The organism is Pseudomonas sp. OF001, from assembly GCF_904426495.1.
Taxonomy (GTDB): Bacteria; Pseudomonadota; Gammaproteobacteria; order Pseudomonadales; family Pseudomonadaceae; genus Geopseudomonas.
In genome coordinates this window covers 1-57,671 of the sequence record NZ_CAJGBM010000007.1, presented here as the reverse complement: position 1 = coordinate 57,671, position 57,671 = coordinate 1, and the positions used below count along the sequence as shown (strand labels likewise).

The 57,671-nt window shown below is 68.4% G+C and carries 48 protein-coding genes, 3 tRNA genes and 1 pseudogene (1 of these 52 running past the window's edge); 36 read left to right on the top strand and 16 right to left on the bottom strand.

Annotated features, from left to right (window positions below; genetic code table 11):
* A protein-coding gene (locus tag RA210_RS05655; RefSeq protein WP_136488762.1) for a tRNA dihydrouridine synthase crosses the window boundary here: on the top strand, positions 1-667 show its 3' portion. The gene continues 314 nt to the left of window position 1, outside the view; 667 of the gene's 981 nt are visible here — the last part of the coding sequence; the start codon falls outside the window, past its left edge; it ends in the stop codon at positions 665-667.
* A 53-nt stretch (positions 668-720) separates the two neighbouring features.
* Here the strand turns inward: RA210_RS05655 and RA210_RS05650 are convergent, their stop codons facing one another.
* Complete coding sequence (locus tag RA210_RS05650; RefSeq protein ID WP_136488761.1) at positions 721-1,596, bottom strand: LysR family transcriptional regulator; 876 nt, start codon at positions 1,594-1,596, stop codon at positions 721-723.
* A 123-nt stretch (positions 1,597-1,719) separates the two neighbouring features.
* Between RA210_RS05650 and leuC the strand changes: the two genes are divergently transcribed.
* From leuC to RA210_RS05550, 20 genes are all read left to right on the top strand, one after another.
* Positions 1,720-3,144, top strand: a complete 1,425-nt coding sequence (gene leuC, locus RA210_RS05645) for a 3-isopropylmalate dehydratase large subunit (RefSeq protein WP_201485674.1) — start codon at positions 1,720-1,722, stop codon at positions 3,142-3,144.
* Positions 3,145-3,155: 11 nt separating this feature from the next.
* A complete protein-coding gene (leuD, locus tag RA210_RS05640) occupies positions 3,156-3,803 on the top strand; it encodes a 3-isopropylmalate dehydratase small subunit (RefSeq protein ID WP_201485673.1) in 648 nt (215 codons plus the stop codon).
* A gap of 63 nt (positions 3,804-3,866) precedes the next feature.
* The gene (gene leuB / locus RA210_RS05635) at positions 3,867-4,949 is read left to right on the top strand and encodes a 3-isopropylmalate dehydrogenase (protein WP_201485672.1); all 1,083 of its coding nucleotides are present in this window, start codon (positions 3,867-3,869) and stop codon (positions 4,947-4,949) included.
* Positions 4,950-5,009: 60 nt separating this feature from the next.
* Entirely contained in the window at positions 5,010-6,122 is a 1,113-nt protein-coding gene (gene asd / locus RA210_RS05630; RefSeq protein ID WP_201485671.1) for an aspartate-semialdehyde dehydrogenase, read from the top strand.
* A 163-nt stretch (positions 6,123-6,285) separates the two neighbouring features.
* Positions 6,286-7,281, top strand: coding sequence for an aspartate-semialdehyde dehydrogenase (locus tag RA210_RS05625; protein WP_201485670.1), 996 nt, complete (start codon positions 6,286-6,288; stop codon positions 7,279-7,281).
* Positions 7,282-7,439: 158 nt separating this feature from the next.
* Positions 7,440-10,802 (top strand): FimV/HubP family polar landmark protein, encoded by a 3,363-nt coding sequence (locus RA210_RS05620; protein WP_236574631.1) that lies wholly within the window; start codon positions 7,440-7,442, stop codon positions 10,800-10,802.
* A gap of 2 nt (positions 10,803-10,804) precedes the next feature.
* Complete coding sequence (gene truA, locus RA210_RS05615) at positions 10,805-11,659, top strand: tRNA pseudouridine(38-40) synthase TruA (RefSeq protein WP_136488754.1); 855 nt, start codon at positions 10,805-10,807, stop codon at positions 11,657-11,659.
* A 78-nt stretch (positions 11,660-11,737) separates the two neighbouring features.
* Positions 11,738-12,358 (top strand): phosphoribosylanthranilate isomerase, encoded by a 621-nt coding sequence (locus tag RA210_RS05610; protein ID WP_201485668.1) that lies wholly within the window; start codon positions 11,738-11,740, stop codon positions 12,356-12,358.
* 262 nt (positions 12,359-12,620) lie between these two features.
* Complete coding sequence (accD, locus tag RA210_RS05605) at positions 12,621-13,505, top strand: acetyl-CoA carboxylase, carboxyltransferase subunit beta (RefSeq protein WP_136488752.1); 885 nt, start codon at positions 12,621-12,623, stop codon at positions 13,503-13,505.
* Positions 13,502-14,800 (top strand): bifunctional tetrahydrofolate synthase/dihydrofolate synthase, encoded by a 1,299-nt coding sequence (folC, locus tag RA210_RS05600; protein ID WP_136488751.1) that lies wholly within the window; start codon positions 13,502-13,504, stop codon positions 14,798-14,800. The genes accD and folC overlap by 4 nt, the downstream gene beginning before the upstream one ends.
* 15 nt (positions 14,801-14,815) lie before the next feature.
* Positions 14,816-15,403 (top strand): SPOR domain-containing protein, encoded by a 588-nt coding sequence (locus RA210_RS05595; protein WP_136488750.1) that lies wholly within the window; start codon positions 14,816-14,818, stop codon positions 15,401-15,403.
* An 81-nt stretch (positions 15,404-15,484) separates the two neighbouring features.
* Positions 15,485-16,012: a CvpA family protein gene (locus RA210_RS05590; RefSeq protein WP_136488749.1), complete on the top strand. Its 528-nt coding sequence runs from the start codon at positions 15,485-15,487 to the stop codon at positions 16,010-16,012.
* 25 nt (positions 16,013-16,037) lie between these two features.
* Positions 16,038-17,543 carry an amidophosphoribosyltransferase gene (purF, locus tag RA210_RS05585; protein ID WP_136488748.1) on the top strand — a complete coding sequence of 502 codons (1,506 nt, stop codon included), beginning with the start codon at positions 16,038-16,040 and terminating at the stop codon, positions 17,541-17,543.
* A gap of 98 nt (positions 17,544-17,641) precedes the next feature.
* Positions 17,642-18,853 carry an O-succinylhomoserine sulfhydrylase gene (locus RA210_RS05580; protein WP_201485667.1) on the top strand — a complete coding sequence of 404 codons (1,212 nt, stop codon included), beginning with the start codon at positions 17,642-17,644 and terminating at the stop codon, positions 18,851-18,853.
* Positions 18,853-19,617 (top strand): SDR family oxidoreductase, encoded by a 765-nt coding sequence (locus RA210_RS05575; protein ID WP_201485666.1) that lies wholly within the window; start codon positions 18,853-18,855, stop codon positions 19,615-19,617. The genes RA210_RS05580 and RA210_RS05575 overlap by 1 nt, the downstream gene beginning before the upstream one ends.
* Before the next feature lie 95 nt (positions 19,618-19,712).
* Positions 19,713-19,788 (top strand) — tRNA-Val (locus tag RA210_RS05570).
* A gap of 46 nt (positions 19,789-19,834) precedes the next feature.
* Positions 19,835-19,911: transfer RNA gene (locus RA210_RS05565), tRNA-Asp, on the top strand.
* A 105-nt stretch (positions 19,912-20,016) separates the two neighbouring features.
* Positions 20,017-20,093: transfer RNA gene (locus tag RA210_RS05560), tRNA-Asp, on the top strand.
* Between the two features lie 632 nt (positions 20,094-20,725).
* On the top strand, positions 20,726-22,108 hold the full coding sequence (locus RA210_RS05555) for a chromosome partitioning protein ParA (protein ID WP_201485665.1): 1,383 nt from the start codon (positions 20,726-20,728) through the stop codon (positions 22,106-22,108).
* Positions 22,108-23,052 carry a 1-aminocyclopropane-1-carboxylate deaminase/D-cysteine desulfhydrase gene (locus RA210_RS05550; RefSeq protein WP_201485664.1) on the top strand — a complete coding sequence of 315 codons (945 nt, stop codon included), beginning with the start codon at positions 22,108-22,110 and terminating at the stop codon, positions 23,050-23,052. The genes RA210_RS05555 and RA210_RS05550 overlap by 1 nt, the downstream gene beginning before the upstream one ends.
* Here RA210_RS05550 and RA210_RS05545 read toward each other — a convergent pair.
* The gene (locus tag RA210_RS05545) at positions 23,043-24,002 is read right to left on the bottom strand and encodes a DUF1853 family protein (protein ID WP_201485663.1); all 960 of its coding nucleotides are present in this window, start codon (positions 24,000-24,002) and stop codon (positions 23,043-23,045) included. The genes RA210_RS05550 and RA210_RS05545 overlap by 10 nt on opposite strands.
* Before the next feature lie 104 nt (positions 24,003-24,106).
* Here RA210_RS05545 and RA210_RS05540 point away from each other — a divergent pair, with 104 nt between their 5' ends.
* The 11 genes from RA210_RS05540 to RA210_RS05490 all read left to right on the top strand — a co-directional run bounded on the left by RA210_RS05540 (position 24,107) and on the right by RA210_RS05490 (position 36,091).
* Entirely contained in the window at positions 24,107-24,994 is an 888-nt protein-coding gene (locus RA210_RS05540) for an NAD(+) kinase (RefSeq protein ID WP_201485662.1), read from the top strand.
* A gap of 2 nt (positions 24,995-24,996) precedes the next feature.
* Positions 24,997-25,968, top strand: coding sequence for a metallophosphoesterase (locus RA210_RS05535; protein ID WP_136488771.1), 972 nt, complete (start codon positions 24,997-24,999; stop codon positions 25,966-25,968).
* Positions 25,965-26,828 (top strand): rhomboid family intramembrane serine protease, encoded by an 864-nt coding sequence (locus RA210_RS05530; protein WP_201485661.1) that lies wholly within the window; start codon positions 25,965-25,967, stop codon positions 26,826-26,828. The genes RA210_RS05535 and RA210_RS05530 overlap by 4 nt, the downstream gene beginning before the upstream one ends.
* A gap of 139 nt (positions 26,829-26,967) precedes the next feature.
* Positions 26,968-27,231: a YeaC family protein gene (locus RA210_RS05525; protein ID WP_090347312.1), complete on the top strand. Its 264-nt coding sequence runs from the start codon at positions 26,968-26,970 to the stop codon at positions 27,229-27,231.
* The gene (locus RA210_RS05520; protein ID WP_201485660.1) at positions 27,231-28,061 is read left to right on the top strand and encodes a DUF2797 domain-containing protein; all 831 of its coding nucleotides are present in this window, start codon (positions 27,231-27,233) and stop codon (positions 28,059-28,061) included. The genes RA210_RS05525 and RA210_RS05520 overlap by 1 nt, the downstream gene beginning before the upstream one ends.
* Positions 28,062-28,072: 11 nt before the next feature.
* Entirely contained in the window at positions 28,073-30,730 is a 2,658-nt protein-coding gene (pepN, locus tag RA210_RS05515; RefSeq protein WP_201485659.1) for an aminopeptidase N, read from the top strand.
* Positions 30,731-31,040: 310 nt separating this feature from the next.
* Positions 31,041-32,165: a branched-chain amino acid ABC transporter substrate-binding protein gene (locus RA210_RS05510; protein WP_201485658.1), complete on the top strand. Its 1,125-nt coding sequence runs from the start codon at positions 31,041-31,043 to the stop codon at positions 32,163-32,165.
* A gap of 161 nt (positions 32,166-32,326) precedes the next feature.
* Positions 32,327-33,241: an ABC transporter permease subunit gene (locus RA210_RS05505; protein ID WP_201485657.1), complete on the top strand. Its 915-nt coding sequence runs from the start codon at positions 32,327-32,329 to the stop codon at positions 33,239-33,241.
* Positions 33,238-34,506 carry a high-affinity branched-chain amino acid ABC transporter permease LivM gene (livM, locus tag RA210_RS05500; protein WP_201485656.1) on the top strand — a complete coding sequence of 423 codons (1,269 nt, stop codon included), beginning with the start codon at positions 33,238-33,240 and terminating at the stop codon, positions 34,504-34,506. Before RA210_RS05505 ends, livM begins: the two co-directional genes overlap by 4 nt.
* Positions 34,503-35,378, top strand: coding sequence for an ABC transporter ATP-binding protein (locus RA210_RS05495; protein ID WP_201485655.1), 876 nt, complete (start codon positions 34,503-34,505; stop codon positions 35,376-35,378). The genes livM and RA210_RS05495 overlap by 4 nt, the downstream gene beginning before the upstream one ends.
* Entirely contained in the window at positions 35,375-36,091 is a 717-nt protein-coding gene (locus RA210_RS05490) for an ABC transporter ATP-binding protein (protein WP_201485654.1), read from the top strand. Before RA210_RS05495 ends, RA210_RS05490 begins: the two co-directional genes overlap by 4 nt.
* A 6-nt stretch (positions 36,092-36,097) precedes the next feature.
* Here the strand turns inward: RA210_RS05490 and RA210_RS05485 are convergent, their stop codons facing one another.
* The 3 genes from RA210_RS05485 to csiR all read right to left on the bottom strand — a co-directional run bounded on the left by RA210_RS05485 (position 36,098) and on the right by csiR (position 38,654).
* Positions 36,098-36,196, bottom strand: a complete 99-nt coding sequence (locus RA210_RS05485) for a serine dehydratase beta chain (RefSeq protein ID WP_201485653.1) — start codon at positions 36,194-36,196, stop codon at positions 36,098-36,100.
* Between the two features lie 46 nt (positions 36,197-36,242).
* Positions 36,243-37,844 (bottom strand): diguanylate cyclase domain-containing protein, encoded by a 1,602-nt coding sequence (locus RA210_RS05480; RefSeq protein WP_236574628.1) that lies wholly within the window; start codon positions 37,842-37,844, stop codon positions 36,243-36,245.
* A gap of 105 nt (positions 37,845-37,949) precedes the next feature.
* The gene (gene csiR, locus RA210_RS05475) at positions 37,950-38,654 is read right to left on the bottom strand and encodes a DNA-binding transcriptional regulator CsiR (RefSeq protein WP_201485652.1); all 705 of its coding nucleotides are present in this window, start codon (positions 38,652-38,654) and stop codon (positions 37,950-37,952) included.
* A gap of 178 nt (positions 38,655-38,832) precedes the next feature.
* Between csiR and glaH the strand changes: the two genes are divergently transcribed.
* The 4 genes from glaH (at position 38,833) to RA210_RS05455 (ending at position 43,173) form a co-directional block, all read left to right on the top strand.
* On the top strand, positions 38,833-39,807 hold the full coding sequence (gene glaH / locus RA210_RS05470; protein ID WP_201485651.1) for a glutarate dioxygenase GlaH: 975 nt from the start codon (positions 38,833-38,835) through the stop codon (positions 39,805-39,807).
* Between the two features lie 86 nt (positions 39,808-39,893).
* A complete protein-coding gene (gene lhgO / locus RA210_RS05465; protein WP_201485650.1) occupies positions 39,894-41,126 on the top strand; it encodes an L-2-hydroxyglutarate oxidase in 1,233 nt (410 codons plus the stop codon).
* Positions 41,127-41,165: 39 nt separating this feature from the next.
* Complete coding sequence (locus RA210_RS05460; RefSeq protein ID WP_201485649.1) at positions 41,166-42,524, top strand: aspartate aminotransferase family protein; 1,359 nt, start codon at positions 41,166-41,168, stop codon at positions 42,522-42,524.
* Between the two features lie 205 nt (positions 42,525-42,729).
* Complete coding sequence (locus RA210_RS05455; RefSeq protein ID WP_201485648.1) at positions 42,730-43,173, top strand: GNAT family N-acetyltransferase; 444 nt, start codon at positions 42,730-42,732, stop codon at positions 43,171-43,173.
* Positions 43,174-43,233: 60 nt separating this feature from the next.
* Here RA210_RS05455 and RA210_RS05450 read toward each other — a convergent pair whose 3' ends face one another.
* The 11 genes and pseudogenes from RA210_RS05450 to RA210_RS05400 all read right to left on the bottom strand — a co-directional run.
* The gene (locus tag RA210_RS05450; protein WP_201485647.1) at positions 43,234-43,986 is read right to left on the bottom strand and encodes a hypothetical protein; all 753 of its coding nucleotides are present in this window, start codon (positions 43,984-43,986) and stop codon (positions 43,234-43,236) included.
* A gap of 305 nt (positions 43,987-44,291) precedes the next feature.
* Complete coding sequence (locus RA210_RS05445; protein ID WP_201485646.1) at positions 44,292-45,257, bottom strand: helix-turn-helix domain-containing protein; 966 nt, start codon at positions 45,255-45,257, stop codon at positions 44,292-44,294.
* A 104-nt stretch (positions 45,258-45,361) separates the two neighbouring features.
* Positions 45,362-47,446, bottom strand: coding sequence for a caprolactamase subunit alpha (gene capA, locus RA210_RS05440; protein ID WP_201485645.1), 2,085 nt, complete (start codon positions 47,444-47,446; stop codon positions 45,362-45,364).
* A 21-nt stretch (positions 47,447-47,467) separates the two neighbouring features.
* Positions 47,468-49,213, bottom strand: a complete 1,746-nt coding sequence (gene capB, locus RA210_RS05435) for a caprolactamase subunit beta (RefSeq protein WP_201485644.1) — start codon at positions 49,211-49,213, stop codon at positions 47,468-47,470.
* 220 nt (positions 49,214-49,433) lie between these two features.
* Positions 49,434-50,624: a hypothetical protein gene (locus RA210_RS05430; protein ID WP_201485643.1), complete on the bottom strand. Its 1,191-nt coding sequence runs from the start codon at positions 50,622-50,624 to the stop codon at positions 49,434-49,436.
* A gap of 110 nt (positions 50,625-50,734) precedes the next feature.
* Complete coding sequence (locus tag RA210_RS05425) at positions 50,735-52,069, bottom strand: purine-cytosine permease family protein (protein ID WP_236574627.1); 1,335 nt, start codon at positions 52,067-52,069, stop codon at positions 50,735-50,737.
* A gap of 193 nt (positions 52,070-52,262) precedes the next feature.
* Positions 52,263-53,702: a hypothetical protein gene (locus RA210_RS05420; protein WP_136488719.1), complete on the bottom strand. Its 1,440-nt coding sequence runs from the start codon at positions 53,700-53,702 to the stop codon at positions 52,263-52,265.
* Positions 53,699-55,006, bottom strand: coding sequence for a KGGVGR-motif variant AAA ATPase (locus tag RA210_RS05415; protein ID WP_136488718.1), 1,308 nt, complete (start codon positions 55,004-55,006; stop codon positions 53,699-53,701). Before RA210_RS05415 ends, RA210_RS05420 begins: the two co-directional genes overlap by 4 nt.
* A complete protein-coding gene (locus RA210_RS05410; protein WP_136488717.1) occupies positions 55,003-55,419 on the bottom strand; it encodes an SAM-dependent methyltransferase in 417 nt (138 codons plus the stop codon). Before RA210_RS05410 ends, RA210_RS05415 begins: the two co-directional genes overlap by 4 nt.
* A 67-nt stretch (positions 55,420-55,486) precedes the next feature.
* Complete coding sequence (locus tag RA210_RS05405; RefSeq protein ID WP_201485642.1) at positions 55,487-57,151, bottom strand: BatD family protein; 1,665 nt, start codon at positions 57,149-57,151, stop codon at positions 55,487-55,489.
* Positions 57,148-57,671, bottom strand: a pseudogene (locus RA210_RS05400) (hypothetical protein); the annotation flags it as partial. The pseudogene RA210_RS05400 and the gene RA210_RS05405, both read right to left, overlap by 4 nt.

Below are 57,671 nucleotides of genomic sequence, written 5' to 3'. Positions count from 1 at the left end.
GTCGCGTGGCGGTGCGGTGCTGCTCAGGGAGCCCGAGCTGCTGCACGCCATCGTCCACGAGGTGCGCCGCACTCTGCCGGCCGCTGTGCCGGTCACCGCGAAGATGCGCCTGGGCTACGACAGCCCGGACGCTGCGCTGGACTGCGCCCGCGCCCTGGCCGAGGGCGGCGCTGCCATGCTGGTAGTACACGCACGCACCAAGCTCGACGGCTACAGGCCGCCGGCGCACTGGGAATGGGTGGCGCGGGTGCAGGAGGTGGTCGACATCCCGGTCTATGCCAACGGCGAGATCTGGACGGTCGACGACTGGCGGCGCTGCCGCGAGGTCAGCGGGGCGAACAACATCATGCTGGGCCGCGGCCTGGTTTCCCGTCCCGATCTGGCCCGGCAGATCGCCGCCGCCGAAGCCGGGTGCGAGCCGGCCCTGCTGGGCTGGGGCGAGCTGCAGCCGCTGCTGCAGCTGTTCTGGCGCAAGGCACGGCAGAAGCTGGCGCCGCGCTACGCGCCGGGGCGGCTCAAGCAGTGGCTGGCCATGCTGACGCGCAGCTATCCCGAGGCGCAGGCGCTGTTCGACAGCATTCGCCGTGACAACGATTGTGCGCGGCTGGATGCGTTGTTCGGGCTGCGCGCCGGGGAGTTGCTCAGCACCGAGGCCGTCCCCGCGTAGGGTGCGCCGCGCGCACCGCTCAAGGCGTCGGCTCCCGGTGCGCGCGGCGCACCCTACGGATTTCCCGCGCGATCCAGCAGCTGCATGAACGCCCGCGCCGCATTGGACAGGGTGCGCTCGGTGTGCACGATGTAGCCGAGCTGGCGGCTCAGCTGGATGCCTTCCAGCGGCAGGCGCTTCACCTGCTCGTCGAGCATGGTGCGCGGCAGCACGCTCCAGGCGATGCCGATCGACACCAGCATCTTGATGGTCTCCAGATAGTTGGTGCTCATGCTCACGTTGGGTTTGAGCCCGGCCTGCTCGAACAGGCCCTGGACGATATGGTGGGTGAAGGTGTTCTCGCCGGGGAATACCGCCGCATGCTGCGCCACCTCGGCCAGCGTCACCGGCCCACCGTGGGCCAGAGGGTGTTCAGGGGCGGCGACGAAGTCCAGCGGATCGTCCCACACCGGCACCGCGCGCACCGGCGCGGCGGTATGCGGGGCGAGGGTGATCACCGCCAACTCGGTGCGTCCGTGCAGCACCTCTTCATAGGCCACCTCCGAGTCGAGGAAGCGGATGTCCAGCGCCACCTGCGGGTGGGCGCGGGTAAAGGCGCGCAATAAAGGCGGCAGACGATGCAGGCCGATGTGGTGGCTGGTGGCCAGGGTCAGCCGGCCGCCGATGGCGCCGTTGAGATTGCTCAGTGCGCGGCGCGTGTCGTCCAGCACGCCGAGCACCTGGCGCGCACGCGGCAGCAGGGCGCGGCCGGCTTCGGTCAGGCTGACCTCGCGGCCGATGCGGTCGAACAGCCGCGCATTCAGCTGCTGCTCCAGCGCGGCGATGCGCTTGCTGACCGCCGGCTGGGTCAGGTGCAGGCGCTCGCCGGCGGCCGAGAAGCTGCCGGTTTCGGCGATGGCGATGAAGGTGTCGAGGCTGGCCAGGTCCATGTTCGGATTCCATCGGGTTATCCAAAGCATGAAAAATATGAATTTGCTTCATCGGTGGCAAGCCCATAGGATCGACCGCACAAGCCCTGTGGGCATACAGCAACAACCGATGAGGAACACCCCGTGGCCGGCAAGACGCTTTACGACAAGCTCTGGGACATGCACCTGGTCAAGCAGCGCGACGATGGTTCGGCGCTGATCTACATCGACCGCCAGATCCTCCACGAAGTGACCTCGCCGCAGGCCTTCGAGGGCCTGCGCCTGGCCGGCCGCAAGCCGTGGCGCGTCGACGCCAACATCGCCACCCCGGACCACAACGTGCCGACCACCAAGGCCGAGCGCCAGGGCGGCCTGGAGTCGATCCACGACGAGGTGTCGCGCCTGCAGGTGCAGACCCTCGACGAGAACTGCGACGACTTCGGCATCCTCGAATTCAAGATGAACGACGTGCGCCAGGGCATCGTCCACGTGGTCGGCCCGGAGCAGGGCGCCACCCTGCCGGGCATGACCGTGGTCTGCGGCGACTCGCACACCTCCACCCACGGCGCCTTCGGCGCGCTGGCCCACGGCATCGGCACCTCCGAGGTCGAGCACGTGCTGGCGACCCAGTGCCTGGTGGCCAAGAAGATGAAGAACATGCTGGTGAACGTGGAGGGCCAACTGCCCGCCGGCGTCACCGCCAAGGACATCGTGCTGGCGATCATCGGCAAGATCGGCACCGCCGGCGGCAACGGCCATGCCCTGGAATTCGCCGGCAGCGCGATCCGCGACCTGTCGATGGAAGGCCGCATGACCATCTGCAACATGGCCATCGAGGCCGGCGCGCGCGTCGGTCTGGTCGCCGTGGACGAGAAGACCATCGCCTATGTCGAAGGCCGCACCTTCGCGCCCAAGGGCGCCGACTGGGATGCCGCCGTGGCGCAGTGGCAGGGCCTGGTCTCCGACGCCGACGCCCACTTCGATACCGTGGTCGAGCTGAAGGCCGAAGAGATCAAGCCGCAGGTCAGCTGGGGCACCTCGCCGGAAATGGTGCTGCCGGTCGATGCGACCGTGCCGAACCCGGCCAATGAGGCCGACCCGGTCAAGCGCGACTCCATCGTCCGCGCGCTCAAGTACATGGGCCTGACCGCCGACCAGCCGATCACCACCATCAAGCTGGACCGCGTGTTCATCGGTTCCTGCACCAACTCTCGCATCGAGGACCTGCGCGCCGCCGCCGAGGTGGCCAAGGGTCGCAAGGTCGCCGCCACCGTCAAGCAGGCGCTGGTGGTGCCGGGCTCCGGCCTGGTCAAGGCGCAGGCCGAGGCCGAGGGGCTGGACAAGATCTTCATCGAGGCCGGCTTCGAGTGGCGCGAGCCGGGCTGCTCCATGTGCCTGGCGATGAACCCGGACCGCCTGGAGAGCGGCGAGCACTGCGCTTCCACCTCCAACCGCAACTTCGAGGGCCGTCAGGGCGCCGGTGGCCGTACCCACCTGGTCAGTCCGGCCATGGCTGCCGCCGCCGCGGTGACCGGTCACTTCGTCGATGTGCGCGAGCTGCTGAACTGAGGATTGCCTGAATGAAAGCCTTTACCCAACACACCGGCCTGGTCTGCCCGCTGGATCGCGCCAACGTCGACACCGACCAGATCATTCCCAAGCAGTTTCTCAAGTCGATCAAGCGCACCGGCTTCGGCCCCAACCTGTTCGACGAGTGGCGCTACCTGGACGTCGGCCAGCCGAACCAGGACTGCAGCAAGCGTCCGGTCAACCAAGACTTCGTGCTGAACTTCCCGCGCTACCAGGGCGCCAGCGTGCTGCTGGCCCGCGAGAACTTCGGCTGCGGTTCCTCCCGCGAGCACGCGCCCTGGGCGCTGGAAGAGTACGGCTTCCGCACCATCATCGCGCCGAGCTACGCCGACATCTTCTTCAACAACAGCTTCAAGAACGGCCTGCTGCCGATCATCCTGCCGGAAGTGGAAGTGGACGAGCTGTTCCAGCAGTGCGAGGCCAGCGAGGGCTACCAGCTGACCGTCGACCTGGCCGCACAGACCGTGACCCGTCCGGACGGCAAGGTGCTGTCCTTCGACATCGACCCGTTCCGCAAGCACTGCCTGCTCAACGGTCTGGACGACATCGGCCTGACCCTGCAGGATGCCGAGGCGATCAAGGCGTTCGAAGCCAAGCACCAGCAGAGCAGCCCCTGGCTGTTCGGCGCGATCAAGTAACCCCCTTTTCGGCGGGAGCGGGCAGAGCTCGCTCCCGCGGTTCGACCTTTACAAGGACATGCAATGAGCAAGCAGATTCTGGTGTTCCCGGGTGATGGTATCGGTCCGGAAATCGTCGCCGAAGCGGTCAAGGTGCTGGAGCTGGCCAACGAGAAGTACCAGCTGGGCTTCGAGCTGAGCTACGACGAGCTGGGCGGCGCCGCCTACGAGAAGTACGGCAGCCCGCTGGCTGACGAAACTCTGGAGCGCGCCCGCGCTGCCGACGCCATCCTGCTCGGCGCCGTCGGCGGCCCGCAGTGGGACAACCTCGATCGTCCGCTGCGTCCGGAAATGGGCCTGCTGAAGATCCGCTCGCAGCTGGGCCTGTTCGGCAACCTGCGTCCGGCGCTGCTCTACCCGCAGCTGGCCGGCGCCTCGACCCTCAAGCCGGAAATCGTTGCCGGCCTGGACATCCTCATCGTCCGCGAGCTGACCGGCGGCATCTACTTCGGCAGCCCGCGCGAAAGCCGCGTGCTGGAGAATGGCGAGCGCATGGCCTTCGACACCCTGCCGTACAGCGAGAGCGAGATCCGCCGCATCGCCAAGGTCGGTTTCGACATGGCCATGCTGCGCAACAAGAAGCTGTGCTCGGTGGACAAGGCCAACGTGCTGGAGTCCAGCCGCCTGTGGCGCGCCGTGGTCGAGGAAGTCGCCAAGGACTATCCGGAGGTCGAGCTGTCGCACATGTACGTCGACAACGCCGCCATGCAGCTGGTCCGTGCGCCCAAGCAGTTCGACGTGATCGTCACCGACAACATGTTCGGCGACATCCTGTCGGACGAGGCCTCCATGCTCACCGGCTCGATCGGCATGCTGCCGTCGGCCTCGCTGGACGCCAACAACAAGGGCATGTACGAGCCGTGCCACGGCTCGGCGCCGGACATCGCCGGCAAGGGCATCGCCAACCCGCTGGCCACCATCCTCTCGGTGTCGATGATGCTGCGCTACAGCTTCGCCCAGGTCGAGGCGGCCAACGCCATCGAGCAGGCGGTCAGCAACGTGCTGGACCAGGGCCTGCGCACCGGCGACATCTGGTCGGAAGGCTGCCAGAAGGTCGGTACCCGCGAGATGGGCGATGCGGTAGTCGCCGCGCTGCGGAATCTGTAAGCTGTCCGGGAGCCGCCCCGTCGCGGGCGGCCCCACTTTTTCGAGAAAGGTGTAGTTGCGATGAAGCGTGTAGGTCTTGTCGGTTGGCGCGGTATGGTGGGTTCCGTGCTCATGCAGCGGATGCTGGAAGAGCGCGATTTCGACCTGATCGAGCCGGTGTTCTTCACCACCTCCAACGTGGGTGGCCAGGGTCCGTCGATCGGCAAGGATATTGCCCCGCTGAAGGATGCCTACAGCATCGACGAACTGAAGACCCTCGACGTGATCCTCACCTGCCAGGGTGGCGACTACACCAGCGAAGTATTCCCCAAGCTGCGCGAAGTCGGCTGGCAGGGCTACTGGATCGACGCGGCCTCCAGCCTGCGCATGAACGATGACTCGGTGATCGTCCTCGATCCGGTCAACCGTAAGGTCATCGACCAGTCGCTGGACAACGGGGTGAAGAACTACATCGGCGGCAACTGCACCGTCAGCCTGATGCTGATGGCTCTCGGCGGCCTGTACGAGGCCGGTCTGGTCGAGTGGATGAGCGCCATGACCTACCAGGCGGCTTCCGGCGCCGGCGCGCAGAACATGCGCGAGCTGATCAAGCAGATGGGCGCGATCCACCACGCGGTGGCCGACGATCTGGCCAACCCGGCCAGCGCCATCCTCGACATCGACCGCAAGGTCGCCGAGACCCAGCGCGGCGCCGACTTCCCGGTCGACCACTTCGGCGTGCCGCTGGCCGGCAGCCTGATCCCTTGGATCGACAAGGAGCTGCCCAACGGCCAGAGCCGCGAGGAGTGGAAGGGCCAGGCCGAGACCAACAAGATCCTCGGCCGCAACAAGAGCCCGATCCCGGTCGACGGCCTGTGTGTGCGCATCGGCGCCATGCGCTGCCACAGCCAGGCGCTGACCATCAAGCTGAACAAGGACGTGCCGCTGGCCGACATCGAGGGCCTGATCAGTCAGCACAACCCCTGGGTCAAGCTGGTGCCGAACCAGCGCGAGATCAGCATGCGCGAGCTGAGCCCGACTGCCGTCACCGGCACCCTGAGCGTGCCGGTCGGCCGCCTGCGCAAGCTCAACATGGGCTCGCAGTACCTCGGCGCCTTCACCGTCGGCGACCAGCTGCTGTGGGGTGCGGCCGAACCGCTGCGCCGCATGCTGCGCATCCTGCTGGAGCGTTGAGGGCAGGACGCCAGCGCCCCTGTCGCGATCACAGAAGACCCGCCTCGGCGGGTCTTTTGCTTCATGTCAAAGGCCTGGCAACCAGTCGTCCCTAGAGTCCGCTGGTGCCTATCCAGCGCCTGCCCGGCTCGCTAAAGTGCCACACCTTTTTCCGAGGTCCCCCATGAATCAATCCTTCGACATCGCCGTGGTCGGCGCTACCGGTCTGGTCGGCGAGGCGCTGCTGATAGCGCTCGACGAGCGCGATTTCCCGGTCGGCACCCTGCATGCCCTGGCAGCAGCCGATGCCGCCGGCCAGGTCGCGGCGTTCCGCGAGCGCAACCTGCGCGTCCAGCCTGCCGACGGCTTCGATTTCGCCAGCGTGTCCCTGGTGTTCCTGCTCGAGCCGCTCCCCGCCGCGCAGCTGGCGCGTATCGAGGCCGCCGGCTGCGCGCTGGTCGATCTCGCCGGCGTGCTGGACCTGCAGCGGGCGCCCTGCGTGGTGGCCGAAGTCAATCCGCAGCAGGCCGAGTCCGCGCGCTGGCTGCGCAGCCCGCTGCCGGCGGTGGTGGCGCTGGCCAGCGTGCTCGGCACCCTGCGCCAGGTGGTCGAGCTGCGCCGGGTCACCCTCACCGCCTGCCTGGCGGTGTCCAGCCGCGGCCGCGACGGCATCGAGGAGCTGGCCCGGCAGACCGCCCAGCTGCTCAACGCCCGACCGGTGGAGCCGCAGCTGTTCGACCGGCAGATCGCCTTCAACCTGCTGGCCCGCGCCAGCGCCGAGCTGCCCGACGGCCACGCCCGCGACGAGCGCCGCCTGGCCGGCGAGCTGGGCGAGGTGCTCGGCGAGCCGACGCTGCCGGTGGCGGCGACCTGCGTGCAGGCGCCGGTGTTCTTCGGCGACAGCCTGGCGGTCAGCCTGCTGTGCGCCGAGCCGGTCGACCTGGCCGTGGTGCGCCACTGCCTGGACGATGCCGAGGAACTCGAGCTGGTCGAGCAGGGCGACTATCCCACCGCCGTGGGCGATGCCCTGGGCCAGGACCTGGTCTATGTCGGCCGGCTGCGTGCGGGGCAGCTGGATCCGTGCGAACTCAATTTGTGGATTGCATCAGATAACGTGCGAAAAGGTTCGGCGCTCAATGCCGTACGGCTGGCCGAGTTGTTGCTTAAACACACCCTGTAAAAGATACTGGCCCGACATTTCGGTCGGCTTTGTCCATCCTGGTCGCGCATGTCCCGAGGCCCCGCATACACCGGCCGCGGGGCTCCGGCGTGCCGCCACTCGCTCGGCGAGACAGAAGAAACAAGGGATTACACGCTATGGTTCGGGTACGCAAACTGGTGCTAGCAATTGCCGCCGCTTCGGCGCTGACCTCCGGCATGGCGCACGCGTTGGGGTTGGGCGAGATCTCGCTGAAGTCCGCCCTGAACCAGCCACTGGATGCCGAGATCGAACTGCTCGAGGTGCGTGACCTGGGCACCGGCGAAGTGATCCCGGCGCTCGCCGCCGTCGAGGAATTCAACAAGGTCGGCGTCGACCGCCCGTACTTCCTGACCGACCTCAAGTTCACCCCGGTGCTCAAGCCCAACGGCAAGAGCGTGATCCGCGTGACTTCCAGCAAGCCGGTGCGCGAGCCCTACCTGAACTTCCTGGTCGAGGTGCTGTGGCCCAACGGTCGCCTGCTGCGCGAATACACCGTACTGCTCGATCCGCCGCTGTACTCGCCGCAGACTGCGGCCGCTGCCACCCCGCGCCTGCCCCAGGCCGCCCCGATCGCGCCTGCCGTTCCGCAACTGTCCGAACGGGCGCCGCTGCCTGCGCCGCAGGCCGAGGCTCCCGTCGCCCCGGCGCCGGGCCTCGCCCGGGATTCGCTGCGCGATGGCCAGTACCGCGTCGGCCGCGACGATACCCTCTGGCAGATCGCCGAGCGTGCCCGGCCGAGCAATGCCGTGTCGGTACACCAGACCATGCTGGCGATCCAGGAGCTCAATCCGGATGCCTTCTTCGATGGCAACATCAATCGCCTGAAGAGCGGCCAGGTGCTGCGCCTGCCGACCGAAGCGCAGGTGCGCAGCCGCAGCCAGGCCGATGCCCTGGCCCAGGTGCAGGCGCAGAACAGTGCCTGGCGCGAGGGACGCGTGGTCCAGCCGGTGGCGACCGCCCGCCAGCTCGACGCCACCCGCCGCAGCCAGGCCGGCAACGCACCGGCCCAGGCGCCGGTCGAGGACAATCTGCGTCTGGTGTCCGCCGCTGCCGGCAAGTCGACCAGCGGCAGCGACAACGGCGCCGCCGCCGACAGCAAGGCGCTGGCCGACAAGCTGGCGGTCAACCAGGAAAGCCTGGCGACCACCCAGCGCGAGAACCAGGAGCTCAAGGAGCGCCTCGGCGACCTGCAGAGCCAGCTGGACAAGCTGCAGCGCCTGATCGAGCTGAAGAACGAACAACTGGCCAAGCTGCAGGGCGGCTTGGCGAGCGAGGCCGCGGCGCCGGTCGCGGCTGCCGGCGTTGCTGGCGCCGAGGCTGCGGTGGCTGCCGCAGCGCCCCAGCCGACGGCCGAAGGCAAGGTCGAAGCTGCTGCCGACGGCAAGCCGCAGGTCGCAGCCGAAGCGCAGCCTGCGATTGCGGAGCAGCCGGCGGCCGATACCAGGCCGGAGTCCGAGGCCGGCGCCGAGGCTGAAGCCGGCGCCAAGCCGGTCGAGGCCGCTGCGGCGCCGGTCGCTGCCGAACCCGCGGCGGCTGAGCCCGCTCCGGCTGCAAGCGAGCAGCCCGCACCGGCTCCGGTTGCCGAAGCGCCCGAGCCTGCTCCGGTCAAGCCGGCCGCCCTGCCGGTCGAGGCCGAGCCGGCGTACGAGCCGAGCCTGCTCGACGAGGTGCTGGCCGACCCGCTGCTGCTGGCCGCTGGAGGCGGCGCCCTGGCTCTGCTGGCCGGCCTGGGTCTGATGATCAATGCCCGGCGCAAGGCGCAGAAGCCGAGCGACGATGCGCAGGGCGAGCTGTTCACCGATCCGGGGGCATCGTCCGCAGCGGCGGTCGCTCCGGTCGACGTCCCGGACTTGGGCGAGCCGCTGGCCGACGAGCGTGCGCCGGGGGCGCCCATGCCGTCGCTGAAGGGCTCCGACCCGCTGGGCGAGGCAGAGATGTACAGCACCTACGGTCGCTTCACCCAGGCCGCCGAGTTGCTGCGCAACGCCATCAACGAGGAGCCGCAGCGCGCCGATCTGCGCCTCAAGCTGATGGAAGTCTGCGCCGAGATGGGCGACCGTGAAGGTTTCGTCCGTCAGGAGGCCGAGCTGGGCGAGATTGGCGGCGCCCAGCCGCAGATCGATCAGCTGCGTGCCCGCTATCCGCAGATCCTCGCCAGCGCTGCCGCCATCGGCATCGGCGCGGCCGCGGCGGCGGATGCTTTCGATTTCTCGGCCGGCGCTGGCGATGACAAGGTCGCTGCCCGGCAGGACGAGGAGTTCTCCCTCGACGACCTCACCCTCGACGACCTGGCGCCGAGCGCAGCGCAGCAGGCGGGCGCAGCGAGCGAGCCGGTCGGCGACTTCGACCTCAGTCTCGACGATCTGGAGGCCGAACTCGAGCGCGAGCTGGCGGCCAGCCCGCAGGCCGCCGTCGAGGCTGGCCAGGGGCTGGACGAGCTGACCCTGGAGGGCTTGGGCGACGATCTGCTGGGGCTCGAGCCGGCGAAGTCGGATGTGGTCGCCAGCGAGGGGCTGACCGAGCCGGACGCTCTGGACTTCGACCTGCAGCTGGATGCCATCGAGCTGCCGCCTGCGGCTGCAGACGTTGACTTCGGGCTGGGTGAAACCCTGCAGGCCGAGGAGGGCGCCCGCGCCCCTGGTGCCGCGCAGAGCGACGAGGATCTGTTCGCCGAACTGGATCAGCTGGGTCTGGACGATACGCTGCTGGCGGATGAGCCGGCACCGGCAGTCACCGAGCTGGGTGACGAGGCGCTGTTCGCCGAGCTGGATCAACTGGGTCTGGACGATACGCTGCTGGCTTCCGAGCCGGCGCCGGCAGTCGTCGAGTCGAGCGACGAGGCGCTGTTCGCCGAACTGGATCAACTGGGCCTGGACGATGCGCTGCTGGCGGCCGAGCCGCAGTCGCCGGTCGCCGGTGGGGACGACGAGAGCCTGCTCGCCGAGCTGGATCAGCTGGGGCTGGACGACTCGTTCCTGCTGGCCGAGGCCGACGCACCGCAGGCTGGCGTAGCTGAGCCGGCCACCGACAGCGTCGCCGTGAGCGGCGAGGACGAACTCCTGCTGGATCTGGCCGGCCTGGAGTTGGCCGATCCCGAGGAGGGGGAGCCGGGCGTGGTGCCGGCAACCGCCAGCCTGGAGGGACTGGACGAACTGGAACTCGAGCTGCAGGCGCTGGGAGCGAGCAGCGGGGTGGAGCATGATCTGGATGCCGCGTTCGACGAGTTCCTCGCCCAGTCCGGAGTCACCGAGCCGGCTGCCGGCGCCGAGCTGCCGTCGTTCGACGTGGCGGAAGTGGCTGCGGTGCCGGAGCTGACCGGCAACGAGGACTTCAACTTCCTCGCCGATACCGACGAGACCGCGACCAAGCTGGAGCTGGCCCGCGCCTACATCGACATGGGGGATGCCGATGGCGCCCGCGACATCCTCGACGAGGTGCTCAAGGAGGGCAATGCCGGCCAGCAGCAGGAAGCGCGCGAGATGATGGGGCGCATCGCCTGAGCATGACGTTCGCAGACATTGCAGTACCAGCGGCAGCCGAGACGGCTGCCGCTGGCGTTTCCAGGATTGCCCTCGGCGTCGAGTACAAGGGGGCGCGCTATCGCGGCTGGCAACGCCAGGAGGCCGGGGTTCCCTCGGTGCAGGAGGCGCTGGAGAAGGCGCTGTCCAAGGTGGCTGCCGAGCCGGTGTCGATCATCTGTGCCGGGCGTACCGACGCAGCGGTGCACGCCAGCGGACAGGTGGTGCACTTCGATACCGGCGTCGAGCGTCCGCTCAAGGCCTGGATCATGGGTACCAATGCCAACCTGCCGGGCGACATCAGCGTGACCTGGGCGCAGCCGATGCCGGCGCACTTCCACGCGCGCTTCTCCGCCGTGGCGCGTCGCTACCGCTACGTGATCTACAACGACCCGGTGCGTCCGGCGCACCTGGCCGAGGAGATCACCTGGAACCACCGTCCGCTGGAGGTGGCGCGCATGCGTGCCGCTGCCCGCGCGCTGGTCGGCACTCATGACTTCACCTCGTTCCGTGCCGTGCAGTGCCAGGCCAAGTCGCCGATCAAGACCATCCATCATCTGGAGGTGATCGAACATGGCCGCTTCATCGTGCTGGACGTGCGCGCCAACGCCTTCCTCCACCACATGGTGCGCAACATCGCCGGGGTGCTGATGGCCATCGGCGCCGGCGAGCGCGAGCCGCAGTGGGTGGCGGAAATCCTCGCCGCGCGCGATCGCCGCAGCGGCGGAGTGACCGCCCATCCCTACGGGCTGTATCTCGTGCAGGTGGAGTACCCGGACGAGTTCCAGTTGCCGCAGCGCTACCTGGGCCCGCATTTCCTTTCCGCGCTGGAGTCCTGAACCCGAGTCGCCAGGCAGGCTGACGCTGTCCGGGGCATTTGCTACTATCGCAGACTTTGTCTGCCGGAGGGTGTCCCGTTGTCAGTGGTTCGCAGCAAGATCTGCGGGATTACCCGCGTCGAGGATGCCCTGGTGGCGGCCGAGGCCGGCGCCGATGCCATCGGTCTGGTGTTCTACGCGAAGAGTCCGCGGGCGGTCGACGTGCACCGCGCTCGGGAGATAGTGGCGGCGCTGCCGCCCTTCGTCACCACCGTCGGCCTGTTCGTCAACGCCTCGCGCTGCGAGCTGAACGAGATCCTCGGCGCGGTGCCGCTGGATCTCCTGCAGTTCCACGGCGACGAGACGGCGGCCGACTGCGCCGGCTACCACCGCCCCTACATCAAGGCCCTGCGCGTGCGTCCGGGAGAGGACATCCGCGCGCGCTGCGCCGAATATCCCGAGGCCGCCGGCATCCTGCTGGATACCTTCGTCCCCGGCGTGCCGGGCGGTACCGGCGAAGCCTTCGACTGGTCGCTGGTGCCGGAGGAGCCCGGCTGTCCGCTCATCCTCGCCGGCGGCCTGACGCCGGAGAACGTCGCGACGGCGATCCGCCAGGTGCGTCCGTGGGCGGTGGACGTGAGCGGCGGGGTGGAGGCGAGCAAGGGTGTCAAGGATGCCGCCAGGGTGCGGGCCTTCGTCGCGGCGGTGCGCGGCAGTTGACGTCGGCCATGTGACGGTCGCCACCGGCGCGCCGTCCATTAGCCTGAGATCGCCGCAGGGCTGGACCTGTCGGTGCTGAATTTATCGCGTGATGGCCGCTGCGGCGGCCGCGCGCACCATGGTCGCGAGCGATGCGGGCGTCGTCGTGCGGGCAGCAGGGCTGCCGGGCGAGCCGTGTCGGATCGTGGTCCCAACGTGAATCTGCTCGAGGAGCTGTGCGCGCACCCGGTGCGCGCCAGTCCGGGCCTACGGAGAACAGAGCATGAGCAACTGGCTGGTAGACAAACTGATTCCCTCGATCATGCGTTCCGAGGTGAAGAAAAGCACGGTGCCCGAGGGCCTGTGGCACAAGTGCCCGTCCTGCGACACGGTGCTCTACCGTCCGGAGCTGGAAAAGACCCTGGATGTCTGCCCCAAGTGCGATCACCACATGCGCATCAACGCGCGTACCCGTCTGGGCTTCTTCCTCGATGCCGAAGGCCGCGAGGAGATCGGCGCCGAGCTGGAGCCGGTGGACCGCCTGAAGTTCCGTGACAGCAAGAAGTACAAGGACCGCCTGAGCGCCGCGCAGAAGGATACCGGCGAGAAGGACGCGCTGGTCGCCATGAGCGGCACCCTGCAGGGCCTGGCGGTGGTCGCCTGCGCCTTCGAGTTCTCCTTCATGGGCGGCTCCATGGGCTCGATCGTCGGCGAGCGCTTCGTGCGCGCCGCCAACGTCGCCCTGGAGAAGCGCTGCCCGCTGATCTGCTTCTCCGCCTCCGGCGGCGCGCGCATGCAGGAAGCGCTGATCTCGCTGATGCAGATGGCCAAGACCTCGGCGGTGATCGCCCGTCTGCGCGAGGAGGGCATCCCCTTCGTTTCCGTGCTGACCGATCCGGTATACGGTGGTGTGTCGGCCAGCCTGGCCATGCTCGGTGACGTCAACGTCGCCGAGCCCAAGGCGCTGATCGGTTTCGCCGGCCCGCGGGTGATCGAGCAGACCGTGCGCGAGAAGCTGCCGGAAGGCTTCCAGCGCAGCGAGTTCCTCCTCGATCACGGCGCCATCGACATGATCGTCCATCGCGCCGAGCTGCGTCCGCGCCTGGCCCGCCTGCTGGCCCAGCTGACCCACCAGCCGACCCCGGTCGCGGAGCCGCTCAGCGCATGAGTCGCAGCCTCGCCGACTGGCTGAGCTACCTGGAGCAGTTGCATCCCGTGTCGATCGACATGGGCCTGGAGCGCGCTCGCACAGTGCTCGAGCGCCTCGGTCTCGGCCGCCCGGCGCCGCGGGTGATCACCGTCACCGGCACCAACGGCAAGGGTTCGACCTGTGCCTTCCTCGCCAGCCTGCTGCGCGCCAGCGGGCTGCGTGTCGGCGTGTACAGCTCGCCGCACCTGCTGCGCTACAACGAGCGGGTGCAGTTGCCGGACGGCGAAGCCAGCGACGAGGCGCTCTGCGCCGCTTTCGCCGCTGTCGAGGCGGCGCGGGGCGAAACGTCGCTGACCTATTTCGAGATGGGCACCCTGGCGGCCTTCTGGCTGTTCGAGCGCGCGGCGCTGGATGCGGTGGTGCTCGAGGTCGGTCTGGGCGGTCGCCTGGATGCGGTGAACCTGGTCGATGCCGACCTGGCGGTGGTCACCAGCATCGGTGTCGACCATGTCGAGTGGCTGGGCGACAGCCGCGACAGTGTGGCGGTGGAGAAGGCCGGGATCTTCCGTGCCGGCAAGCCGGTCGCCTGTGGTGACCTGGATCCGCCCCCGGTGCTGCTGGCGCGCGCCCGCGAGCTGGGCTGCCCGCTGCGTCTGCGCGGACGCGACTTCGACCTGGCGCTCGGCGAAACGGGCTGGCACTGGCGTGGCCAGGATCCGTCCGGTCAGCCGCTGGAACTCAACGACCTGCCGCTGCTCGATCTGCCGATGGAGAATGCCGCCCTGGCCCTGCAGGCCTTCGTCCTGCTGGGCTTGCCCTGGCAGCCTGGGACGCTGGTCGAGGCGCTGCGCGAGACCCGCGTCAGCGGCCGCCTGGAGCGCCGTCGGCTATGCTGGCGGGGAAGGACGCTGAACCTGCTGCTGGATGTCGGCCACAATCCGCATGCCGCCGAGTACCTGGCCGCGCGCCTGGCCCTGCATCCCCTGGCCGGGCGTCGCCTGGCCGTGTTCGGTTTGCTGGCCGACAAGGATCTGGCCGGCGTGCTCGAGCCGTTGCTGGGGCAGATCGCTCACTGGGCCGTGGCGCCGCTGCCGACCCCGCGCAGCCGCAGTGCCGCGGAACTGCAGGCCGCTCTCGCGGCGCGCGGCGCCAGCGCCTGCGCCTGTGCTTCGCTGGCTGCGGCCCTCGAGTCGCAGCTTGAGTTGGCCGGCGAGGACGACGAGGTCCTGGTGTTCGGTTCCTTCTACAGCGTGGCCGAGGCCCTGCACTGGCTGGAACAGCTCGGCAGCGACCAGCAGCCCCATCAGGGATAAGCGGAGAGGCAGCCGATGGCCATGCTGGACCGGAGACTGAAACAACGGATTGTCGGGGCCGCCGTGCTGCTGGCGCTGGTAGTGGTGTTCCTGCCCATGCTGTTCAACCGTGAGGACGAGCAGCGCCGCGTGCGTGTCGAGGCGCCGCCGATGCCGGAAATGCCGTCGGCGATGACGGCGACGCCGGAGCCGGTCGTCGTGCCGGAGCCACAGGTCGTCGCGCCCCTGGCGGATGAGGCGGCCGTGGCGCCTGCCGCTCCGCCTGTCGGGGACGCCGTCCCGGCACCACCCGTGGCGCAGACTCCTGCTCCTGCACCTGTCGCTGAGTCATCCCCACCGCCCGCCCGCCTCGATGCCGACGGCGTGCCGGTCAGCTGGGCGGTGCAGCTGGCCAGCCTGTCCAGCCGTGCCGGCGCGGAGGAGCTGCAGCAGAAGCTGCGCAGTCAGGGGCTCGATGCCTACATCCGCTCGGCGGACGGGATGAACCGGGTATTCGTCGGTCCGCTGCTCGAGCGCGGGGATGCCGAGCGGATGCGCGAGCAGATCGCCCGTCAGCACCGCCTGAGTCCGATCGTGGTGCGCTTCCAGCCCGAACGGCGCTGAACGCAATCGCGGCTGACTCGCCGGCCTGCGCTCTGTTAGAATTGCCGCTCTATTTTCCGCATTTCGCCAGTGAGCAGCATTGTGTCATTCACCTGGGTCGACTGGTCCATCATCGCGCTGATCGCCATTTCCGGGCTGATCAGCCTGACCCGCGGATTCGTTCGCGAGGCCCTTTCGCTGTTCGGCTGGCTGGGTGCCAGTGTGGTGGCCTGGCTGTACGGTGGCGCCCTGGCCGGGCACCTTGCCCCCTACATCGAGCTGCCGTCGGCACGGGTGATCGCCGCCGGCGCGATCCTCTTCGTGGTCACCCTGATGATCGGCGCGCTGGTCACCCACCTGTTCGGCCTGCTGGTGCAGGCCACCGGCCTGACCGGCACCGACCGCCTGCTCGGCATGGTCTTCGGCGTGGCCCGTGGCGTGCTGCTGGTGGTGATCGTGGTGGGCCTGCTCAGCCTGGCGCCGGTGCAGCAGGATCCCTGGTGGCAGCAGTCGGCGCTGCTGCCCGAATTTCTGATGATTGCCGACTGGTCGAAGGATCTGGTGCTCGGGCTCTTCCAGCAGTCGTCTTCCGCCGTCGGCCTTCCCGGTCGCGCGGCCTTTCCGCTCTAGCCTGACTTTGTAGGGGTTGCGTCACATGTGTGGCATCGTTGGTATTGTGGGTAAGTCGAACGTCAATCAGGCGCTCTACGACGCCCTTACGGTTCTTCAGCACCGCGGCCAGGACGCTGCCGGCATCGTGACCAGCCATGACGGTCGCCTGTTCCTGCGCAAGGACAACGGTCTGGTGCGCGACGTGTTCCACACCCGGCACATGCAGCGCCTGATCGGCAACATCGGCATCGGCCACGTGCGCTACCCGACCGCCGGCAGCTCCAGCTCGGCCGAGGCGCAGCCGTTCTACGTCAACTCGCCCTACGGCATCACCCTGGCGCACAACGGCAACCTGACCAACGTCGACCAGCTGTCGCGCGAGATCTACGAGTCCGACCTGCGCCACATCAACACCAACTCCGACTCGGAAGTGCTGCTCAACGTGTTCGCCCACGAGCTGGCCGTGCGCAACAAGCTGCAGCCCACCGCCGACGACATCTTCGCCGCGGTGGCCGGGGTGCACCAGCGCTGCCGCGGTGGCTACGGCGTGGTGGCGATGATCACCGGCTACGGCATCGTCGGCTTCCGCGATCCCCACGGCATCCGCCCGGTGGTGTTCGGCCAGCGTCACACCGACGAGGGCGTCGAGTACATGATCGCCTCCGAGAGCGTCGCCCTCGACGTGCTCGGTTTCACCCTGATCCGCGACCTGGCGCCGGGCGAGGCGGTGTACATCACTCCCGAGGGCCAGCTGCAGACCCGCCAGTGCGCGGCGAACCCGCAGCTCTCGCCGTGCCTGTTCGAGTACGTCTACCTGGCCCGTCCCGACTCGATCATGGATGGCGTGTCGGTGTACAAGGCGCGCCTGCGCATGGGCGAGAAGCTGGCCGAGAAGATCCTGCGCGAGCGCCCCGACCACGACATCGACGTGATCATCCCGATTCCCGACACCAGCCGCACTTCCGCGCTGGAGCTGGCCAACAGGCTGGGCGTGAAGTTCCGCGAGGGCTTCGTCAAGAACCGCTACATCGGCCGTACCTTCATCATGCCCGGCCAGGCGGCGCGCAAGAAGTCGGTGCGACAGAAGCTCAACGCCATCGACCTGGAGTTCCGTGGCAAGAACGTGATGCTGGTCGACGACTCCATCGTACGCGGCACCACCTGCAAGCAGATCATCCAGATGGCCCGCGATGCCGGCGCGAAGAACGTCTACTTCTGTTCGGCGGCGCCGGCGGTGCGCTACCCCAACGTCTACGGCATCGACATGCCGAGCGCCCACGAACTGATCGCCCACGGCCGCACGACCGAGGAAGTGGCCGAGCTGATCGGTACCGACTGGCTGGTCTACCAGGATCTCGACGATCTCAAGGAAGCGGTCGGCGGCGGCAAGATCAAGATCGAGCAGTTCGACAGCGCAGTGTTCGACGGCCAGTACGTCACCGGCGACGTCAACGAGGCCTACCTGGATCGTATCGAGCAGGCGCGCAACGACCTGGCCAAGGCCAAGGGCGGCGCACCGGGCGCGATCATCGACCTGCACAACAACTGAATACCCCGGGCGGCGCCCACCGGGCGCCGCCACCCGCACAACCGGCGGCAGTGCCGGCCATTCCGAGAGCCTTCCTGCCGCGCCGAGGAGAAGGTTCAATGACGCAAGAATGGCAGGTCGGAAGGCTGGACAGCGATCTGGAGGGTGCCGGCTTCGATACCCTGGCGGTGCGCGCCGGCCAGCATCGCAGTCCCGAGGGTGAGCACGGCGAAGCCCTGTTCATGACCTCCAGCTACGTGTTCCGCAGCGCCGCCGACGCCGCCGCGCGCTTCGCCGGCGAGCAGCCCGGCAACGTCTACTCCCGCTACACCAACCCCACCGTGCGCACCTTCGAGGAGCGCATCGCCGCCCTGGAAGGCGCCGAGCAGGCGGTCGCCGCCGCTTCCGGGATGGGCGCGATCCTCGCCCTGGTGATGAGCCTGTGCAGCGCCGGCGACCACGTGCTGGTATCGCGCAGCGTGTTCGGCTCGACCATCAGCCTGTTCGACAAGTACTTCAAGCGCTTCGGCGTCGAGGTGGACTACCCGCCGCTGGCCGACCTGGACGCCTGGGCCGCCGCCTGCAAGCCCAACACCAGGCTGTTCATCGTCGAGTCGCCGTCCAACCCGCTGGCCGAGCTGGTCGACATCGCCGCCCTGGCCGAAATCGCCCATCGCAAGGGGGCCCTGCTGGCGGTGGACAACTGTTTCTGCACCCCGGTGCTGCAGAAGCCGCTGGCCCTCGGCGCCGACATCGTCATCCACTCGGCTACCAAGTATATCGACGGCCAGGGCCGCTGCCTGGGCGGCGTGGTGGCCGGCAGCGCCAGGCACATGCAGGAGGTGGTCGGCTTCCTGCGCACCGCGGGGCCGACCCTTAGCCCGTTCAACGCCTGGCTGTTCCTCAAGGGCCTGGAAACCCTCAAGGTGCGCATGCTGGCCCATTGCGCCAGCGCCCAGGCGCTGGCCGAGTGGCTGGAGCAGCAGCCCCAGGTGGCGCGGGTCTATTACGCCGGTCTGCCCAGTCATCCGCAGCACGAGCTGGCCAGGCGCCAGCAGAGCGGCTTCGGTGCGGTGGTCAGCTTCGAGGTCAGGGGTGACAAGGCGGCGGCCTGGAAGGTCATCGACGCCACGCGGATGATCTCGATCACCACCAACCTCGGTGACACCAAGACCACCATCGCCCATCCGGCCAGCACCTCGCACGGTCGCCTGAGTCCCGAGGCGCGTGCGGCGGCGGGGATCGGCGACAGCCTGATCCGTGTCGCGGTGGGGCTGGAGGACCTCGAGGACATCAAGGCCGACCTGGCTCGCGGTCTGGCGGCGCTGTGATGGAGCGGCGGGCGGAAGGAATGCGTCCGGTGGCGCTGGTCACCGGAGCCGCCCGCGGCATCGGCCTGGGCTGCGCCGCCTGGCTGATCGCCGAGGGCTGGCAGGTGGTGCTCGCCGACGTCGACCGCGCGCGCGGTGCCCAGGTGGCCCGTGCACTGGGCGAGCAGGCCTGGTTCGTGCGCATGGACGTCGCCGACGAGCAGCAGGTGGCGCTCGGCGTCGCCGAGCTGATCGGTCAGTTTGGCCGCCTCGATGCGCTGGTCTGCAACGCGGCGCTGGCCGAGGCGCACAATCCGCCGTTGGAGAGCCTGTCGCTGGCGCACTGGAACCGCGTGCTGGCGGTCAACCTGAGCGGCGCCATGCTGCTGGCCAGGGCCTGCGCGCCCTACCTGCGCGCCAGCGGCGGGGCGATCGTCAACATTGCCTCGACCCGCGCCCACCAGTCCGAGCCGGACAGCGAGGCCTACGCGGCGAGCAAGGGCGGCCTGCTGGCGCTGACCCACGCGCTGGCGGTCAGCCTCGGCCCGGAGATCCGCGTCAACGTGGTCAGCCCGGGCTGGATCGACGCCCGTGATCCCTCGGCGCAGCGCGCCGCTCCGCTGAGCGCGGCCGACCATGCCCAGCATCCGGCCGGCCGCGTCGGCACGGTGGAGGATGTGGCGGCGCTGGTGGCCTGGCTGCTGTCGCCCGAGGCGGGCTTCGTCACTGGCCAGGAGTTCGTCGTCGACGGCGGCATGACCCGGCGCATGATCTACCCGGCGTGAAGGGCGCTGGGAAACCGAAAAACGAAAAAAATCCTTGTGGGCTGTTGACTTAGCTCCGCTACCTGCGTAAAGTTCGCCCCCGTCGCAAGGCAAATGGCTGATTAGCTCAGCTGGGAGAGCACCTGCATCACACGCAGGGGGTCGGCGGTTCGATCCCGTCATCAGCCACCAAACCTTGTCACGCAATGAAGTATTCGGACGCAAGTCCGGCCGACGCGCAGTGGTAGTTCAGTCGGTTAGAATACCGGCCTGTCACGCCGGGGGTCGCGGGTTCGAGTCCCGTCCACTGCGCCATTATTTCCGGATTCGCCTTTGCAGCGGGTTCGAGATCGCAGAAGCCAGATGGCTCTTCGCTCAGACGCTTCACCAAGTTGTACCGGACGCAAGTCCAGCCGACGCGCAGTGGTAGTTCAGTCGGTTAGAATACCGGCCTGTCACGCCGGGGGTCGCGGGTTCGAGTCCCGTCCACTGCGCCATATCGAAAGCCCCTCGAGAGCAATCTCGAGGGGCTTTTCACTTTCTGCAACATTCATGCTTTCGTCATTCGGGATCTTTAGGCTGATACTTGTGGTCAGAGGTTGGACCACATGAAGTCAGACAAGAAGAGAGACCGTTATGGACGATTATCAGGAAGAACTGCTGGAGCTGCAGGCAGCCGAGCGGGATGTGCCGGAACCGGCGGACGACGCCACCGAACTGTAAGGGCTGCCGTCGCCCGTCGCGGCGACACTCCCGGGATCACCCGGGGTTGCCGGTTTCGAGCCGGCGTTGCCTGGTGCCGCAGGGTGCCGGGCCGGCGATCGGTGATCGCCTCACCCAATCCCACGCACCAGCCTCCAGGCTCGCGACCCCGGTCGACGAGAGCTGGCGGGTCCGCGCTTACCCGCCGGCCAGACGGCCCGGCTACCAGGTCACAGTTTGGCCGCTGCTTCGCCTACCGGCTGTCGGCGGTCCGATGGCCTGCCAACCCCTTCACATTGCGGGGGGGGGCTTTCTCCTAGACTTTGGCCGCTGATGCAGGCGTCATGCAGTGTACATGCGCCAGATGCTGATAAATGATCTCGGTCCGGCAGGACGCTGGACGTGGATGCGTGTGCGAGGGAGCTCGATGAGCTTGCAGAAAAAGCCGCAGATCGTAGAGGCCGTGATGTTCTTCAATGAACGCGGCGTCTGCAAGGAAATGCTCTACCCGGAATTCGAAGCCCTGCTCGATGGCGTGGTCAACCTGCCGGCGTTTGCCGATCAGCAGATGCGGGCAGCCTTCGTGCTGATCAACCCGCGACTGTTGGTCAAGGCGGTGGTGTGCTTCTACATCGACTTTGGCGACCACGGCGAGGCCGACCGTGGCTGGAACATTCCCCTGCGCCATCTGGCCGACCGTACCGGCAGCGGGCCCGACCTGGGGGCCGGGCCGATTCGCCTGGCCTGTCGCAGCCAGTGCCCGGTGTCCTGGCACCAGATGCACCTGTGGGATCCCGGTCTGTCACCGACGCAGAACGATCTGCTGCTGATCCGCGACGCCGCCAAGCGCAACAATCTCGGCGTGCTGGTCGAGGACGATTCGGCGGCCGCAGTGGAGCCGGAAAAGCTGCACATGGCGCCGGAGCACAAGTGGTTCGTCCCTGACGCGGAGGAACAGGCGCGCGCCCTCGAGGCTGCCCGCAAGGCCGAGCAGCTCGAGCGCGAGCAGCGTCTCAAGGCGGCCCAGCTGCTGCGTCAGCAGCGCCTGCGCATCGTCAGCCTGTCCCAGCAGCACGAGGAGGAGCGCGCCCGGCTGCGCCTGCAGGCGGAGCAGCGCGAGCAGGCCCTGCAGCAGCGCCTGCTCGAGCTCAGGCAGGCGCTGGGCGAGCAGGCTCAGCGCAACGAGGCGCTCAAGGAGCGCCTGACTGCCCAGGCCGCCAGCTTCCAGCAGGTGCGGCAGGACATGGAGCGCCAGCTCACCACGCTGGCACGGAGCGGGCGCAGCGATCTCGAGACGCTGCGAGCCCAGTTCGAGCAGGAGGCCGCGGCGCGCATCGGTGCGGCGGTGCTCGAGTATCAGGAGCGCCTGGTGCGCCAGGATGCCCGACTGGCCGCCCAGGCCGCGGAGTCGGCGCGTCTGCGCAGCGAGCTGGCGCGCCTCACCGAGGAGCGCGACCGCCTGGCCGGCGAGGGCGGCGAGCAGACGCTGGAGCGCCTGGCAGCGCTGGGCGTGGTGTTCGTCGCCTACCACCCGGGCGCCGGCCACCTGACCCTGCCGCTGCAGGACTTGGCCGCCTATCAGGGCAATCCCCTGGCCTATGTCGCCGCCAAGTGCTTCGTCAGCGAGGCGCAGTACCGCCAGTGGCTCGAGCACTACCAGCAGCCGGCCTGCACTGCCGAGCTGCCTGGGGGCAGTCGTTGCGGCATGCCGATCGACCGCGTCGAGACGCCCAGTCGGTTCGTCGCCGGCGAGTCGGACTGCTGTGCCCGTCATGGCGTGAGGGTTCGCTCGCGCATCCATGGCGACTGATGGCGCATCGTGACTGGCCGCGACGGCCCTCCCTGCAGGCGGTGCGCTGCAGCTGGCTGGCGCGCGCCGGCGTGGAGCTGGCGCTGCTGCGCCTGGACCGGATCGATCCGCTGATCAGCGGCAACAAGTGGTACAAGCTCGCCCCGCACCTCGCCGAGGCCCGCCGCCTGGGCGCGCCGGGGCTGATCAGCCTCGGTGGCGCCCACTCCAACCACCTGCATGCCCTGGCGGCCGCCGGCGCGCGTTTCGGCTTCGCCACCGTCGGCCTGCTGCGCGGGCATGCCCAGGACACCCCGACCGTCCGCGACCTGCAGGGCTTCGGCATGCAGCTGCACTGGCTGGGCTATGGCGGTTACCGCGAACGCCATAGCCCGGGGTTCTGGGAGCCCTGGCGGGAGCGCTATCCTGCTTTCCTGGCGGTGGCCGAGGGCGGCCTGAGCCTGGCCGCGGCGCAGTCCTGCGCCGGCCTGGTGGAGATGATCGCCGATGGCCTGGCCGCGCTGGGCTGGGACGACTACCACGAGCTGTGGGCCGCCGCCGGCAGCGGCACCACCCTGGCCGGGCTGGTGCTCGGCGAGGCTGGCCGGCACCCGCTGGTCGGCTGCCTGGCGCTGCCGGCCGACCATGGCGTTCCCGAAGCGGTGGCGCGCCTGCTGGGCGCTGCCGGCCGAGCGGCGGGGCAGGGCTACCGGCTGGTGGACGCCAGCCGCGGTGGTTTCGCTCGCCTCGATGCCGAGTTGGCGCGCTTCATCCTGACGTTCGAGGCCGAGACCGGCGTGCCGCTCGAGCCGCTGTACACCGGCAAGCTGCTGCTGGCGCTGCAGGAGGCGGTCGCGCAGGGCGCGATCGCCCGCGGCAGCCGCGTCGTCGCCGTGCACAGCGGCGGCCTGCAGGGACGTCGGGCCCTCGACGCCCGTTTGCACGAGCTGGCCGCTCAGGCCTGAGCGCTGCTGCCGGCCGCCTGCGGCCAGTGGTCGTCCACCAGGAAGATCCGCGCCTGCTCCTGCCAGCGTCCGCCATCGGCGGGCTGCAGCCGGACCAGCATGCGCGGCGCGGCGTCGGCTGGCAGCTCGGCCAGCCAGGTGCTCAGGCGCGGCTCGTCCCAGCATTCGTCCGCCGTGCACTCCGCCGGTGCCAGCCAGGCCATGCGCGGCAGCGGCTGCCAGACGCCCGGGTGCGCCGCCTGCCAGGCCGGCCAGTCATGCCGGCGCACCCAGCTTCCCCGCAGGTGCTGCGCCGCGGCGCCGCGCGGCGGGCTGCAGGGGATGCGCCAGGGATAGAACAGGTAGCCGCCCAGCCAGGGGCTGGCCTGCACCGGCTTGCGGCTCAGCGCCTGCAGCTGCGCCCGGGCCGCCGGCAGCTCGCTGAGGCACAGCTGGTGCTGGCGCAGGTGCTCCAGCTTGAGGTCGAGACGATCGAGGCGCCCCGGGCCGAGCCAGGCAGCGGCGTCGCCGCCATCCGCCCGGGCGGGGCCGAGGTAGAACTTCACCGCCAGCTCGATGTGCTGCAGGCCCTCGCCGTCGCCCAGCAGCAGGTCCAGTTCGCCGAGGGTGTGGCCGCGCTCGCGGATCACCAGGTTGGCCGCCAGCAGGCGGATGCCCGGCGCCTGGTCGAGCGCGTACTGCCAGAGTTGCTCGTAGTAGCGGCCCAGGCGGTTGCCGCGCGCCGCCGCCAGTTGCGCGAGCAGGGCCTGCGGCTGACGGTCGAGCGCGCGCAGCCACAGCTCGAGCACGTGGGGATGCGCTGCCCATCCGCTGGCGCGCAGCGGATGGCGCGGGCGAAAGCCGTCCACCGCCTCGAGCAGCGGCGGGCTGAGCAGGGTCCAGGCCAGGTCGCGCACGGCCGGCTGGCGCAGCTCGGGGAGCAGGGGCAGAAGATCGGCGAACGGGCTCATGCCGGCGAGCATAGCCGCTGGCGCTCGGGCCTGTCGCGGTTTGCCCGGCGCCCGGCGCATCCTCCATAATCGGGCCTTCCGCAGACAGCAGCCGGCAGGATCTCATGGAGCAGTTCCGCAACATCGGCATCATCGGGCGCCTGGGCAGCTCGCAGGTGCTCGACACCATTCGTCGCCTGAAACGTTTCCTCGGCGAGCGCAACCTGCACGTGATTCTCGAGGAGAGCATCGCCGAGATGTTGCCCGGCCATGGCATGCAGACCTGTACGCGCAAGCTGATGGGCGAGATCTGCGACCTGGTCATCGTGGTCGGCGGCGACGGCAGCCTGCTCGGCGCCGCCCGCGCCATGGCCCGTCACGGCACCCCGGTGCTGGGCATCAACCGCGGCAGCCTGGGCTTTCTCACCGACATCCGTCCCGACGAGCTGGAGGCCCGGGTCAGCGAGGTGCTCGCCGGGCGCTACCTGCTGGAGAGCCGCTTCCTGCTCGAGGCCCACGTGCGCCGCGGCCTGGAGTCGATCGGCCAGAGCGACGCGCTCAACGACGTGGTGCTGCACCCCGGCAAGTCGACGCGGATGATCGAGTTCGAGATGTACATCGACGGCCAGTTCGTCTGCAGCCAGAAGGCCGACGGCCTGATCGTCTCCACCCCCACCGGCTCCACCGCCTACGCGCTGTCGGCCGGCGGGCCGATCATGCACCCCAAGCTGGACGCCATCGTCATCGTGCCGATGTACCCGCACACCCTGTCCAGCCGGCCGATCGTGGTCGACGGCAACAGCGAGCTGAAGGTGGTGATCGCCTCGGACATGCAGATCTACCCGCTGGTGTCCTGCGACGGCCAGAACCACTTCACCTGCGCCCCCGGCGACACCCTGACCATCCGCAAGAAGGCGCAGAAGCTGCAGCTGATCCATCCGCTGGAGCACAACTACTACGAGGTCTGCCGGACCAAGCTGGGCTGGGGCAGCCGGCTCGGAGGGCATGACTAGTGCTGCTCGACCCGGCGCGCAGCTACGACCTGATCGGTGACGTGCATGGCTGCGCGCGAGCCCTCGAACGCCTGCTGGCCGGCCTCGGCTACCGCCGCCAGGGCGGCGTCTGGCGCCACCCGCAGCGCATGGTGCTGTTCCTCGGCGACATCCTCGACCGCGGCCCGCACATCCGCGAGGCCATGCACCTGGTCCACGACATGGTGGCCGCCGGCCAGGCGCTGTGCCTGCTCGGCAACCACGAGTGGTACGCGCTGGGCTGGACCACCCCGGCGCTGCCCGGCAGCGGGCGGACCTTCGCCCGCGAGCACGTCCCGCGCCACGAGCGGCTGATCCGCGAGACCCTGGCGCAGTTCGAGGACCATCCGGGCGACTGGCACGACTTCCTCGCCTGGATGTACGAGCTGCCGATGTTCCTCGACGCCGGGCGCTTCCGCCTGGTGCACGCCTGCTGGGACGCCGGGCTGATCGCGCGCCTGCGCGAGCGCTTCCCGGACGGGCGCATCGACCGCGCCTTCATCCAGGAGGGCGGCGATCCGCACAGCTTCGCCGCCCACTGCTTCCAGCGCCTGCTGCGCGGCATCGACATGCCGCTGCCCCAGGGCCTGACCCTGACCAGCAGCGACGGCTTCACCCGCTCGGTGTTCCGCACCAAGTTCTGGGAGGACGATCCGCAGACCTACGGCGACATCGTGTTCCAGCCCGACGCGCTGCCCGACGAGGTGGCCAACCTGCCGCTGACCAACGCGCAGAAGGCCGCGCTGCTGCGCTACGGCGAGGACGAGCCGATGCTGTTCGTCGGCCACTACTGGTGCAACGGCACCCCGGCGCCGCTGCGCCCCAACCTGGCCTGCCTCGACTACAGCGCGGTGCGCCGCGGCAAGCTGGTGGCCTACCGTCTCGACCAGGAAACCCGCCTGGACCCCAACAAGTTCTTCTGGGTCGAGGTCAAGCGCCTGGAGGCCGACGCATGAGCCCGGTGGCGGCCCTGCGCCGACCGCTGGGCGACGACCTGGCGGCCTTCGTCACCCTGCTGCAGCGCCTCGGCGTGCCGCACCGGGTCAGCGAGGAGTCCGGCGAGCAGGTGCTCTGGGTGCCGGACGAGACGCTGGCCGAGCAGGTGCGTGAACTCTATGCCCGCTATCCCGGCGGCGCGCCCTACGCTGAGGCACCGGCCGCGCCGCGCCCGGCCGCCACTGGCCAGTGGCTGGCGCGCCTGCGCAGCCTGCCGGTCACCAGCCTGATCCTGCTGCTGACCTTCGCCGTCGCCCTGGCCACCTGGTTCGGCGACAACCTGCGACTGGTCAGCTGGCTGACCTTCAGCGATTTCCGCATCGACGGCGACTACGCCTGGTTCCTGCCGTTGGGCGACAGCCTCGCCGCCGGCCAGTGGTGGCGGCTGGTCAGTCCGATGCTGGTGCACTTCGGCGTGCTGCACTTGGCGATGAACAGCCTGTGGCTGTGGGAGCTGGGCCGGCGCGTCGAGTGGCGCCAGGGCAGCCTGCTGCTGCTGGCGCTGGTCCTGCTCTACAGCCTGGTGTCCAACGTTGCGCAGTTCGTGTTCGGCGGCCCGGCCATCTTCGGCGGCCTGTCCGGCGTGCTCTACGGCCTGCTCGGCCACTGCTGGCTGTTCCAGCGCCTGGCGCCCAATCCGCACTACCGCCTGCCGCCCGGCGTGGTCGGCATGATGCTGGTGTGGCTGCTGGTCTGCCTGTCCGGTCTGATCAGCGCCCTCGGCCTCGGCGAGATCGCCAACGCCGCCCACGTCGGTGGCCTGCTGATCGGCTGCGCCACCGGTGTGCTCGGCGGTCTGCTGGCGCGCCGCCGGCGCTGAACGAGATACCCGCAGGGTGGACAACGGCGCAGCCTTGTCCACCGGTGCGCCATGCAGAATGGTGGAAAGGACCTGCGGTCGTTTTCCACCCGGCCATCCGGCCCCGCTAGAATCACTTCTTTTTCCCTGGAGGCTACCCATGACGTCCTTCGCCGAAATGATCGAGAACATCACCCCCGAGATCTACCAGAGCCTCAAGCTCGCCGTGGAGATCGGCAAGTGGCCGGACGGCCGCAAGCTCACCCAGGAGCAGAAGGAGCTCAGCCTGCAGGCGATGATCGCCTGGGAGATCAAGAACCTGCCCGAGGAGGAGCGCACCGGCTACATGGGCCCGCAGGAGTGCAAGTCGAAGTCCTTCGAGGTGCCGAACATCCTGTTCAAGAGCTCGGACACCCTGCACTGATGGCCGAGATCGCACGCGGCGCGCTGACCAAGATGGCAGTGCGCCTGGACGCCCCGGTGCAGTACGCCCTGCGCCTGGACGACCGTGAGCTGCCGCTCAATCCGCTGATCGGCCAGCACCTGCGCCTGGAGTACCTCGGCGCCATCCACTGCAGCCACTGCGGCAGGAAGACCAAGAAGAGCTACGCCCAGGGCTACTGCTACCCGTGCATGACCAGGCTCGCCCAGTGCGACAGCTGCATCATGAGCCCGGAGAAGTGCCACTACGAGGCCGGCACCTGCCGCGAGCCGAGCTGGGGCGAGCAGTTCTGCATGACCGACCACGTGGTCTACCTGGCCAACTCCTCCGGGGTGAAGGTCGGCATCACCCGCGCCACCCAGCTGCCGACCCGCTGGCTCGACCAGGGCGCCAGCCAGGCACTGCCGATCCTGCGCGTGGCCACCCGCCAGCAGTCCGGGCTGGTCGAGGACCTGTTGCGCAGCCAGGTCGCCGACCGCACCAACTGGCGCGCGCTGCTCAAGGGCGACGCCGAGCCGGTCGACCTGCCGGCGGTGCGCGAGCGGCTGTTCGATACTTGCCGGGAGGGGCTCGAGGCCCTGCAGCAGCGCTTCGGCCTGCAGGCGATCCAGCCGCTGGCGGCTGCCGAGGTGGTCGAGATGCGCTATCCGGTCGCGGCCTACCCGGCGAAGATCGCCAGCTTCGATCTGGACAAGAACCCGGTGGTGGAGGGCACACTGCAGGGCATCAAGGGCCAGTACCTGATCTTCGATACCGGCGTGATCAACATTCGCAAGTACACGGCCTATCAGCTGGCCGTGCAGCAACCCTAAGGAAGCCAGCCATGCGCAGCGAACAACCGAAGACCGTCTACCTCAAGGACTACAAGGCTCCCGACTACCTGATCGACGAGACCCACCTGACCTTCGAGCTGTTCGAGGACCACACCCTGGTCCATGCGCAACTGGTCATGCGTCGCAACCCCGAGGCCGGCGAGGGGCTGCCGAAGCTGGTGCTGGACGGCCAGCAGCTCGAGCTGCTGTCGCTGGCCATGGACGACGTGCCGCTGGCCAAGGGCGACTACCACCTGAGCGACAGCCACCTGACCCTGCAGCCGACCCAGGCGCAGTTCGTCATCGACAGCAGCGTGCGCATCCACCCCGAGAGCAACACCGCGCTGGAAGGGCTGTACAAGTCGAGCGGCATGTTCTGCACCCAGTGCGAGGCCGAGGGGTTCCGCAAGATCACCTTCTACCTCGACCGCCCGGACGTGATGAGCAAGTTCACCACCACGCTCAGCGCCGACAAGCAGGCCTATCCGATCCTGCTGTCCAACGGCAACCCGATTGCCAGCGGCCAGGAAGAGGACGGCCGCCACTGGGCCACCTGGCAGGACCCGTTCAAGAAGCCGGCCTACCTGTTCGCCCTGGTGGCGGGCGACCTGTGGTGCATCGAGGACAGCTTCCGGACCCTGAGCGGCCGCGACGTCGCCCTGCGCATCTACGTCGAGCCGGAGAACATCGGCAAGCTGCAGCACGCCATGGACAGCCTCAAGCGCTCGATGCAGTGGGACGAGGAGGTGTACGGCCGCGAGTACGACCTGGACATCTTCATGATCGTCGCGGTCAACGACTTCAACATGGGCGCCATGGAGAACAAGGGCCTCAACATCTTCAACTCCAGCTGCGTGCTGGCCCACCCGGAAACCGCCACCGACGCCGCCCACCAGCGCGTCGAGGCGGTGGTCGCCCACGAGTACTTCCACAACTGGTCGGGCAACCGCGTGACCTGCCGCGACTGGTTCCAGCTGTCGCTGAAGGAAGGCTTCACCGTGTTCCGCGACGCCGAGTTCTCGGCCGACATGAACTCGCGCACGGTCAAGCGCATCGAGGACGTCGCCTTCCTGCGCACCCAGCAGTTCGCCGAGGACGCCGGCCCCATGGCCCACCCGGTGCGCCCGGACGCCTACATGGAGATCTCCAACTTCTACACCCTGACCATCTACGAGAAGGGCGCGGAAGTGCTGCGCATGATCCACACCCTGCTCGGCGCCGAGGCCTTCCGCAAGGGCAGCGACCTGTACTTCGAGCGCCACGACGGCCAGGCGGTGACCTGCGACGACTTCGTCAAGGCCATGGAGGACGCCAGCGGCCAGGATCTCGCCCAGTTCAAGCGCTGGTACACCCAGTCCGGCACCCCGCGCCTGAGCGTGGAGGACTGCTACGACGCCCACGCCAAGACCTACACCCTGACCTTCCGCCAGAGCTGCCCGGCCACCCCCGGCCAGGAGCACAAGCAGCCCTTCGTCATCCCGGTGGCCATGGGCCTGCTCGACGCCCACGGCCAGGAGCTGGCGCTGCGCCTCTCCGGTGAGGCCGAGGCGACCGGCACCTCGCGCGTGCTGGCGGTGACCGCGGCCGAGCAGAGCTTCACCTTCGTCGACGTGCCGACCCAGCCGCTGCCGTCCCTGCTGCGCGGCTTCAGCGCGCCGGTGAAGCTGCACTATCCCTACGGCCGCGACCAGCTGATGTTCCTCATGCAGCACGACTCCGACGGCTTCAACCGCTGGGAGGCCGGCCAGCAGCTCGCCGTGCAGGTGCTGCAGGAGCTGGTCGGCCAGCAGCAGCGCAGCGAGCCCCTGCACCTTGATGCCCGCCTGGTCGAGGCGCTGCGCACGGTGCTGGCCGACGAGGGCCTGGATGCCGCGATGGTCGCCGAGATGCTCTCCCTGCCGGCCGAGGCCTATCTGGCCGAGCTCAGCGAGGTGGCCGACGTCGACGCCATCCACATCGCCCGCGAGTTCGCCCGCAAGCAAATCTCCCGCGAGCTGTTCGACCTGCTGTGGAGCCGCTACCAGGCCTGCCGCGAGGCCTCGCGCAGCACCGCCTACGCCGCCGACGCCGCGCAGATCGCCCGGCGCAGCCTGCAGAACATCGCCCTGTCCTACCTGATGCTGGCCGAGGACGACGAGGTGGTCGACGCCTGCGAGGAGCAGTTCGAACACGCCGACAACATGACCGAGCGCCTCGCCGCGCTGGCCGTGCTGGTCAACTCGCCGTTCGACGCCGAGAAGGCCCAGGCGCTGGCCAAGTTCGCCGACTACTTCAAGGACGACGCCCTGGTCATGGACCAGTGGTTCGCCGTGCAGGCGGCAAGCCCGTTGCCCGGCGGCCTCGAGCGCGTGCAGGCGCTGATGCACCACCACGCCTTCACCCTGAAGAACCCCAACAAGGTGCGCGCGCTGATCGGCGCCTTCGCCAACCAGAACCACGTCAACTTCCACCGCGCCGACGGCGCCGGCTACCGCTTCCTGGCCGACCAGGTGATCGCCCTCAACGCGCTCAACCCGCAGATCGCCTCCCGCCAGCTGACCCCGCTGACCCGCTGGCGCAAGTTCGACAGCGCCCGCCAGGCGCTGATGCGCGGCGAGCTGGAGCGCATCCTCGCCAGCGGCGAGCTGTCCAGCGACGTCTACGAGGTGGTGAGCAAGAGCCTGGCGTAAGCCGGGCATGACCCAGAAGCCCCCGCCAGATGGCGGGGGCTTCTCGTTTGCGGACTCCCGATCCTGCGGCGGCGGCGGCCCGCGGGCGTTGCGTTCACAGGGCGGAGGCCGGGCAGCAGGGGCGGATCGTGGGACTGGCGCTTGGGGCGCGGGGCGGACGGCGCGGGATGACTTGTGAAGCGCGCGCCATAGGCTAAAAAGAAATGAGGTGGTGTGTGTTATGCCGATTATCCCGGGGCAGGACTGGCTCCGGGCATTCGGGCAATGGCGTGCGCAGCCGCGAACATCCCCCCTCCAGGAGCTCCCGTCCATGACGCAGAAGATTGCAGGAAAAGGCTTTCTCGCCCTCGCGGTAGGCGCCGCGCTGGGCCTGTCTTCGCAGGTCCACGCCGACGTGCTGATCGGCGTGGCCGGGCCGCACACCGGCCCCAGCGCGGCCATCGGCGAGCAGTACTGGCGCGGAGCAAGTCAGGCGGCCGCCGACATCAATGCCGCCGGCGGCATCAACGGCGAGCCGATCAAGCTGGTCAAGGGCGACGACGCCTGCGAGCCGAAGCAGGCGGTGGCGGTGGCCAACCGCCTGGTCGACCAGGAGCAGGTCGCCGGGGTGATTGGTCACTTCTGCTCGTCGTCGACCATCCCCGCCTCGGTGGTCTACGACGAGGCCGGCATCCTCACCATCACCCCCGGCTCGACCAACCCGCAGGTCACCGAGCGCGGCCTGACCGGCATGTTCCGCATGTGCGGGCGCGACGACCAGCAGGGCCAGGTCGCCGCCGACTTCATCATCGACACCCTCAAGGGCAAGCGGGTGGCGCTGATCCACGACAAGGACACCTACGGCCAGGGCATCGCCGACGCCACCCGTGCGCGGCTCAAGGAGCGCGGCGTCAGCGAGGTGCTCTACGAGGGCCTGACCCGCGGCGAGAAGGACTTCAACGCACTGGTCACCAAGCTGCGCGCTGCCGAGGTCGACGTGGTCTACTTCGGCGGCCTGCACCCGGAGGCCGGTCCGCTGCTGCGGCAGATGCGCGAGCAGGGCCTGACCGCCCACTTCGTCTCCGGCGACGGCGTGGTCACCGACGAGATGGTCACCACCGCCGGCGGCCCGCAGTACGTCAAGGGCGCCTACATGACCTTCGGCGCCGACCCGCGCAAGATCGCCGACGGCCAGGCGGTGATCGAGAAGCTGCGTGCCGGCGGCTACGAGCCGGAGGGCTACACCCTGTACGCCTACGCCTCGCTGCAGGCCATGGCGGCGGCCTTCAACGCGGTCGGCTCCAACGATCTGGCCAAGGCCAGCGAGTGGCTGAAGAGCAACAGCGTGCCGACGGTGATGGGACCCAAGGCGTGGGACGCCAAGGGCGACCTCAAGGTCAGCGACTACGTGCTCTACCAGTGGGACGACCAGGGCAAGTACCACCAGTTGCCGTGAGGCGAGTCCGGTAAAGGCGGGCATCTCCGATCCGTAGGGTGGAAAACCCGCGCAGCGGTTTTACACCGAAAGCGTGAGGTGGTGGAAAAGACCTGCGGTCGTTTTCCACCCTACGGTGCTGCAGGCCCGCCCTCCCACAGTTCTCCCCTGAGGCGACACGCATGGACGGCATCTTCCTGCAGCAACTGCTCAACGGCCTGACCCTCGGCGCGGTCTACGGGCTGATCGCCATCGGCTACACCATGGTCTACGGCATCATCGGCATGATCAACTTCGCCCACGGCGAGGTGTACATGATCAGCGCCTACCTGTCGGCCATCGGCCTGGCGCTGCTCGGCTTCTTCGGCCTGCACTCCTTCCCGCTGCTGATCTTCGCCACCCTGCTGTTCACCGTCGCGGTCACCGCCACCTACGGCTGGGTGATCGAGCGCATCGCCTACCGGCCGCTGCGCAACTCCACGCGCCTGGCGCCGCTGATCAGCGCCATCGGCATCTCGCTGATCCTGCAGAACTACGTGCAGCTCAGCCAGGGCGCGCGCCAGCAGGGCGTGCCGACCCTGCTCGACGGCGCCTTCCGCCTGCACGTCGGTGAGGGCTTCCTGCAGATCAGCTACACCAAGGTGTTCATCCTGGTCGCCGCCTTCGTCGGCATGGCCGCGCTGACCTGGGTGATCCAGCGCACCCGCCTGGGCCGCATGTGCCGCGCCACCCAGCAGGACCGCCGGATGGCGCAGATCCTCGGCATCGACACCGACCGGGTGATCAGCGCGGTGTTCGTCATCGGCGCGGCCATGGCCGCGCTGGCCGGCCTGCTGATCACCCTCAACTACGGCACCTTCGACTTCTACGCCGGCTTCGTCATCGGCATCAAGGCGTTCACCGCCGCGGTGCTCGGCGGCATCGGCTCGCTGCCGGGGGCCATGCTCGGCGGCCTGCTGCTCGGCGTCGCCGAGGCGCAGTTCTCCGGGCTGGTCAACACCGACTACAAGGACGTGTTCAGCTTCTCGCTGCTGGTGCTGATCCTGATCTTCCGCCCGCAGGGGCTGCTCGGCCGGCCGCAGGTGACCAAGGTATGAGCGGCGCCGACCTGCGTCACGTGCTGCTCGACACCGTCCTCGCCGGGCTGCTCGCCCTGGTGGTGTTCGGCCCCATCGTCGGCGTGGTGCTCGACGGCTACGGCTTCACCCTGGAGCCGGCGCGGCTCGCCGTGCTGGTCGGCGCGGTGATGCTCGGCCGCCTGCTGCTCGGCCTGTTCCTGCACACGGCGAGCGGCCGGCGCTGGCTGCAGCGCTTCGACGGCGGCGGCGCCGGCGTGCAGGTGCTGCCGCCCGGGCAGCGCTCGGCGCTGCGCTGGGCCATCCCGCTGGTGCTGCTGGCGGCGGCGATCTTCCCGCTGCTGGCCAGCAAGTACCTGCTCACCGTGGTCATCCTCGGCCTGATCTACGTGCTGCTCGGCCTCGGCCTGAACATCGTGGTCGGCCTCGCCGGCCTGCTCGATCTCGGCTACGTGGCCTTCTACGCCATCGGCGCCTACGGCCTGGCGCTGGGCTACGAGTACCTCGGCCTCGGCTTCTGGAGCGTGCTGCCGCTGGCCGCACTGACTGCCGCGCTGGCCGGCGCGCTGCTCGGCTTCCCGGTGCTGCGCATGCACGGCGACTACCTGGCCATCGTCACCCTCGGCTTCGGCGAGATCATCCGTCTGGTGCTGAACAACTGGCTGTCGTTCACCGGCGGCCCCAACGGCATGCCGGTGCCGGCGCCGACCTTCCTCGGCCTGGAGTTCGGCCGGCGGGCGAAGGAGGGCGGCGTGCCGGTCCACGAGTTCCTCGGCATCGCCTACGATCCCAACCTCAAGTTCGTGTTCATCTACGCGGTGCTGCTGCTCACCGTGCTGCTGGTGCTGCACGTCAAGACGCGGCTGACGCGCATGCCGATCGGCCGCGCCTGGGAGGCGCTGCGCGAGGACGAGATCGCCTGCCGTGCGCTGGGCCTCAACCACGTGCTGGTCAAGCTCTCGGCGTTCATGCTCGGCGCCTCCACCGCCGGGCTGGCCGGGGTGTTCTTCGCCAGCTACCAGGGCTTCGTCAACCCCAGCTCGTTCACCTTCTTCGAGTCGGCGCTGATCCTCGCCATCGTCGTGCTCGGCGGCATGGGCTCGACCCTCGGCGTGGTGCTGGCCGCCTTCGTCCTCACCGTGGCGCCGGAGCTGCTGCGCAGCTTCGCCGACTACCGGGTGCTGCTGTTCGGCATGCTCATGGTGCTGATGATGATCTGGCGCCCGCGCGGGCTGATCCGCGTCAGCCGGCGCGGCTTCGCACCGCGCCCGGGGGTGGCGCCATGACCGGGGAACATGTGTTGAGCGTCGAGCGCCTGTGCATGCAGTTCGGCGGCATCCGCGCGCTGCACGAGGTCAGCCTGGGCGTGCGCCGCGGCTCGATCACCGCGCTGATCGGCCCCAACGGCGCCGGCAAGACCACGGTGTTCAACTGCCTGACCGGCTTCTACCGCGCCACTGCCGGCAGCATCCAGCTCAACGCCCGCGGGCGCCGCACCGACGTGCTGCAGGTGCTCGGCGAGCCGTTCCGCCCGGGCGACTTCGTGCGCCCGCGGCAGTTCGCCAGCCGGCTGTGGTACAAGCTGTTCGGGGGCACCCACCGGGTCAACCGCGCCGGCCTGGCGCGCACCTTCCAGAACATCCGCCTGTTCCGCGAGATGTCGGTGCTGGAGAACCTGCTGGTGGCCCAGCACCTGTGGCTGAACCGCAGCCTGCTGGCCGGCGTGCTCAACACCCCGGCTTTCCGCCGCGCCGAGGAGCAGGCGCTGGCCCATGCCTTCTACTGGCTGGAGCTGGTCGACCTGGTCGACTGCGCCAACCGCCTGGCCGGCGAACTGGCCTACGGCCAGCAGCGCCGTCTGGAGATCGCCCGCGCCATGTGCACCCGCCCGCAGCTGCTGTGCCTGGACGAGCCGGCCGCCGGCCTCAACCCGGCCGAGACCGTGGCGCTCGGCGCCATCATCCGCCGCCTGCGCGAGCAGCACGCCCTCAGCGTGCTGCTGATCGAGCACGACATGGGCATGGTGATGGGCATCTGCGACCACATCGTGGTGCTCGACCACGGCGAGGTGATCGCCGAGGGCGCGCCGGCGGCGATCCGCAGCGACCCGAAGGTGATCGCCGCCTACCTCGGCGCCGACGAGGAGGAGCCGGCATGAGCGCGCCGCTGCTCGAGCTGCGCGACCTCGACCTGTTCTACGGTCCGGTGCAGGCCCTGCGCGGGGTCAGCCTGCGGGTAGAGGAGGGCGAGACGGTGTGCCTGATCGGCGCCAACGGCGCCGGCAAGTCGAGCCTGCTGATGTCGATCTTCGGCCAGCCGCGCGCCAGCGCCGGGCAGATCCTCCTCGCCGGCGAGGACATCACCTTCCGCTCCGCCCACCACGTCGCCGCCAGCGGCGTGGCCCAGGTGCCCGAGGGGCGGCGGGTGTTCCCCGACATGAGCGTCGAGGAGAACCTGCTGATGGGCACCATCACCGTCGGCGAACGGCACGCCGCCGAGGACCTGCGGCGCATGTACGCGCTGTTCCCGCGCCTCGAGGAGCGCCGCCAGCAGCGCGCCATGACCCTCTCCGGCGGCGAGCAGCAGATGCTCGCCATCGCCCGCGCGCTGATGAGCCGGCCGCGGCTGCTGCTGCTCGACGAGCCGTCGCTGGGCCTGGCGCCGCTGGTGGTGCGGCAGATCTTCCAGACCCTGCGCGAGCTGGCCGCCGGCGGCATGACCATCTTCCTGGTCGAGCAGAACGCCAACCATGCGCTCAGGCTCTCCGACCGCGGCTACGTGCTGGTCAACGGCGAGATCCGCCTCACCGGCACGGGGGCGGAGCTGCTCGGCAATCCCGAGGTGCGCAGCGCCTACCTGGGCGGGCACTGAGGCGCGTCAGCACTCCACCACGTTCACCGCCAGGCCGCCGCGGCGCGTGTGCGAGCTGGACGGGCCGATGCCGCTCTTGAACAGCTCGAAAACGCTGAGGGACATGCTCGACACTCCATCGGCAGTTCGCGCAGTGCAGGCCGGGGCGGCATCATGTGCCGGCCCGTTCGACAGGGGCCGCCGCCTCGCCGTAGATCCGGTAGCAGCCCTTGCCGACATGCTTGGCCTGATACATGGCGACATCGGCCTGGTGGATCAGGCTGTCGACGCTCTGCTGGCCGTCGGCGAAGGCGATGCCGATGCTGGTCGATACCTGCACCTGCGGACCGTCATCCGCGAGGGCGATGGGTTCGCCCAGCCGGGCGATCAGGCGCTGCATGAGCTGGTGCAGCGTCGCTCCGGCAGCCAGCCCCGGCAGCAGCACGACGAACTCGTCGCCGCCCAGGCGCGCCGCGGTGTCGCTGGAGCGCACCAGCGCCTGCAGGCGCCGCGCCACCTCGCGCAGCACCAGGTCGCCCGCCGGGTGGCCGAAGCGGTCGTTGATCGTCTTGAAGCCGTCCAGGTCCAGCACGCACACCGCCAGGCTGCCGCCCTGGCGGCGCTGTGCGGCGAGCGCCATGGCGATGCGGTCGTAGAGCAGCAGGCGATTGGGCAGGCCGGTCAGCGGATCGTAGTGGGCCAGGTCGTCCAGCTCCTGCTGGCGGCGCAGCAGTTCGGCATTGGTCGTCTGTAGGGCCTGCGAGCTGCGGTGGGAGCGGTCGAGGAAGACCAGGCTGGCCCCGGTCAGCAGCAGCAGGGACAGCATCAGCAACACGGGCTGGATGTGCAGGCTCTCGCCGAAGCCTTCCTCGGCCACGAACTCCATGACCCAGGTGCGACCGGGTACCCGCAGCTCGTGGTGCACCACGTTCTCCGCCGGCTCCTGCAGGCTGGCGCCGCGCGGATGGATGGCCGCCAGCTGGGCGTCCTGCCGGTCGTACAGGCGCACGGCGATCTTGCGTTCGCCGAAGGGCAGGCCTTCGACCAGCAGGCTGGGCCGCAGCAGGAGGATCAGGAAGCCCTGCAGCGCCTGCTGGCGCTGCTCGGCGCTGGCGGTCGGCAGGTCGCTCGCGAACACCGGCTGATAGAGCGCGGTCGCCAGCGGGCCGTCCGGGTCCTGGATCAGCGGGAACACCGGGGTGAGCTGCTGCTCGCCGCTGGCCGTCGCCGCGCGGATGGCGGTCTGGTTGGTCGAGCGCCCCAGGGTGTCGAGGCCGACCACCTTGCGGTTGGCGGCGTATGGCTCGGCATACTGGACCGGGAAGTACAGCTCGCGCGCGGGGGCAGGGGAGAGAAGCTTGCCCCGGGCGTCGGTGTCGAAGATGCCCAGCGGCACGGCCTGCAGGGCGCGGATCTCGGCCTCCAGGGCCGCCCGTTGCGCCGGGCCGACCTTCGGCGCCCAGTGGATGGCGTAGATTTCCGGGTAGTGGGCGAGGATTTCGCCGGCGAAGCGCGCGTACTCGTCACGCTCGACCTGCTGCGAGGCGGCGAAGAAGCCGCGGAAGGCGAGCAGCACCTGGGTCGAGCGGCGCAGCAGTTCCCGGGTGTTCTGGTACTGCACCTGGGCGAGGCGCTGGAACTCGCGGGTCTCGAGGTCGCGTTCGAGGGCGGCGCCGTACAGGTAGGAAACGAGGGCGATGACGATCCCGAGGCTGCCGGTCAGCGCCATGCGCCACCAGTAGCCTCCCTCAGGCCGCCAGCTTCTGAGTCCCATGCTCACCCATCCCCACCTGCTCGGCAGGTTGTTATTCTGGCGCATTCCGTGACGCAGATCACCTTCCGTGGTTCGTGGCACTATGCCATGGCGGCTGGCCGCCGCCTAGGCGGGGGACCGGCGAGCTTCGTCCTGGGCCTTCATTAGCTCGGTGATGATCGGCACCGGGCCCATCAGGTGCTCGCGCATCAGGTTGCTGGCGCGAGCGCTGTCGCGGGCGAGGATCGCCTCGACCAGGGTGGCGTGCTCGCGGCGCTTGGCCTCCAGCGCCTGTTCGGAGAACACCGTGTGCTGCAGCCACAGGTGGCGGTAGCGCTCGGCCTGGTCGAACAGGTAGGCGCGCACCTGCAGCAGGTGTGGCGAACCGCAGCCGGCGACGATGGCGGTGTGGAACGCCTTGTGGCGGGCGTCCCACACGCTCAGCTGCTCCTCGGCGTTGCGCACCTCCACCACCTTGGTCAGGGTGTGGGCGCGGGCGAGGATCTCCGCCTCCCAGGCGTCGTCGCCGCGCTCGATGGCCAGGCCGAGCAGCATGGCCTCCAGGTTGGCGCGGGCGTCGTAAATATCGAACAGTTCGCCGAGCGACATCGGCGCCACCCGGTAGCCGCGCTGGCTGATGACCACCACCAGGCGCTCGGCCACCAGTTGCGACAGCGCCTCGCGCAGCGGGCCGACGCCCAGCCCGTAGCGCGCCTTCAGGCCGCTCATCAGCAGCTTCTCGCCGGGGCGGAACACGCCGCGAATGATGTCGCGCTTGAGCAGCTCATGCCCGCGGATCGCCAGATTCTCTTGGGAAACAAGGGTTTCCATGTTCGCCGTCCTTCCTCGTGGTGCCCGGCCATCATACCCAATGGCGGGCTGACTGCGCCTTTCGTCCGCAGGTGTTGGAAATTTTTGACACGCGATAAAAATGTCGATATTTTTCAAATACGCCGACAGTAAACAAAAACGTCTCAACCCATTGTCGCCTTGTCCAGGAGCGCCCGCCATGTCCAGCGTTGTCCAACTCAAGCCTTCCGTCGCCCAGCCCGTCGAGCCGCAGGGCTTCACCCTGGCGCCGTCCGCGATCTCGCCGCGCCTGCTGCAGCTGACCTTCCCGCGCAGTATCGTCGAGGCCTACCTCGCCGCGACCGCCGACTACCCGGTGCAGGCGCTGGAGTACAAGTCGTTCCTGCGCTTCCGCTGCGCGCGCCTGCTCGACGAGCTGTGCGCCCACACCCTGCAGCCGCTGCTGATCGACAGCCTGGCCGACCGCGACACCGGCGCCCTGCTGATCACCCCGGAAGGACTGGATTCGGTTGAGCAGGCCGAGGACATGGTCAAGTTCACCACCGCGGTGGCCCACCTGTTCGGCCGTTCCAACTACGACGCCATGAGCGGCCAGTACTACGCGCGCTTCGTGGTGAAGAACGAGGACAACTCCGACAGCTACCTGCGCCAGGCCCACCGGGTGATGGAGCTGCACACCGACGGCACCTTCGTCGAGCAGGACACCGACTACGTGCTGATGCTGAAGATCGACGAGCAGAACATGGAAGGCGGCAACTCGCTGCTGCTGCACCTGGACGACTGGGAGGGGCTGGAGCACTTCTACACCCACCCGCTGGCCCGCCGCGAGATGCGCTGGAGCGCGCCGCCGAGCAAGAACGTCACCAAGGACATCTGGCACGCGGTGTTCGACACCGACGTCGCCGGCCGGCCGATCATCAGCTACATCGACCAGTTCGTGCAGCCGAAGAACTTCGAGGAAGGCAACTGGCTGGCCGATCTCGGCGACTCCATCGAGAACAGCCCGGCCAAGCTGTCGGTGCGCGTGCCGGTGGGCAGCTTCCTGCTGATCAACAACCACTGCTGGCTGCACGGCCGCGACCGCTTCATCGCCCATCCGGGCCTGCGCCGCGAGCTGATGCGCCAGCGCGGCTACTTCACCCACAAGAAGGTCTTGCGCCAGCCGCGCCAGTAAGGTTCTGCTCGCCATCCGCGGGGGCGGCTTGCGTGCGCCGTCCCCGCGTGCCCCATAACCACCATTCCAGAAGAAGGGCAGACAAGGTGTACGACTTCATCATCATCGGCGGCGGCATCATCGGCATGTCCACCGCCATGCAACTGCTCCGCGCCTACCCGGACTGCCGGATGCTGCTGCTGGAGAAGGAATCCGCTCCGGCCCGCCACCAGACCGGCCACAACAGCGGCGTGATCCACGCCGGCGTCTACTACACCCCCGGCAGCCTCAAGGCCAGGTTCTGCCTGGCCGGCAACCGCGCGACCAAGGCGTTCTGCGACGAGAACGGCATCCGCTTCGACGAGTGCGGCAAGCTGCTGGTCGCCACCAACGAGCTGGAGATGCAGCGCATGAAGGCGCTGTGGGAGCGCACCGCGGCCAACGGCCTGGAGCGCGAGTGGCTGAGCGCCGAGCAGCTGCGCGAGCGCGAGCCGAACATCACCGGCATCGGCGGCATCTTCGTGCCCTCCAGCGGCATCGTCAGCTACGCCGAAGTCACCGCGGCCATGGCCCGCGAGTTCCAGATGCGCGGCGGCGAGATCCGCTACGGCACCGAGGTGATCGGCCTCGACGAGCGCCCCACCGAAATGGTGGTGAAGACCTCGGCCGGCGAGTTCAGCAGCCGCTTCATGGTCTCCTGCTCGGGGCTGATGGCCGACCGCGTGGTGCGCATGCTCGGCCTCGCCCCGGGCTTCAGCATCTGCCCGTTCCGCGGCGAGTACTACCTGCTGCCGGCCGAGCACAACCGCATCGTCAACCACCTGATCTACCCGATCCCCGACCCGTCCATGCCGTTCCTCGGCGTGCACCTGACGCGGATGATCGACGGCACCGTCACCGTCGGCCCCAACGCGGTGCTGGCGCTCAAGCGCGAGGGCTACCGCAAGCGCGACATCTCGCTGTCCGACACCTTCGCCATGCTCACCGACCCGGGCATCCTCAAGGTGCTGAAGAACAACCTGCGCCCCGGCCTGGTCGAGATGCGCAACTCGCTGTTCAAACGCGGCTACCTGCAGGAAGTGCGCAAGTACTGCCCGAGCATCGAACTCAAGGACCTCAGGCCCTACCCGGCGGGCGTGCGCGCCCAGGCGGTGTCCCGCGAGGGCAAGCTGATCGAGGACTTCCTGTTCCGCAACACCCGGCGCAGCGTCAACGTGTGCAACGCGCCGTCGCCGGCGGCCACCTCGGCCATCCCGATCGGTGCCTACATCATCGAGCAGATCGACGCCCAGCTCGCCGACCTGCCCGGATTCAACCACAGGCAGCGTAAGACCGCCTGAGCCCCGAATGCCTTGCCCAACCCCCATGGAGCGTGCGTCATGAGCCAATCGCTGCAAGAGAAGGACATCCACTACCAGCTGCACCCCTACACCAACGCCCGCCTGCACCAGGAGCAGGGCCCGCTGATCATCGAGCGCGGCGAAGGCGTGTTCGTCTACGACGAACAGGGCAAGGACTACATCGAAGGCATGTCGGGGCTGTGGAGCGCCGCCCTGGGTTTCAGCAACCAGCGCCTGATCCGCGCCGCGCAGCAGCAGCTCGAGACCCTGCCGTTCTACCACCTGTTCAGCCACAAGGCGCACCGGCCGAGCATCGAGCTGGCCGAGAAACTGATCCAGATGGCGCCGGTGCCGATGAGCAAGGTGTTCTTCACCAACTCCGGCTCCGAGGCCAACGACACCGTGGTCAAGCTGGTGTGGTACCGCAACCACGCCCTCGGCAAGCCGGAGAAGAAGAAGTTCATCGCCCGCACCAACGCCTACCACGGCATCACCGTGGCCAGCGCCAGCCTCACCGGCCTGCCGGCCAACCACCGCGGCTTCGGCCTGCCGCTGCCGGGCTTCCTGCACGTCGGCTGCCCGCACCACTACCGCCACGCGCTGCCGGGCGAGAGCGAGGAGCAGTTTGCCGACCGCCTGGCCGCGGAGCTGGAGCAGACCATCCTCGCCGAGGGCCCGGAAACCATCGCCGCCTTCATCGGCGAGCCGCTGATGGGCGCCGGCGGCGTCATCGTGCCGCCGCACACCTACTGGACCAAGGTCCAGCAGGTGTGCCGCAAGTACGACATCCTGGTGATCGCCGACGAGGTGATCTGCGGCTTCGGCCGTACCGGCAACATGTTCGGCAGCCAGACCTTCGGCATCCGCCCGGACATCATGGTGGTGTCCAAGCAGTTGTCTTCGTCCTACCAGCCGATCGCCGCGGTGCTGATCAACGACGCGGTGTACCAGCCGATCGAGGCGCAGAGCGGCGAGCTCGGCACCCTCGGCCACGGCTTCACCGCCAGCGGCCACCCGGTGGCCACCGCGGTGGCGCTGGAGAACCTGAAGATCATCGAGGAGGACAACCTGGTCGCCCACGCCGCGGCCATGGGCGAGCGCATGCACGCCGCGCTGCGCCGCTTCACCGACCACCCGCTGGTCGGCGAGGTACGTGGCTGCGGCCTGATCGCCGCGGTCGAACTGGTCGGCGACAAGGACAGCAAGGCGCCGTACCTGGCCACCGGCACCCTCGGCCGCTACCTGGCCGGCCGCGCCCAGCAGCACGGCCTGATCACCCGCGCCATGGGCGACGCCATTGCCTTCTGCCCGCCGCTGATCATCGACGAGCAGGAGATGGGCCTGCTGCTCGAACGCTTCGAACGCGCGCTGGACGATACGGCGCAGTGGGCGAAGTGAGCTGAGAAGGGCCGGCGCGGCCTCTGCGCCCGGCCCACTCCTGTAGGGGCGAATTCATTCGCCCAGATACCCCGCCAAGGCGAATGAATTCGCCCCTACGGATCTGGCGCCCGGGCCGGCGCAAGCCGGCCTTTTCGCGTCAGCCGACGCAGCAGAGCGGCAGGCCTGCCTGAACCACGGAACGCAACCCGAAAAGGAGGTCCCCTTGAACATCCCGGTCGTGCCGATCACGGCAGACAACACCGCCAGCGCGGTCGACGCCTTGCGCGAACTCTGGCCGCACTACGCGCCGGAGGACATGCTGAGGGTGATCGACCAGCTGTTGCGGCCCAACGGCTACCAGCTGGTCGGCATCTTCGCCGACGACTCCCCCGTGGCCGCCGCCGTGCTCGGCTACCGCATCCAGCACTCGCTGTGGCTGGGCCAGTCGCTGTACATCGTCGACATCGCCACCCGGCCCGAGTGGCGCGGACGGGGTTTCGGCGACCGCCTGATGGCGTGGGCCGAGGTCGAGGCGGCGCGCCTGGGCTGCAGCGCCGTGCACCTGGACTCCGGCGTCGGCAAGGAGCGGGCGGCGGCGCATCGGCTGTACATGCGCCATCACTACCAGATCGGGTGCCACCACTTCGTCAAGAGGCTTGGGGGGTAGTCCGAGTGCCAATTCCGGGCAGGCGGCGACAGGGACAGCAAATCGCCGGACACCCGGCCGCTACCCGGTAAATGGCTCAGGTAAAGGCTCAGTTGTAGCGCGCTCTACTATTTTGTGAGTTTCTACCGCGAGCGGATTAAATCCTGCCTCCCGTATAAACGCACCCCATTTTTTCCATGGGAAGAAGGCGCTTGGGTGGCGTATGAATAGAAGGTCAAGAGGGCGACCATTAATCTGGATAGATAGTTTCACAGGGCGGCTTCTGCCAACGGCAGGAAGCCTTTTTTTTTGAATGGCCATTTTGCGCGATGCGAGTAATTCCTGTAGGGCTTCGATCTTCGGTGATTCAAGCCCATACACAATACACCGTTGTGGCTGAACCACTTCTGCAAGCTCAAGGAACGCCTCCCAGCCTGCTGTGTAGTCGCGCATCGTCGGACGGTTCTTCCTCGATGGTAGAAGCTCCAAAACGAGATTGTGAAAAATTACATGGGACCAGAGGTGCGCCCGCTCCAGTCCAGACGGTCGTGTTTTTAGAAATACGGCGCGCTCAAAGTTGCGAAGGTAGCGGGATTTAATCTTCCCCAAAATTCCATGAGTCATCTGGCGCTGCCGGAGACTCTCCCTGTGTAGGATTCTTTGGCGAGTGGTTTCGTCGCCTGCGCCATAAACATAAACGCTTTCCCCAAGAATTATCGTTTTTGTGTCGGACTCATAGTAGCGACTGCCCACCCAAGGTAGCCACGGCAGATTTATTGAGTTAAAGGTGGGGTCGAAGGAGTCATCAAGAAACCCCTTAAAACAGTCATCCATTAATTTTCTCCGCAGCTTCAAGCAGGTGGTCAAAAATCCATATTTGCCATTTTTAGTCAGAAGAATTAATCACCTTCTGACATACAAGCCGCGCTGACGTTACAGATTTGATGCCAAACCGTCCAATGTACGCTTGTGGTCGTTCCCCAAGGGTCATCACTGCGGAGGAAATTGGCTAAACCAGACGCAAGTCCAAGCCAAAGGCAGCCGGTTGCCCACCAGCATTAAACCGCTTGCACGGGCAAGAAGTGGTTTCAGACAGGAACCGCGCCCTCCCTGGCCGCAGTTTCCAGTCGACCTCGCTTTCACTCCGGCCGCCTCTGCAACCCCCCACGCACCTCCCGCGCGGTGCAGCCGTACTGCTGACGGAAGGCGCGGGTGAACTGGGCCTGGTCGTTGAAGCCCCAGCGGAACGCCAGTTCGCCGATCGACAGGTGGCAGTGCGGGTCGCGCAGCTGGCGGTGCACCGCCTCGAGGCGTTGCAGGCGGACCCATTCGCCGAGGGTGTAGGGCGTGGCGGCGAACAGCTTGTGCAGGTAGCGCAGCGACAGGCCGCAGGCCTCGGCGATCTGCGCCGGGTTCAGTTCGGGGTTGGCCAGGTGGCGCTCGATGTACTGCTCGACGCGCTGCAGGTGCACGGCAGCCAGCGTCGAGGTCTCGCTGTTGAGCACCCGCTCGTCCTGGCGCAGGGCCATCAGCAGGGTGGCCAGCGCCTGTTCCAGCAGCAGGTGGCGGGCGCTCGCGTCGCACTCGTCGAAGCGCGCCGCGCACAGGCCGAGCTGTTCGACGAAGATCCGCCCCAGGCCGCGGCGGGCGTCGAAGCAGAAGCGGGTGTAGCGTTCCGCGCCGCGCAGCTGACCGTGCAGGGCGCGCTCGGGCAGCTTGAACACCCAGAGGTCGTTGTCGGCGGCATAGTGGAAGCGGTAGGGCGCATCGCCGCGCTCGACGATGAAGCCGCCCGGTTGGCAGCGCAGGGCGCGGCCGTCCTGCTCGAAGAGGACTTCGGTCTGCCGCGGCACGGTGACCAGGTAGCAGGCTTCCGGGTCCTGGCTGACCTGGGCCTTGCTGCGCGAGTAGGCGAGCTGGCTGGAGCGCAGGCGGGAGAGGGTGAGCGGCGTGCTCGGGGTGTCCCAGACGTGCAGGCTGCCCTGGAAGGTCGCTCCGGGGGCGAACTCCAGGCTGAGGGGGAAGTAGGTGGTGCCGATAGCTTCTGCCCAGCGGAGCTGGCGTTCCTGTTGCGGCCAGTACCGGGTGGAGAGCTGTTGAGCCATGGCCGGTCCTCACGATTATCGTTGTTCTGAGGACAGCGCGGCAGGGAAGTGGAAATCCCTGCCGCGCCGTTATTTCGCCATCATTGGCCTGGGTGACCGGGTGGTCAAGTCCTTGGCGTCACCCGGTAGGTGGCGGTCGGCGTCAGGGTCGCCTGCCAGCCCGGCGGGATGACGATGTTGGTGGTGCTTTCCTCGATCACGCACGGACCCTGCACGGTCTGGCCGGCCTGCAGGTGGTTGCCGTCGTACACCGGGGTGGCCTGCCAGTCGCCGTCGGCGCTGAACAGCATCTTGCGCAGGCTGGACGGGGCGGCCTCGCCGACCTCGGCCGGCATCGGCAGCTCCGGCAGCGGCGGGCGCGGCAGGCGGCCGATCACCGAGCACTCGAGGTTGACCAGCTCCACCGGGCTGCCCGGCTCGCTGTAGGAGTACAGCGCCTGGTGACGCTGGTGGAAGGACTCGCACAGCGCGGCCAGGCCCTGCTCGTCGAGCCGACTGCTGGCCAGTTCCACGCTGCACTCGTGGATCTGCCCGAGGTAGCGCATCTCCAGGGTGTAGTGGCACTCGATGGTGTCGGCGGCGAAGCCGTCCTCGCGCAGGTTGTCGAGGCCCTTGTTGCGCAGCTCGGCCAGCGCCTGGTTGAGCTGCGCGAGGTCGACGTGGCCGGCGTCCAGGCGCATCGGCAGGGTGGTCAGCTGGTCGTAGCGCATGTCGGAGAGGATCTGGCCGAAGGCGCACAGGCCGGAGGCGACCTTGGGGATCAGCACTGTGTGGATGCCGATCTCCTCGGCCAGGCGCACCACGTGCATGCCGGCCGCGCCGCCGGCACCGATCAGGGCGAAGTCGCGCGGGTCGTGGCCGCGCTCGATGGACACCCGGCGGATGCCGTTGACCATGTTCAGGTTGACCAGGGTGGTGATGCCGTAGGCGGCGCGCTCGATGCTGATGCCCAGCGGGTCGGCGATCTTGCTGCGGATGGCGTCCAGCGCCGCCTGGCGGTTGAGGCGGATGCTGCCGCCGAGCAGGGCGCCGTCGGGCAGGTAGCCGAGCACCAGGTTGGCGTCGGTCACGGTCGGCTCGGTGCCGCCCTTGCCGTAGCACACCGGGCCGGGCTTGGCGCCGGCGCTGCGCGGACCGACCTGGAGCATGCCGAACTCGTCGAGGTGGGCGATCGAGCCGCCGCCGGCGCCGAGGGTCTCCACCTGGATCATCGGCACGCCGATGCGCTGGCGCAGGAAGTCGACGTCCTTGCTGAAGTTGGTGCGCCCGGCGTTGGTCAGGGTGATGTCGAACGAGGTGCCGCCCATGTCGACGGTGATCACATTGTCGATGTCGAACGGTTTGGCCACCGACAGGCCGGCCTGCGGCGCCGAGGCCGGGCCGGAGTTGATCGCGTTGACCGCGCGCTCGCGCATCATGCCGCCCGGCGCCAGGCCGCCGTTGGACTGGAAGTAGCGCACCGGCTGCTGGGCGCCGAGCTCCTCGAACAGCGCGTCGATGCGCTCGACGTAGCGCGCCATCACCGGGCTCAGGTAGGCGTTGACCACGGTGGTGGAGGTGCGGGTGTACTCGCGGATCTGCGGGAACACCTCGACGCCGGTGCAGACGAACACCCCGGGCAGGGCGGCGCGCACCATTTCGGCGGCGCGCAGCTCGTGGGCCGGGTTGCGCACCGACCAGACGAAGGAGATCGCCACCGCCTCGACGCCCTCGGCGCGGAAGTACTCGATGGCCTCGCGCACTGCGGCCTCGTCCAGCGGGCTGTACTCGCGGCCGTCGCTGAGGATGCGCCCGCCCACCGGGCGGCGCAGGTGGCGCGGCACCAGCATGTGCGCCGGCGGGTAGTGGGCGTCGTAGCGGTGGCCTTCCTCCTTGTGGCCGAGGCGGATCTCCAGGCTGTCCTCGTGGCCCTCGGTGCACAGCAGGCCGACCTTGACCCCGGTGCGCTCGATCAGCGCGTTGAGCGCCACGGTGGTGCCGTTGATGCACAGGTCGCAGTCGGCAATGATCTCGGCCGGCGAGCGGCCGACGGCGTCGGCGATCTGCGCGAGACCGGCGCGGATCGCCAGGGTGCCGTCCTGCGGGGTGGACGGCGCCTTGAACAGCTGCACGCCGCCGTCGCGGTCGGCGAGGATGAAGTCGGTGAAGGTGCCGCCGGCGTCGATGCCCAGACGATATTGGTTACGCATGTCGATGTTCCTCAGCAGTGCTCAGTGGGGGGCGCGGGCGGCGCGGGTGGCGGCTTCGTCGAGATGGCCGTCGGCGTCGACGATCACCCCGTACTCGAGGCGGGCGCCCTCGGCGGAGACCAGGCCGTTGCGCAGGTCGTCGAGGACCGCGGCGACCGGGCGGCGCAGCGGGTCGCCGTAGCCACCGCCACCGGGGTTGACGTTGATCACCCGCTCGCCGGGGCGCACGGTCAGCACTGGGTTCTGGATGTAGTGGGTTTCCTCGCCGTCGGCACGGCGGTGGATCAGGCGGCCGAGCTTGGGCTCGATCAGTGCGTTGCGCGCCCCGGCCGCGCCGGCGGTGGCCAGCTGGCGGCCCTCGCCGAAGCCGACCACGGTCATCTCGTGCTCCAGCGGTTCGATCTCCAGGCGGGTGCCGGAGCCGCCGCGGAATTCGCCGGCGCCGCCGCTGTCGCTCATCAGGCTGTAGCGGTGGATGACGATCGGGTAGGAGTACTCGAGCAGCTCGATGTCGCCGCTCATCAGCGCGCCGAAGCAGCACAGCGGGCCGCAGGCGTGCCAGCCGTCCATCACCTTGTTGGCGCCGGCGCCGGAGATGATCGAGGCGAGCACCATGGTCACGTACTCCTCGCCCTCGCGGCGCGGGTCGTGGCCGGCGATGTTGATGCCGCTGGCGTGGCCCCAGGAGGCGGTGACGCGCTCGGGTGCGGCCTGCTCCAGCGCCTGGCGCACGGCGTCGGCCAGGGTCTCCATCGGCGTGGTGGTGCAGTTGACGTGCGGCGCCGGTTCCTCGGCGTTGCACAGGGTGCCCTTGGGTCCGAGGTCGACGCTGACGCAGCGGTACAGGCCCTCGTTGTAGGGCGGCGGCACCTGGGCGAACATCATCAGGCCCAGGTAGACGCCGGACACCGAGTTGCCCTCGTAGGAGTTGATGAAGTAGGGCACCTGCGGCGGGCTCTCGATGCGCACGTGGGCCTCGTCGCCGCGGATCTCGACGTGGGCGGTGATTGCCAGCTCGCCGAGGCCGTGGCCGGAGTCCTCGAGGATCGCGGTGCCGCTGTAGTGGCCGTCCGGCACGTCACGCAGCAGGGCGCGCATGTGGCGGTCGGCCATGTTCTTCAGCTCGGCGATGCAGGCGCGCACCTGGGCGACGCCGTACTTCTCGACCAGCTCCAGCAGGTGGCGCTCGCCCACGCAGCAGGCGCCGTACTGGGCGTTGAGGTCGCCCTCCTGGTAGGGGCGGGCGCGCATGTTGGTGAGCAGCAGGTTGAACACGTCCTCGCGGCGCTTGCCGCCGGCCCACAGCTTGACCGGCGGGATGCGCAGGCCCTCGGCGTAGATCTCCTTGGCGTCCGGGTTGTAGCCGGCCGGCACCGGGCCGCCGATGTCGGTGAGGTGGCCCTTGCACACCGTCCAGAACACCAGCTCGCCCTGGTAGAACACCGGCTTGTACATGCAGCAGTCGAGGATGTGGCTGCCCTTGTAGGCCGGGTCGTTGTGATAGATCACGTCGCCTTCAGCGATGTCGCCGTCGAAGAACTCGGCCACGCACTTCATCGCCGGGATCAGCGAGCCGAGGTGGATCGGGATGTCCTGGCCTTGCAGGATCATTTCCGGGAAGTGGTCGAACAGCGCGTTGGAGTAGTCGTGGGCCAGGTTGAACACGCTGGAGCGGCCGGTCTTCTCCAGGGTCAGGGTCATCTCGCGCTGGGCCGTTTCCAGCGCCCCGCGCACGACCGCGAGGGTGATCGGATCTACTGTACTCATGGTTCACCACACATCTTGTTGTTGTCGGAGAGGCGGCCCCACAAGGCTCCGCCCTGGCTTACAAGCTACGCGGCACGCGGCGGACGGGCTTGTCGTGGGGCGCACCCTTTGTTGCGTCTGCGTGCACTCGGCCGTGCGTGGCTTGCCGTTGGTGCAGACGAAAAAAAGGCCAGCGCGAGGCTGGCCTGAACAGGGGACTAGGGGTTGGCGCTGCGGCGGCTCAGAAGTAGTAGCCGACGTTGCTGTACAGCTGGTTCTCCCAGCGGTCGCTGCCGCCGGCGCCGAGGCTCTGGGTGTAGCTGCCGCCGCCGATGTAAGGGTCGTGCTTGCCGTGCAGCCATTCCAGGGCAATCCACAGCGGGCCGAAGGTGAACGAGCTGCCGGCGATGAAGCGCTGCGAGTCCTCGAAGCCGCTGGCGTCCTTGGTGAAGTGGCTGTAGTTGGCATAGAACTTCACCCCGGAGAACCAGCCGTACTGGCCGGGCAGGGCGTAGCTGAGGTCGGCGACGTACAGGTTGCCCTTGGCGGCGACGTTGAAGGTGCCGTCGAAGCTGCCGAAGGACACCAGGCGGTCGCTGCCGGGGTTCTCCGGGCTCATCGACTGGCGCGCGGCGAGCAGCTGCACGCCCCACGGGCCGTTCTGGCCGAGGTAGTGCACGGCGAAGGCGCGGCGGTCGCCGTCCTTGCCGGTGTCCTGGTTCTCCAGGGTCGAGGCCAGCGCCGACACGCCCACTTCCGAGGCCCAGTCGCCGAGCTGCAGGTTGCGCGCCAGGCGGGCGACGACGATGTTCTCCTCGTGGTTGTCGCTGCCGTCCACCACGTAGGCGTCGGCCGTCGCCACGCTGGTGCCGTAGGTGCGCCCGCCGCGGCTGGTGCCCTTGCCCTGTTCGGCGGGCATGGCGAACCAGGCGGCCTGCAGGTCCCAGTCGGCGTTCTTCTGGGTGTACTTGATGCCGATGTCCTGGGTGTCCTCGAGGCCGATCACGTTGCCCAGCGACTCGAAGAAGGTGCTGCCGAAGTAGGGCTGCAGGCCGAACGGAATCGGCATCAGGCCGGCCTGCACCTGGCGTTCGGCGTCGAACTTGTAGCCCAGCCAGGCGTACTCGGCGAAGGAGATGTCGCCGATCTTGTCGGTGTAGTCGAACGGGCGGTGCTTGCCGTAGAAGCGGTACTTGGCCGCGCCGATCCAGCTGTCCGAGGTGTAGGTGGCGGTGAGAAAGGCGGTGTCGAAGCCGAACTCGGCGATGTCGCGGTCCGGGTCGTAGTCCAGGCGGCCGCGGATCGCGCCGCCGAGGTCGAGGTTGTCGGTGACCTGCACGGCGGCGGCCGGCAGGGCAAAGGCGGTCAGCAGCGGCGCGGCCAGCAGCGGGCACAGCAGCAGGGAAGTGCGGCGGGTGAGCGGGTGACGCATCGGGTGTCTCCGGGTGTTGTCGTTGTTTTGCGGGCACACCGGAAGCGCACCGCCGGGAGGCGGCGCGTTCCGTGATGGGGAAGATGGGCAGGCGGGCGCCTGCCCCAGGCTCAGAGGCTGTCGGTGCCGGCCGACCAGGCGCGCCGCCGGCCGCTGGCCAGCAGGCGGTAGCCGGCGAAGGCGACCACGAAGGTGGCCGGCGCCGAGAAGGTCGCCAGGGTCGCATCGCCGGCCTTGAGCAGGACGATGCCGGCCGCGGCGGCGGCGAACCAGGCCAGCAGGCCGCGGGCGTTGAACGCCGGCAGGCTGGCGTCGTCGGCCACCGGTGCGCCGCGGGCGGCGAGGATGTGCGCCAGGGCGATGGCCACCCAGGCGACGATGAAGATGCTCTGCCAGGCCAGCGCCTGGAGGATGTAGCTGAACACGTCGAAGCGCATCAGCAGGTAGACGGTGAGGCCGGTGAGCGCCGCCCACACCACGTAGGGCACGCGACCGAGGCTCAGGCTGGCGCCCAGCGCCTGCAGGTTGGTGGCGCCGAGGAAGAAGTTGCCGGTGTTGATGCGCGTCTGGGTGACCCAGACGAACAGCAGGCCCCAGAGGCCCATCAGCTGGACGATCGACAGCACCACCGACACCTCGCTGACGCCGCCCTCGGTGGGGATGGTGGCGGCGAGGAAGATCCCGGCCAGGCCGTTGAGCAGGAAGGCCACCGCGTAGAACGGCATGCCGAAGTTGATGCGCGCGTGGTAGTCGCTGTCCTCGGCGCGGCCGAAGCGGGCGTAGTCCCAGGTGTACATCATCAGTACCCAGACGCCCATGAAGTAGGTGAAGCAGTTCCACCAGCCGTGCGCGGGCGCGCCGCCTTCCGGCGCCAGCTCCAGCCAGGCGGAGGAGTAGCCGTACTGGTCCACCGCCATCAGCAGCGCCGCGACCAGGCCGAGCAGGTACAGCGGCAGCAGCACGCCGTTGAGCTTGTCCAGCCAGCGCATGGCGTGGCCGAAGATCAGCAGCACGCTGTACACCACCACGATCAGGTAGGCCTGCCCGAGGCTCACCGCGCCGGCGTAGTGGTGGAGCGCCACGGCCATCACCGAACCCTCGAAGGCGGCGTAGTAGATGGCGGTGGCGCTGAACAGCAGGGTCGCCAGCGCCGCGCCGGCGCGGCCGAACAGATGGCGCGAGAACTGCGCCACCGACAGTCCGCTGGCGATGGCGTAGCGGCTGATCACCGCGTTGATCGCCCCGTAGCAGACCACCGACAGCAGCAGGCCGATGATCGCGTTGCGCGTGCCGAAGCCCATCGCCAGGGCGGCGCCGACCACCAGGTAGAACATCGCGCTGCAGATGCCCCACCAGGCCATGGTCAGCGAGCCGCGGCTGAGACGTTGATCGAGCGGTACCGCGCTATCGGTACCCGAATGCTGGTTTGCAGGTTTTCCGGCCATGACAGATCTCTTGTTGTTGTTGGAAGAAACGAGAGGTCATGACAGTAGAAAAAACGCCGCCGCCGGGCTTGCCGCAGCGGGCCCGGGTTTTTGTCGACGGGTGCACAGGGGCTGCGCGGCGCCTGCCGCGCTAGGAGCATGGCGCGTGTGAGCTTCTGCGCGAATGATTGGTGCTAGGCTGCAGCAAGCGTCTTTATTGCTTGCTGCTCGGCTTGACCCCGCCCCGGCGACCAAGTCCGAAGCCAACGCGGTACAGGTCGGGCATGTCGATCCGGCCGTCCTTCTTGCGCTCGAGCAGACCGAGACGCTGCAGGTCTTCGCAGATGCCGTCCCAGCCGCGCTCGGCATGCTGCGGAGGGAGGCGGTCATCAAGAGAGGCAGAGGCCGGTCCGGTCGGGAAGGCATCTTGCCAGCGCTCCAGAATCAGCTCGTAGTTGCAGGGCACCGTGAGACCTTTCAGGCATCCGAGGAAGGTCCTGATCCACGGGAACTCTTCGGCAAGCTCTTCGACCCGATTGTCCGATGCCTTACGAATTCCACGCTTGATGCTTTCGTGGTGGATTGGCAATTCCTCGGCCGAATAGCGCTGAACCGAATCCTCTACCGCCTGCCGGATGGCGGCCAGGAACGAGCGTGGCGAGGTCTGACCACGGCCATCGGCCAGATGACTGACGGACCAGATATAGGGCACGCCTCGACGAGGATCGCGTCCCATCCATGGGCCGGCCAGTTTCTCGAAGAGGGTGCGTTGCAGCGGTGTTTCCCGGCGTGCTTCATCGGGCAGTTGCCAGACGCCTTCACGTTGGCTCGGCTGGCAGCCCGCGACAGTCTGGAAAAGGGTACGCAGCCGTTCACCCGCGCTCTCCGGTGCATTGATCAGGCGCTGCCAGAGCAGGCCATGCAGGTCGTGACGCTCCCAGTTCAGGGTAGCCCGGCTGGCCAGCAGTTTGGAGGCGTCCGCGAAGTTGGTGACGTTGCGCTCCATCTGATCTTCCCGCAGGAATACCTTGGCATGCAGATGCGAAAAGGACTTCAGCCAGAGAGCGGCCTCCAGCAGGCCGCGCACGATTTCGTCCATGATGCGCCAGTCGTTACTGGTGCGGTCCAGTGCATCGAACACAAACAGGGCATAGCGGTTTTCACCAGCGAATTTCTGGTTGGCCTGCACCATCAGTCGGGAAACGTCTTCCGGGTGCTGCTTCAGCCATTCGACCCGTGCAGGCCACCGAGAGACCGGTAGCGAGTGGCCGAGCTGCTCGGCAAGCCAGTGCAGAATGACGGCCCGCCAGATGTCATAGGGAGCATGGCCAGCCGTCAGTAGCTGGGAAAAACTGTCGCGGTTCGGATGTCGGTCGATATTTTCGTTGAGCGAAAAACCGATGCAGACCTCCGCCTGATCCAGCCGGCGAACGCTGCTGCCGATCAGACTGCGCAGTCCGGCATTACCCAGCACGGCAGTCCAGAAGGACTTGCCGACTCCCCGACCCCCGACCACCAGCGTCGACTCCAGATTGAGTGCCTTGATGTGTGCCGGAGGGATGTACAGGTTGCTGGCTGCCGGGGTTTCCCCGTAGTTACTGGTTTCCAGCTGAGCTTCCAGCATTGCCTCTCGGAGGGCTTGGGCCAGGGTCATGCGTCTGTCCGGGTCTTTTGCTGAACGAATGCGGAAATGTACTGGATGAGCTCGGCAAAGACATGATCGACTTGCCGCTGATCCAGACTGCCCATCCGCTGATGGAGTGATTGCAGGGCAAAAAAGCCCCGATTCCAGCCGATCGGCAGGGGATAGTGCTGGCCGGTGATGTCGTCGACATCGAATGTCCAGCTCTCATCGCCGATCTCCCCCGCGGGGATTTCATCGTAGAGTGCTTCGATAAACAGCTCATGGCTGCGCTCAAGCAGACCATCGAAGTATTCGATACGACGTTCGTCGTCAGGCAGCATGGCACCGACCACCTTCAGGCGCTCACGAATGAGCGGGGCAACAGCGTATTGCCGCCAGTGTTCGAACAGGATGCGATAACCTGTCCAGGTCTGCTCGCCGTCGATTGCAAACAGCAATACCAGGCCAGCTCCCAGGTCGGTCACGCAACTGGAGGCCACTTCGTCGATCCCGGCGCGCGAGTCGAGCAGGATCACGTCGGGGCGCTGGCTGTGCTCCAACGCGCCGATCAGACGCGACAGACGCGCCGACCAGCCTTCACGGGTGCCATCGGCGTGCACCTTGGGCATCCATACCCGTCCGAGCTTGTTGATGTATTCCCCGGGATCGCTGCCGTGTGCGGGCACGACCAGAATTTCGCCATCATGGCTCAATGGGCTGATGCTGAGCATTTCTCCGAGGACGGATGCGCCATTGCCGACCAGATCCTCGACCAGCCAGTCGGTGATGCCGAAGGCCGGTCGGTAGTCCTCCGGCAGCAGGGCCGAGGACAGGCCTGGCGACTCCAGGTCCAGGTCAAGCACCAGTACCCGCTTGCCGGCTTGTGCCAGTGACCAGGCTGTCGCGGCCAGTGCGGTCGAGCGGCCTACTCCTCCCTTGATGGAGAAGAAAACGATGCGAGGGGCACCAGTGGATTCGGCGGATATGCGTGCCCAGTCGCCTTCGGTAGCCAGGCGGTCAACGACATGCACCTGCGGGAAATCGCGCAGGGAGAAGCTCGGGGCGTCGCTGCGGGCTTGCTGCAGATCATCTTCGAACAGAATTGCACGCTCCACCGGCCAGGCATGTGGCCCGAGCCGTTCAGCCAGTTGCGCGCAGATGTTCTCCAGTACCTGTATGGCCCGAGGATCGCTACGGACCGTCTCCTGTGCGATCAGCCGTACTCGGCCATTCAAGTCACGGTTGATCAGCAGCACTCCCACAGTCTGCAAGTCGGGGGCGTTCTGCTGTAGAACCGCATGGGTGGTGGTCAGAATCTGGTCGAAAGTGGTCATAGCAGCCCCTCACGTCTGGCCTTGCGAATCAGGTTGCAGACAAGCTCGGCGCCGGTCCGGTGATCGGTCACACGTGGCGTACTGAAATCTGCCTGGCTGGAATAGCGTTGAGATGCGTGCCAGTTGGAAAAGGGGTTGGCAGGCGGCAGGCCATAACCCATACCTTGGTGATGGCCTGTCCGATAATCGTCATAGCGCATCCAGAGCTTGTCGACATGCTGCTGATCCTTTCTGTCAGAAGGGAGATTCTTCTGAAAGTCATATGTCATGCCAAACGCGAGCATCAGTCTCTTCAGGCCGCACTCGGCGCTCATACCATACAGATGATCGGCATTCGCCAGTCGCTGATTGGTCAGCAGCAGTTCGGCATCCTGCCAGTGACGTTCATGGGCATCGAGAAAGTCGGCCTGCATGAAGGCTCCTTGATAGGGGACGGTACGCTCGGGCGCAGCCGATTATGGCATGCGAGCCCTCGAGTGCTCAGCGCGGATACAGCGGCGGCAGCGAGCCGGCTGGCGGCGGGCCGGCGTTGCCGTTGCTGGCCGGCGGCAGGCTGCCGATGGCCTGCCACAGCGCCTCGCCCTGCCAGGAGTGGCCGCTGGCGCTGTACAGTGCGCCGTTGAGGCCGTCGAGGGCGTCGGACAGCGGCACGTAGCGCGCGGCCATGTCGGCGAGGGTCTCCGGCTGCTGGCGCGCCCAGGCGTCCAGCGCCTGGCGGGTGGCGTGCGGGTCGTTGCTCTGGCAGGCGCGGCGCAGGTCGTCCTGCAGGGTGCGCGGGCTGGGGCCGCTGGCGGCGGCGCGGATCACCGCCGGCAGGCGCCGCGCCCGCCACCACAGGCCGAAGCCGAGCGCGGTGGTGAGGGCGAAGATGGCGGTGGCCAGCTGCCAGGGCCACAGGCGCGCCTCGCGGCTCGCCAGCTCGCCGGGCACCACCGGCGGGGTATCCACCATATTCGGGTTGTCCTCCACCACCAGGGTGCGGCCGGGCAGGCGGCTGCGCATCAGGCGATCCTCGACGGTGTTCCACCACACCACCTCCAGCGCCGGCAGCTCGATGCGCCCGGGGGTGGTCGGTACCAGCGCGCTGCTTTCCTCGCGGCTGCCGGTCAGGCCGTGCTCGCCGACGCGGTTGTGCAGGCGCGGCTGCTCCGGGTAGCGGCGCAGCCAGTGCTCCTGCACCGGCATGTCCAGCACCGGCAACTGGGCGCTGGCCAGGCCTTCGGCGCGCACCAGCAGGTTGCGGGTCAGCGAGTCGCCGACCTGCACCCGCTGCTCCTCGGGACTCCAGTGCTCGCTGACGGTCAGCACCCGCGCCGGCAGCCAGGGCGTGCCGGCCGGATAGTCGGCCGGCTTGGGCTTGACCTGCAGGGTCAGCTCCGGCGAGCGCACCTGGACCGGCCGCCCGCTGCGCGGGCCGAACGGCTGCGCGCCGGCCTCGCCCGGGGCGAGGGCGGTGGCGCTGAACAGCAGGGCGGGGATGCGCAGTTCGCCGCTGTGCTGGGGGAACAGCGCGTAGCGGGTCTCGATCACCCCGTGGCGCACGCCGTCGAGCAGGGTCTCGTAGGTGCGCGTGGCGCCCAGCGGTTCGACCCGCGCATCGGCCAGCTCCAGCGGGCTCAGGCGGCTGTCGTCGTACAGCGCCAGCGAGTGGTAGACGCGCAGGGTGAGGATGGCCTGGGCCTGCACGTAGACGCTGTCCTCGTCCAGGCGGGCATCGACGAACACCGGCGCCAGAGCTTCGCTGCCGGCGCGCGGGGCGGCCTCGCGCACCTCCAGCTCGATGGCGGGCGAGAACGCCTCGCCGACCTGCAGCGGCGGGATACGCAGGCGCCCGGCCAGCTTCGGCTGCAGGCCGATCACCAGCAGGCTGTCGAGGTCGCCCGGCGCGCCGTTCTCGGCCGGACGGGTCAGCAGGCGGGTGTCGAGCACCTCGAACTGCGCCTGCAGGACGCTCAGGTCGGGGCGGCCGAACAGGGTCGGGTCGTCGCTCTGCAGGGTCAGTTCGACGATCTCGCCGACCGTCAGCTCGTGGCGATCGACCTGCGCGTGCAGCTCGGCGGCAAGGGCGCCACGGGCGAGCGACAGCAGGGCCAGCGCAGCGAGCAGGATCAGGGCGCGCAGGGCGCGGGGCGTCGGAAAGGTCATCGCGGTTTTTCCTGGTGGCGCTGCTGTTCGTACCAGAACTTGCGCCGCAGCAGTTCGGCCGGGTCGTCGGGGATCTGCCGCAGCCACTGCTCGAGGGCCTGGCGCTGCTCGCCCTGAATGGGGAGGGCGGGTTCGCCGACGGCGGCGGGCGTGGCGCCGGCGGACTCGAGCAGCTCCTCTTCGGCACTGCCGCTGCCGAAGGCGCCGGCACTGGGCGCGGCGCTGGCGGCCGGGCCGGCCTCGGCGGCGGTTGCGCCGGGCCCGCGCTCCTCGCGGGCGCGCCCGGCCCCGGCGTCGGGTTGAACGGGGGGAAGGCAGGAGGCCGGGCGGTCGGGGCGCCCGGCGGGCGCGCGGCACGGCGCGGCCGCCTGCTCGGCGCGTTCGGCGGCGGCCTGAGGCTCGCGGCGAGCCTGGACAGAGAGGGAGAGGATGGGCAGCGCCACGGGCAGCAGCAGGGTGGGGGGAAGGTACGCGCCGTAGGCGGCCAGCGAGGCGGCCATTGCGCCGCCGCTGGGCGGGG

Coding starts and splice junctions, on each gene's coding strand:
- RA210_RS05650 (WP_136488761.1), bottom strand. CDS start 1,596: ATGGACCTGGCCAGCCTCGACACCTTCATCGCCATCGCCGAAACCGGC.
- leuD (WP_201485673.1), top strand. CDS start 3,156: ATGAAAGCCTTTACCCAACACACCGGCCTGGTCTGCCCGCTGGATCGC.
- leuB (WP_201485672.1), top strand. CDS start 3,867: ATGAGCAAGCAGATTCTGGTGTTCCCGGGTGATGGTATCGGTCCGGAA.
- asd (WP_201485671.1), top strand. CDS start 5,010: ATGAAGCGTGTAGGTCTTGTCGGTTGGCGCGGTATGGTGGGTTCCGTG.
- RA210_RS05625 (WP_201485670.1), top strand. CDS start 6,286: ATGAATCAATCCTTCGACATCGCCGTGGTCGGCGCTACCGGTCTGGTC.
- truA (WP_136488754.1), top strand. CDS start 10,805: ATGACGTTCGCAGACATTGCAGTACCAGCGGCAGCCGAGACGGCTGCC.
- accD (WP_136488752.1), top strand. CDS start 12,621: ATGAGCAACTGGCTGGTAGACAAACTGATTCCCTCGATCATGCGTTCC.
- folC (WP_136488751.1), top strand. CDS start 13,502: ATGAGTCGCAGCCTCGCCGACTGGCTGAGCTACCTGGAGCAGTTGCAT.
- RA210_RS05595 (WP_136488750.1), top strand. CDS start 14,816: ATGGCCATGCTGGACCGGAGACTGAAACAACGGATTGTCGGGGCCGCC.
- purF (WP_136488748.1), top strand. CDS start 16,038: ATGTGTGGCATCGTTGGTATTGTGGGTAAGTCGAACGTCAATCAGGCG.
- RA210_RS05580 (WP_201485667.1), top strand. CDS start 17,642: ATGACGCAAGAATGGCAGGTCGGAAGGCTGGACAGCGATCTGGAGGGT.
- RA210_RS05575 (WP_201485666.1), top strand. CDS start 18,853: ATGGAGCGGCGGGCGGAAGGAATGCGTCCGGTGGCGCTGGTCACCGGA.
- RA210_RS05555 (WP_201485665.1), top strand. CDS start 20,726: ATGAGCTTGCAGAAAAAGCCGCAGATCGTAGAGGCCGTGATGTTCTTC.
- RA210_RS05550 (WP_201485664.1), top strand. CDS start 22,108: ATGGCGCATCGTGACTGGCCGCGACGGCCCTCCCTGCAGGCGGTGCGC.
- RA210_RS05545 (WP_201485663.1), bottom strand. CDS start 24,002: ATGAGCCCGTTCGCCGATCTTCTGCCCCTGCTCCCCGAGCTGCGCCAG.
- RA210_RS05540 (WP_201485662.1), top strand. CDS start 24,107: ATGGAGCAGTTCCGCAACATCGGCATCATCGGGCGCCTGGGCAGCTCG.
- RA210_RS05530 (WP_201485661.1), top strand. CDS start 25,965: ATGAGCCCGGTGGCGGCCCTGCGCCGACCGCTGGGCGACGACCTGGCG.
- RA210_RS05525 (WP_090347312.1), top strand. CDS start 26,968: ATGACGTCCTTCGCCGAAATGATCGAGAACATCACCCCCGAGATCTAC.
- RA210_RS05520 (WP_201485660.1), top strand. CDS start 27,231: ATGGCCGAGATCGCACGCGGCGCGCTGACCAAGATGGCAGTGCGCCTG.
- pepN (WP_201485659.1), top strand. CDS start 28,073: ATGCGCAGCGAACAACCGAAGACCGTCTACCTCAAGGACTACAAGGCT.
- RA210_RS05510 (WP_201485658.1), top strand. CDS start 31,041: ATGACGCAGAAGATTGCAGGAAAAGGCTTTCTCGCCCTCGCGGTAGGC.
- RA210_RS05505 (WP_201485657.1), top strand. CDS start 32,327: ATGGACGGCATCTTCCTGCAGCAACTGCTCAACGGCCTGACCCTCGGC.
- livM (WP_201485656.1), top strand. CDS start 33,238: ATGAGCGGCGCCGACCTGCGTCACGTGCTGCTCGACACCGTCCTCGCC.
- RA210_RS05495 (WP_201485655.1), top strand. CDS start 34,503: ATGACCGGGGAACATGTGTTGAGCGTCGAGCGCCTGTGCATGCAGTTC.
- RA210_RS05490 (WP_201485654.1), top strand. CDS start 35,375: ATGAGCGCGCCGCTGCTCGAGCTGCGCGACCTCGACCTGTTCTACGGT.
- RA210_RS05485 (WP_201485653.1), bottom strand. CDS start 36,196: ATGTCCCTCAGCGTTTTCGAGCTGTTCAAGAGCGGCATCGGCCCGTCC.
- RA210_RS05480 (WP_236574628.1), bottom strand. CDS start 37,844: ATGGGACTCAGAAGCTGGCGGCCTGAGGGAGGCTACTGGTGGCGCATG.
- csiR (WP_201485652.1), bottom strand. CDS start 38,654: ATGGAAACCCTTGTTTCCCAAGAGAATCTGGCGATCCGCGGGCATGAG.
- glaH (WP_201485651.1), top strand. CDS start 38,833: ATGTCCAGCGTTGTCCAACTCAAGCCTTCCGTCGCCCAGCCCGTCGAG.
- RA210_RS05460 (WP_201485649.1), top strand. CDS start 41,166: ATGAGCCAATCGCTGCAAGAGAAGGACATCCACTACCAGCTGCACCCC.
- RA210_RS05450 (WP_201485647.1), bottom strand. CDS start 43,986: ATGGATGACTGTTTTAAGGGGTTTCTTGATGACTCCTTCGACCCCACC.
- RA210_RS05445 (WP_201485646.1), bottom strand. CDS start 45,257: ATGGCTCAACAGCTCTCCACCCGGTACTGGCCGCAACAGGAACGCCAG.
- capA (WP_201485645.1), bottom strand. CDS start 47,446: ATGCGTAACCAATATCGTCTGGGCATCGACGCCGGCGGCACCTTCACC.
- capB (WP_201485644.1), bottom strand. CDS start 49,213: ATGAGTACAGTAGATCCGATCACCCTCGCGGTCGTGCGCGGGGCGCTG.
- RA210_RS05430 (WP_201485643.1), bottom strand. CDS start 50,624: ATGCGTCACCCGCTCACCCGCCGCACTTCCCTGCTGCTGTGCCCGCTG.
- RA210_RS05425 (WP_236574627.1), bottom strand. CDS start 52,069: ATGGCCGGAAAACCTGCAAACCAGCATTCGGGTACCGATAGCGCGGTA.
- RA210_RS05420 (WP_136488719.1), bottom strand. CDS start 53,702: ATGACCCTGGCCCAAGCCCTCCGAGAGGCAATGCTGGAAGCTCAGCTG.
- RA210_RS05415 (WP_136488718.1), bottom strand. CDS start 55,006: ATGACCACTTTCGACCAGATTCTGACCACCACCCATGCGGTTCTACAG.
- RA210_RS05410 (WP_136488717.1), bottom strand. CDS start 55,419: ATGCAGGCCGACTTTCTCGATGCCCATGAACGTCACTGGCAGGATGCC.
- RA210_RS05405 (WP_201485642.1), bottom strand. CDS start 57,151: ATGACCTTTCCGACGCCCCGCGCCCTGCGCGCCCTGATCCTGCTCGCT.